At 71.7% G+C, this 43,490-nt stretch carries 47 protein-coding genes and 4 pseudogenes; 18 read left to right on the top strand and 33 right to left on the bottom strand.

What is annotated here, in order from left to right; genetic code table 11:
- Window positions 1-601 precede the first annotated feature (601 nt).
- A complete protein-coding gene (locus tag BI06_RS43520) occupies window positions 602-3,199 on the top strand; it encodes a DEAD/DEAH box helicase (RefSeq protein WP_158516545.1) in 2,598 nt (865 codons plus the stop codon).
- A gap of 217 nt (window positions 3,200-3,416) precedes the next feature.
- On the opposite strand, the gene BI06_RS43525 is transcribed toward BI06_RS43520, so the two are convergent.
- From BI06_RS43525 to BI06_RS43540, 5 genes and pseudogenes are all read right to left on the bottom strand, one after another.
- Complete coding sequence (locus BI06_RS43525) at window positions 3,417-4,316, bottom strand: hypothetical protein (protein WP_149030679.1); 900 nt, start codon at window positions 4,314-4,316, stop codon at window positions 3,417-3,419.
- Window positions 4,317-5,214: 898 nt separating this feature from the next.
- Window positions 5,215-6,338 (bottom strand): annotated as a pseudogene (locus BI06_RS43530) (DUF6004 family protein).
- Complete coding sequence (locus BI06_RS55765) at window positions 6,328-6,405, bottom strand: DUF6004 family protein (RefSeq protein WP_369826402.1); 78 nt, start codon at window positions 6,403-6,405, stop codon at window positions 6,328-6,330. Before BI06_RS55765 ends, BI06_RS43530 begins: the two are co-directional and overlap by 11 nt.
- A 578-nt stretch (window positions 6,406-6,983) precedes the next feature.
- Window positions 6,984-7,307, bottom strand: a complete 324-nt coding sequence (locus tag BI06_RS43535; RefSeq protein WP_043478209.1) for a hypothetical protein — start codon at window positions 7,305-7,307, stop codon at window positions 6,984-6,986.
- Between the two features lie 123 nt (window positions 7,308-7,430).
- The gene (locus BI06_RS43540) at window positions 7,431-7,754 is read right to left on the bottom strand and encodes a hypothetical protein (protein ID WP_043478212.1); all 324 of its coding nucleotides are present in this window, start codon (window positions 7,752-7,754) and stop codon (window positions 7,431-7,433) included.
- A gap of 422 nt (window positions 7,755-8,176) precedes the next feature.
- On the opposite strand from BI06_RS43540, the gene BI06_RS49015 reads away from it, so the two are divergent.
- The gene (locus BI06_RS49015; protein ID WP_233290547.1) at window positions 8,177-8,323 is read left to right on the top strand and encodes a helicase associated domain-containing protein; all 147 of its coding nucleotides are present in this window, start codon (window positions 8,177-8,179) and stop codon (window positions 8,321-8,323) included.
- Between the two features lie 109 nt (window positions 8,324-8,432).
- Here BI06_RS49015 and BI06_RS43545 read toward each other — a convergent pair whose 3' ends face one another.
- Complete coding sequence (locus BI06_RS43545) at window positions 8,433-8,882, bottom strand: hypothetical protein (protein WP_149030680.1); 450 nt, start codon at window positions 8,880-8,882, stop codon at window positions 8,433-8,435.
- A gap of 79 nt (window positions 8,883-8,961) precedes the next feature.
- The gene (locus BI06_RS52080; RefSeq protein ID WP_158516546.1) at window positions 8,962-9,126 is read right to left on the bottom strand and encodes a hypothetical protein; all 165 of its coding nucleotides are present in this window, start codon (window positions 9,124-9,126) and stop codon (window positions 8,962-8,964) included.
- Window positions 9,127-9,212: 86 nt separating this feature from the next.
- Between BI06_RS52080 and BI06_RS43550 the strand changes: the two genes are divergently transcribed.
- Window positions 9,213-9,968 (top strand): helicase associated domain-containing protein, encoded by a 756-nt coding sequence (locus BI06_RS43550; protein ID WP_149030681.1) that lies wholly within the window; start codon window positions 9,213-9,215, stop codon window positions 9,966-9,968.
- 96 nt (window positions 9,969-10,064) lie between these two features.
- Here BI06_RS43550 and tatA read toward each other — a convergent pair whose 3' ends face one another.
- Window positions 10,065-10,322, bottom strand: coding sequence for a Sec-independent protein translocase subunit TatA (gene tatA / locus BI06_RS43555; protein ID WP_043478434.1), 258 nt, complete (start codon window positions 10,320-10,322; stop codon window positions 10,065-10,067).
- A gap of 116 nt (window positions 10,323-10,438) precedes the next feature.
- On the bottom strand, window positions 10,439-11,950 hold the full coding sequence (locus BI06_RS43560) for a hypothetical protein (protein ID WP_043478222.1): 1,512 nt from the start codon (window positions 11,948-11,950) through the stop codon (window positions 10,439-10,441).
- A gap of 522 nt (window positions 11,951-12,472) precedes the next feature.
- Between BI06_RS43560 and BI06_RS55340 the strand changes: the two genes are divergently transcribed.
- Together BI06_RS55340 and BI06_RS55770 are read left to right on the top strand one after the other, a co-directional pair.
- Window positions 12,473-13,087 carry a helicase associated domain-containing protein gene (locus BI06_RS55340; RefSeq protein WP_043478224.1) on the top strand — a complete coding sequence of 205 codons (615 nt, stop codon included), beginning with the start codon at window positions 12,473-12,475 and terminating at the stop codon, window positions 13,085-13,087.
- 228 nt (window positions 13,088-13,315) lie between these two features.
- A pseudogene (locus BI06_RS55770) lies at window positions 13,316-13,402 on the top strand (hypothetical protein); the annotation flags it as partial.
- 156 nt (window positions 13,403-13,558) lie between these two features.
- On the opposite strand, the gene BI06_RS52085 reads toward BI06_RS55770, so the two are convergent.
- The gene (locus BI06_RS52085) at window positions 13,559-14,548 is read right to left on the bottom strand and encodes a hypothetical protein (protein ID WP_055731180.1); all 990 of its coding nucleotides are present in this window, start codon (window positions 14,546-14,548) and stop codon (window positions 13,559-13,561) included.
- Window positions 14,545-14,868 (bottom strand): PadR family transcriptional regulator, encoded by a 324-nt coding sequence (locus tag BI06_RS43575; protein ID WP_369826400.1) that lies wholly within the window; start codon window positions 14,866-14,868, stop codon window positions 14,545-14,547. The genes BI06_RS52085 and BI06_RS43575 overlap by 4 nt, the downstream gene beginning before the upstream one ends.
- A gap of 320 nt (window positions 14,869-15,188) precedes the next feature.
- Here BI06_RS43575 and BI06_RS43580 point away from each other — a divergent pair, with 320 nt between their 5' ends.
- Both BI06_RS43580 and BI06_RS43585 read left to right on the top strand, forming a co-directional pair.
- The gene (locus BI06_RS43580) at window positions 15,189-15,785 is read left to right on the top strand and encodes an HNH endonuclease family protein (RefSeq protein WP_233290548.1); all 597 of its coding nucleotides are present in this window, start codon (window positions 15,189-15,191) and stop codon (window positions 15,783-15,785) included.
- A 342-nt stretch (window positions 15,786-16,127) separates the two neighbouring features.
- Window positions 16,128-16,367: a hypothetical protein gene (locus BI06_RS43585; protein WP_043478229.1), complete on the top strand. Its 240-nt coding sequence runs from the start codon at window positions 16,128-16,130 to the stop codon at window positions 16,365-16,367.
- 40 nt (window positions 16,368-16,407) lie between these two features.
- On the opposite strand, the gene BI06_RS52090 is transcribed toward BI06_RS43585, so the two are convergent.
- On the bottom strand, window positions 16,408-16,620 hold the full coding sequence (locus BI06_RS52090) for a hypothetical protein (protein ID WP_043463480.1): 213 nt from the start codon (window positions 16,618-16,620) through the stop codon (window positions 16,408-16,410).
- 276 nt (window positions 16,621-16,896) lie between these two features.
- Between BI06_RS52090 and BI06_RS43595 the strand changes: the two genes are divergently transcribed.
- The 4 genes from BI06_RS43595 to BI06_RS43610 all read left to right on the top strand — a co-directional run bounded on the left by BI06_RS43595 (window position 16,897) and on the right by BI06_RS43610 (window position 19,954).
- Window positions 16,897-18,009 (top strand): DUF6192 family protein, encoded by a 1,113-nt coding sequence (locus BI06_RS43595; RefSeq protein ID WP_043464028.1) that lies wholly within the window; start codon window positions 16,897-16,899, stop codon window positions 18,007-18,009.
- A 3-nt stretch (window positions 18,010-18,012) separates the two neighbouring features.
- The gene (locus BI06_RS43600) at window positions 18,013-18,441 is read left to right on the top strand and encodes a hypothetical protein (RefSeq protein ID WP_043463477.1); all 429 of its coding nucleotides are present in this window, start codon (window positions 18,013-18,015) and stop codon (window positions 18,439-18,441) included.
- Between the two features lie 74 nt (window positions 18,442-18,515).
- Window positions 18,516-19,367, top strand: a complete 852-nt coding sequence (locus BI06_RS43605; protein WP_043463473.1) for an IS5 family transposase — start codon at window positions 18,516-18,518, stop codon at window positions 19,365-19,367.
- 182 nt (window positions 19,368-19,549) lie between these two features.
- Window positions 19,550-19,954 (top strand): hypothetical protein, encoded by a 405-nt coding sequence (locus tag BI06_RS43610; RefSeq protein ID WP_043463470.1) that lies wholly within the window; start codon window positions 19,550-19,552, stop codon window positions 19,952-19,954.
- A 691-nt stretch (window positions 19,955-20,645) separates the two neighbouring features.
- Here the strand turns inward: BI06_RS43610 and BI06_RS43615 are convergent.
- From BI06_RS43615 to BI06_RS43625, 3 genes are all read right to left on the bottom strand, one after another.
- Window positions 20,646-21,089 carry a hypothetical protein gene (locus BI06_RS43615; RefSeq protein ID WP_043478232.1) on the bottom strand — a complete coding sequence of 148 codons (444 nt, stop codon included), beginning with the start codon at window positions 21,087-21,089 and terminating at the stop codon, window positions 20,646-20,648.
- Window positions 21,090-21,196: 107 nt separating this feature from the next.
- Window positions 21,197-22,696, bottom strand: coding sequence for a group II intron reverse transcriptase/maturase (gene ltrA, locus BI06_RS43620; protein ID WP_369826401.1), 1,500 nt, complete (start codon window positions 22,694-22,696; stop codon window positions 21,197-21,199).
- Window positions 22,697-23,124: 428 nt separating this feature from the next.
- Entirely contained in the window at window positions 23,125-23,547 is a 423-nt protein-coding gene (locus BI06_RS43625) for a hypothetical protein (protein WP_043478235.1), read from the bottom strand.
- 233 nt (window positions 23,548-23,780) lie between these two features.
- Between BI06_RS43625 and BI06_RS43630 the strand changes: the two genes are divergently transcribed.
- Window positions 23,781-24,551, top strand: coding sequence for a ParA family protein (locus tag BI06_RS43630; RefSeq protein WP_233290550.1), 771 nt, complete (start codon window positions 23,781-23,783; stop codon window positions 24,549-24,551).
- Window positions 24,551-25,366 (top strand): hypothetical protein, encoded by an 816-nt coding sequence (locus BI06_RS43635; RefSeq protein ID WP_043478238.1) that lies wholly within the window; start codon window positions 24,551-24,553, stop codon window positions 25,364-25,366. Before BI06_RS43630 ends, BI06_RS43635 begins: the two co-directional genes overlap by 1 nt.
- A 76-nt stretch (window positions 25,367-25,442) precedes the next feature.
- Here BI06_RS43635 and BI06_RS43640 read toward each other — a convergent pair whose 3' ends face one another.
- The 4 genes from BI06_RS43640 to BI06_RS43655 all read right to left on the bottom strand — a co-directional run bounded on the left by BI06_RS43640 (window position 25,443) and on the right by BI06_RS43655 (window position 27,576).
- The gene (locus BI06_RS43640) at window positions 25,443-25,916 is read right to left on the bottom strand and encodes a Pycsar system effector family protein (protein WP_051743024.1); all 474 of its coding nucleotides are present in this window, start codon (window positions 25,914-25,916) and stop codon (window positions 25,443-25,445) included.
- A gap of 68 nt (window positions 25,917-25,984) precedes the next feature.
- Window positions 25,985-26,845, bottom strand: a complete 861-nt coding sequence (locus BI06_RS43645) for an ASCH domain-containing protein (RefSeq protein WP_051743025.1) — start codon at window positions 26,843-26,845, stop codon at window positions 25,985-25,987.
- 11 nt (window positions 26,846-26,856) lie between these two features.
- Window positions 26,857-27,060: a hypothetical protein gene (locus BI06_RS43650; RefSeq protein ID WP_043478240.1), complete on the bottom strand. Its 204-nt coding sequence runs from the start codon at window positions 27,058-27,060 to the stop codon at window positions 26,857-26,859.
- A gap of 69 nt (window positions 27,061-27,129) precedes the next feature.
- Window positions 27,130-27,576 carry an NUDIX hydrolase gene (locus BI06_RS43655; RefSeq protein ID WP_043478242.1) on the bottom strand — a complete coding sequence of 149 codons (447 nt, stop codon included), beginning with the start codon at window positions 27,574-27,576 and terminating at the stop codon, window positions 27,130-27,132.
- 345 nt (window positions 27,577-27,921) lie between these two features.
- Between BI06_RS43655 and BI06_RS43660 the strand changes: the two genes are divergently transcribed.
- Complete coding sequence (locus BI06_RS43660; protein WP_233290552.1) at window positions 27,922-28,488, top strand: DUF6431 domain-containing protein; 567 nt, start codon at window positions 27,922-27,924, stop codon at window positions 28,486-28,488.
- A 163-nt stretch (window positions 28,489-28,651) separates the two neighbouring features.
- Here BI06_RS43660 and BI06_RS43665 read toward each other — a convergent pair whose 3' ends face one another.
- The 4 genes from BI06_RS43665 to BI06_RS43675 all read right to left on the bottom strand — a co-directional run bounded on the left by BI06_RS43665 (window position 28,652) and on the right by BI06_RS43675 (window position 30,107).
- Window positions 28,652-28,918 carry a hypothetical protein gene (locus BI06_RS43665; protein WP_043478244.1) on the bottom strand — a complete coding sequence of 89 codons (267 nt, stop codon included), beginning with the start codon at window positions 28,916-28,918 and terminating at the stop codon, window positions 28,652-28,654.
- Window positions 28,915-29,085 carry a hypothetical protein gene (locus BI06_RS52095; protein WP_158516547.1) on the bottom strand — a complete coding sequence of 57 codons (171 nt, stop codon included), beginning with the start codon at window positions 29,083-29,085 and terminating at the stop codon, window positions 28,915-28,917. Before BI06_RS52095 ends, BI06_RS43665 begins: the two co-directional genes overlap by 4 nt.
- 6 nt (window positions 29,086-29,091) lie before the next feature.
- A complete protein-coding gene (locus tag BI06_RS43670) occupies window positions 29,092-29,658 on the bottom strand; it encodes a hypothetical protein (RefSeq protein ID WP_043478247.1) in 567 nt (188 codons plus the stop codon).
- Between the two features lie 104 nt (window positions 29,659-29,762).
- Window positions 29,763-30,107, bottom strand: coding sequence for a hypothetical protein (locus BI06_RS43675; RefSeq protein ID WP_043478250.1), 345 nt, complete (start codon window positions 30,105-30,107; stop codon window positions 29,763-29,765).
- Window positions 30,108-30,648: 541 nt separating this feature from the next.
- On the opposite strand from BI06_RS43675, the gene BI06_RS43680 reads away from it, so the two are divergent.
- The 4 genes and pseudogenes from BI06_RS43680 to BI06_RS43695 all read left to right on the top strand — a co-directional run bounded on the left by BI06_RS43680 (window position 30,649) and on the right by BI06_RS43695 (window position 33,704).
- Window positions 30,649-31,770, top strand: a complete 1,122-nt coding sequence (locus BI06_RS43680) for a DUF6192 family protein (protein WP_107113536.1) — start codon at window positions 30,649-30,651, stop codon at window positions 31,768-31,770.
- Window positions 31,771-31,773: 3 nt separating this feature from the next.
- Window positions 31,774-32,202, top strand: coding sequence for a hypothetical protein (locus BI06_RS43685; protein WP_043478253.1), 429 nt, complete (start codon window positions 31,774-31,776; stop codon window positions 32,200-32,202).
- A gap of 68 nt (window positions 32,203-32,270) precedes the next feature.
- Window positions 32,271-33,252, top strand: a pseudogene (locus tag BI06_RS43690) (IS5 family transposase).
- Window positions 33,253-33,305: 53 nt separating this feature from the next.
- The gene (locus BI06_RS43695) at window positions 33,306-33,704 is read left to right on the top strand and encodes a hypothetical protein (protein ID WP_043478259.1); all 399 of its coding nucleotides are present in this window, start codon (window positions 33,306-33,308) and stop codon (window positions 33,702-33,704) included.
- Between the two features lie 234 nt (window positions 33,705-33,938).
- Here BI06_RS43695 and BI06_RS43700 read toward each other — a convergent pair whose 3' ends face one another.
- The 10 genes and pseudogenes from BI06_RS43700 to BI06_RS43745 form a co-directional block, all read right to left on the bottom strand.
- Entirely contained in the window at window positions 33,939-34,343 is a 405-nt protein-coding gene (locus BI06_RS43700) for an RRQRL motif-containing zinc-binding protein (RefSeq protein ID WP_051743027.1), read from the bottom strand.
- A gap of 16 nt (window positions 34,344-34,359) precedes the next feature.
- Window positions 34,360-34,863 (bottom strand): ATP-binding protein, encoded by a 504-nt coding sequence (locus tag BI06_RS43705; RefSeq protein WP_051743028.1) that lies wholly within the window; start codon window positions 34,861-34,863, stop codon window positions 34,360-34,362.
- A 49-nt stretch (window positions 34,864-34,912) separates the two neighbouring features.
- On the bottom strand, window positions 34,913-35,830 hold the full coding sequence (locus BI06_RS43710) for a hypothetical protein (protein WP_149030682.1): 918 nt from the start codon (window positions 35,828-35,830) through the stop codon (window positions 34,913-34,915).
- A gap of 161 nt (window positions 35,831-35,991) precedes the next feature.
- Complete coding sequence (locus tag BI06_RS43715) at window positions 35,992-36,228, bottom strand: hypothetical protein (RefSeq protein WP_043478264.1); 237 nt, start codon at window positions 36,226-36,228, stop codon at window positions 35,992-35,994.
- A 155-nt stretch (window positions 36,229-36,383) separates the two neighbouring features.
- Entirely contained in the window at window positions 36,384-38,699 is a 2,316-nt protein-coding gene (locus BI06_RS43720; RefSeq protein WP_043478267.1) for a hypothetical protein, read from the bottom strand.
- Window positions 38,700-39,025: 326 nt separating this feature from the next.
- Complete coding sequence (locus BI06_RS43725; RefSeq protein ID WP_043478270.1) at window positions 39,026-41,431, bottom strand: hypothetical protein; 2,406 nt, start codon at window positions 41,429-41,431, stop codon at window positions 39,026-39,028.
- 131 nt (window positions 41,432-41,562) lie between these two features.
- Window positions 41,563-42,081 carry a hypothetical protein gene (locus tag BI06_RS43730; RefSeq protein WP_043478273.1) on the bottom strand — a complete coding sequence of 173 codons (519 nt, stop codon included), beginning with the start codon at window positions 42,079-42,081 and terminating at the stop codon, window positions 41,563-41,565.
- 60 nt (window positions 42,082-42,141) lie between these two features.
- On the bottom strand, window positions 42,142-42,519 hold the full coding sequence (locus BI06_RS43735) for a hypothetical protein (protein ID WP_043478276.1): 378 nt from the start codon (window positions 42,517-42,519) through the stop codon (window positions 42,142-42,144).
- 16 nt (window positions 42,520-42,535) lie between these two features.
- Window positions 42,536-43,021, bottom strand: a complete 486-nt coding sequence (locus BI06_RS43740; protein WP_043478279.1) for a hypothetical protein — start codon at window positions 43,019-43,021, stop codon at window positions 42,536-42,538.
- A 4-nt stretch (window positions 43,022-43,025) separates the two neighbouring features.
- Window positions 43,026-43,490: pseudogene (locus tag BI06_RS43745) on the bottom strand (hypothetical protein); the annotation flags it as partial.

A 43,490-nucleotide genomic window follows, 5' to 3' on the forward strand; every position in this document is an offset into this window, starting at 1 on the left:
GCGGGTCCCTGCGGGCCTTCGGCCCTTCGTTTCGCCGCCCCCCCTCCGGGGGGGCGGGCGGACCCGCTCCGCGTGTCCGTGGCCTTCCCTTCGGTCAGGCCGGCCCGGCTCCGCTCGGGCCTGGCACCGTTCCGCTTCGCTCCACGGTGCCGGTCGGCTGAGGCTCGTTCACATGGTTGAACTGGGTTTTTGGTTAACCCTACGACGGCTGACTGGGAGGAGGGGTGGCGCGTCGGGGGCGCGTGCGGGTCGGCTTCACTCCTGCCGAATTGGTCTAGACCTTGGCCTGGACCACTGTTTCAGCTCCATCGGGTGTGGGGGTGCGCTACCCTGGCGGGGTGAGCAACGGTTCTCGGCGTATCAGTCTTGGAGTGTCGGATGATCCCGCCGACAGTGGGGTCCGGTCCCGCGCTTTTCGGGTATTCGGCGGATTCCTCGGTCGGGGACTGATATCCTGTCGGACGGCCGCTCCCATCGGGCTTGCATTCCGGTCCGATGGATTCCTTGACCGGTCCTTCGAATGTATCAGCAGGGCACTGTCGGTATTTCCCGCGTGGTCGCGTGTGCGGACTCGGGAATGGGTGAGGGGAAACACGTCTTCGTGAACGTCGTACAGCCCGGCCTGACGGCCGCTCGGGCAGCCGCCGGCATCTCGCTGCGCGGGCACCAGGAGGAGGCCCTGGAGGCCATCGTGCGGGGCCTCACCCCCCGACCGGGACACCCGGCGCCGAACGGGCTGCGGGCAACCGTCCAGATGGCCACCGGCTCCGGCAAGAGCTACGTCGGGGCGGCGGCCGGCCAGAAGCTGGTCCCCCGCGGCGTGGTCCTGGTGACCGTGCCGACGCTGGACCTGCTGGTGCAGATGATCGGCTCGTGGCGGGCGGCCGGGCGCTCCGGGGACATGCACGCCATCTGCTCCCTGGTCGACCGTGAGCTGCCGTACGGCGTGATGGCGTCCACCAGCCCGCTGGTGATCGGCAGGTGGCTGTCCAACGCCGCGAAGCACCGCCGACCGACCACCATTTTCGCCACCTACACCTCGGTCGGGGCGGTGCAGGACGCCTACGCGTACTGGGCCGAGCGCCAGGACGAGCTGCTGCCCCCGCTCGGGCTGATGGTCTGCGACGAGGCGCACCGCTCCTCCGGCAGCGTCGAGAAGACCTGGACCGTGGTGCACGACCAGGCCGCCATCCCGTCGGAGCGCCGGCTCTACATGACGGCGACTCCGCGGATCTGGGCGCCGCCGAGCAGGGCCATGCGGCGGCGCGAGGACGCCCACCAGCCGCTGCCGGAGGAGCTCGCGGTATCCATGGACGACCAGCGGATCTACGGCCCTCACGTCTACTCCCTGGGCCTGGCCGAGGCCATCGACCGCAAGCTCTTGGCGCCGTTCGAGATCGTCGTCCTGGAGCTGCGCGACCCGCTCGGCGACCGGGCCGCGGCGGAGCAGCAGGGCGTGCCGTGGGGGCCGGGGGTCGGCGAGGAGAAGGACGGCAGCGAGGACGAGGTACCGGCCGCACGCATCGCGGCGATCCAGGCCGGGCTGGTCAAGACCGTGGTCGAGCGGGGCCTGGAGCGGTGCATCACGTTCCACAGCCGCACGATCGAGGCCCGCTACTTCTCCGAGACACTGAACCAGACCGTCGAGAAGCTGCACTTCGAGAACCCGCAGAAATATCCGGCTGAATTCTGGTCGCAGTGGCTCTCCGGTGAGCATGAGGTGGATTTCCGCAAGGAGGTCATCGCGGATTTTGGGAGCAGCGGCGAGGAGGACGGTCTGAAGCACCGGATCGTCGCCCAGTGCAAGGTCCTGGGCGAGGGTGTCGATATCCCGAACGCCGATTCGGTTCTTCTGCAGGGCCGGGGCAGCATGGTGGATATCGTCCAGGCCATCGGCCGGGCCCTGCGCATGCAGCCCGGCGAGGGAAAGACTGCCAGCCTGATCGTCCCGGTCTTCCTCAAACCCGGAGAGGATCCCGGGGACATCCTGGAGTCCGATTCCTACAGTCCCCTGGTCAAGATCCTGACCGCGCTGCGCAGCCACGACGCCAAGGTGGTGGAGGCCCTCGCGGTGCCGCAGAAGTCCGGCAAGCGAACCAAGGGGCGTAGCGCTGAGGCTGCTGTCGGGCCTGGTGAAAGCATGGTCGGTGCGGGCGGGTCGGGGGCTTTCACGTTGCCGGTGCGGTTCCAGACGCCGGTGGACGAGAACGTCCTCGCCCTGTTCATCGCGTCGCGGGTGCTGGTCGGTGAGACGCAGTTGTGGCGTGAGGGGATCGGGCACGCGCGGAAATGGTTCGAGGAGACCGGCGGCCTCGACGTCCCCTATTCCGCGCTGGTCGGGGAGAACGGGAATTACCCGCTGGGAAAGTGGCTGTCGGATCGGCGTGGGGAGAATGCGAATGGTGAGCTGGCGCCGTACCGGGTGGAGATGCTCGACGCGCTCGGCATGATCTGGTCCGTGAGCGATGCCCGCTTCGAGGCCGGGTTGGACTGGGCGCGGGTGTGGGCGAAGGGCCACGGCGGGTCGTTGGCGGCGCCGGCGCGGGCCTCGGTCGGCGGCTACGCCATCGGCACGTGGTTGTCGGAGCTGCGGGCCGCGGCGCAGGTGCCGGCGGGCGAGCAGGGCGCGCTGTCGCCGGAGCGGCGCCGCGCGCTGGAGGAGATCGACCCCTGGTGGTGCCCGGTGTGGCCGGTGACCTGGCAGCGCGCCTACGCGACCGCCCGGATGTGGTGGCTGGACACCGACGGCCTGGCCGACTGGACCTCCCTGCCCCTGGACACGGTGTTCGAGGGCGAGCAGCTCGGCCGCTGGGTGCAGGCGCAGCGGGCCGGCTGGCCGGACTTGGAGGAGGACCAGCGGGACCTGCTGACGGCGATCGGCATCGAGGCCGACCAGAAGCTGGTGGCCGCCAAGGCCGCCGCCGAGGCGAAGCCGAAAGTGTCCCGCACCGACAGGTTCACCCAGGGCCTGACCGCCCTGGCCGCGTTCGTCGACCAGCACGGCCACCCGCGGGTCCCCCGCCCGCACAAGCAACCGGTGGAGGCTGTGGAGACCGGCCCCGAAGGGGAGGACCAGGTGGTGATGTCGCACTTCGCCCTGGGCACCTGGCTCAACAACCAGAAAGCCCGCCGGACGAAGCTCACGCCGGGGCAGCTCGCGCAGCTAGCCGAACACGGCGTCGAGTGGGCGGCGGCATAGCCAGTGGGGTTCCCGGGACACTCACGTGATTCCCACGCCCCCACGAAGTTGGCAGGTCAGGACTGGTCGGCCGTCCGTCGGGGACAGACGGCCGACCGAGAACGGCAGCTCAACGGCGAGCCGAACTCCCCGCCGAACTCACGAACTCAGCAGGCCGGTGCTCGTCCAAGCCTCACTCCAGGTCCTGGAACTCACAGTGAGGGTGTGGGTGGGTGGGTCAGGAGGTGCAGACGACGCTGGCGGTGGCGCTGTAGTTGTGGTCGCCGGGGTAGGGGTTCTGGGCGGTGGTCTTCACGCTGCCGGGGCCGTCGACGGTGAACTGGCTGAGGAAGCTGTACGAGCCGGGGATCGACAGGCCGGCGGAGACGGCGCTGCGGCCGAGGGGGCAGTCGGTGACCATCTGGCTGTAGGAGGGGATGCCCGTCTTCGCGGGACCGTTGACCACCGTGTACCCGGCGGGCTGGGCGGCGCAGACCGCGAACGGCCGCAGGCTGTTGTGCCCGCTGCCGCTCTGGTTGAGCGCCGCGTTCACCCGGTACACACTGCCGAGCTGGTCGACGTAGAGCGCGGACAGCGCCACCAGCGACGCCTCGCCGGCGCTGTCAGCGCCTACTCCCAGCGGGACGGTCCCGTTCGTGCACAGCGCCTGGCGGCGGGCGCTGTTAGGGACATCCTGGGCAGGCTCTCCGGCCACGATCTGGTAGCCGCTCGGCCGCGCCGCGCACACCGCGGTGACGCTCACGCTCGTGCCGCCCTGCGAGGGGTCGAAGGCCGTCACCTCCCAGGCCCGGCCGTCGGGGGTGGGCACGCTGTGGCGCAGGAACCCGCCCTGTGCCAGCTGGACCCCGCCGCTGAGGACGACCTTGCCCGCCGGGCACGTCGCGTAGATCGGCTGCCCGTTCTGCACCGGGCTCATGGGCACGGTCACCACCTGGTAGCCGGTCAGCGCCCGCTGCCCGCCGGCCGCCGAGGCCGTAGCTGCGGGCAGTGCCCCCGTACCGGCCAGCACGGTCGCCAGGGCGGCCACCGCCGCGCGGCGGGCCGAGACCCGGGTGGCCGGAGCCAGGGTGTTGAATGCGGCGGTCACGGCCGCCCTGGTCCTCGAAGCACCGATCATGAACGAACTCCTCTTGCCCACCGCGCGCGGGGCGCGCGGTGCCGACGGTCCACCCGTTCGGCGGACCACGCACAGCACACCAGCGTGATCATTCGCTTCGCTGCCGCCACCACTGGTCGTCACACGAACCGGCGAATAGCCATGCCATCAGACGAAACGACAACCAGCCCGGGCAGCGCTGAGCTGACCCGCGCCACTCATAGGGCGACGCCGCGCACTCAACCTTCGACGGCAACGAACACCCAGAGCCGGTGCTCAAAGGGTGCGGCCTAGGGCGGGAGCTTGGCGTGACGCACCCGGTCCTGCCACCACGGGCCGGCCGGAGCGCAGACGCAGGCGGCGCCAGCAGCTCGCGCCGGGTCGGGGCAGGCAGGCAGGCAGGCAGGTGGAGGCTCTCGAAGTGGCGCAGGCCCGGCACTCGCGCTGGAGGAGGGTCCTGTTGCCCCTGCCGGGCAGCACCGTCGCAGAGGCGCCCGCGGGTGAGCGCGCGGGATGGTGTCGGTGGCCAGATGATATTCCCCAGCGGCGGCCACTTGACGGGGCGTCAGGTGGCCACTGCCGCGATCACTCCGTGTAGTCGTGAACTCGGTCAAGCCGACCTGGTCCTGCTGCCCTGAACAGGTCACCCAGCCTGACGACCTGGGTGTTCAGCACGCTGCGGCGGCGGAGGAATGCCTTCTGTCCGGCCGAGCACCGTCACTGCGGACATCGCCCGGGTGTTTCCTCGACGTGCTCCCCGAACCCGAGCACTCCCGATCGACCTGGCCGTCAAACTCATCAGGATCGGTTTCGGTAACCCCGACAACCACATTCCAGAGCTGTGGACGCTGCGTCCCGGCGCGTGGCGGAGCGGGGATCATCAGCTCCCCGCTGCGCCACGGCCGGTCGCGGGAGTGGGTCAGACGTCGACCGGGGCGTGCGCACCGAGGACTGTCTCGCCCATCAGCAGGGTCACCCCGGTCAGTGTGGCCTTGACCGTGTCCTCGGCGGTGACCAGGGCCGTGGCGGCGCCTTCCATGCGCAGCTCGGTGCCGGTGGCGTCGAGGTCGCGGAGTTTGCCGGCGATGTGGACCGGGTCCTTCGCGCGCAGGGTGGCGTCCGGGGTGATGAGTTCGAACTCGGTGTTGATGTGCAGCTCGCTCGGGTAGCGCACGCGGGACAGGCTGTCCTCGCTCTCGTTGCCGAGCGTGCCCGTGGAGGGGCGGGGCCAGCTCACCCGCAGCATGATGCGGCCGCCGAGCTCGGTGCAGTGGCCGGTCAGCGCGAGGCGCGAGATCCGGGCCCGTACGCCTGGCCCCTCGTTGTGCTCGTCCGGGCCGAACAGCAGGATCTCGACTCCGGCGGCCAGGCCGCGGTCGCCGACCAGGTCGACGCGCACACTCTTGCCGCCCACCTCCAGCTCCAGCCTGCCTTCCAGGGAGCTCTGGATGATCATGGTGGGGTTGAACATCACGACCGTGAACGGTGTCGGACCCGGGGTGAAGAATGCCTTCGGCATGGTGCTGGACGGCTCGTCGTCGTCTCCGACCGGGTACCAGGCCACGGGCAGGTTCGTCGCGGCGAACACCTCGCTGAGCTCCCCGTGGTACTCGTTCTCGGAGTCGATCACCAAGGTGAGGTCGCCCGGACCCAGCAGCGGCTTCCTGTAGGGAGGCAAGTGGTCGATGATGGCGCCCTGGGTGTCGATGCCCTCGCGGTTGGCCAGGCGCAGGGCGCTGGTCTCCAGGACACAGAACCGGCGCACGTCGAGCTCGGCGGGAAGTTCGTCCCGGGTACGGTCTGCTTGACCTTCCCGGTGCTGGCGTGCCGGGGGTGCGGCGTGAGCTGGACGCGGTCCTCGGCCTCGTAGCTGTAGCCCTTGATGCCGATCTCGCGTGAGCTGATCATCTCGACGTCGAACGAGGCACCCCCCGTTTCGTCGACGCGGTGCTCGAAGCCGGGCATGGGCCACTGGTTCAACTGCTCGGACCCCGAAAGCAGGATGGTCTCCCGCCGCCCCGACTGCTCATCCTCACTGCTCATCCTCGCCGAAGACCATCGTGGCAGCGGCGAGAATGTGTGGGCGCACCGGCCTCGGCTCCAGGCTCAGGCTCTCGAACGTTTACCTGGCAGCACTCATCCGATTCCTCCAGCGTCTGGACGAGCCCCCTTCCGGCCGAACCGGGAGGCGGGCCCTTGGATTGATCATGCTGAGGCTGGCAGATGCCGCCCTGCCCCAGGGGCTGGATCGTCAGGATCACCCGATCGAGTGACAACAACACTTGGTGCACGCCCGGCCGAGACGACAGATCAATGGGACCAGCACCGGACGGCCGCACTTGCGGCTCTCCCCTCTCAGGTGACCTCCGTTACGCAAAGTAGCCGGAGCAGCGGCCACCAGATCTAACTGGCCGCCGATGGGGACTTGTAACTGGCCGTCCGTGGGGAAACCTGCCTGGCCGCTGTCAGATAGGCCCGTCGTCGAGTTGCGGTGTGTTTGCGGAGCCCGATGGGCGCGCCGCGGCGACCGGGCTCCTGAGAGGCAGTTCGGGCCGGCCGGACCAAGGAGGAGGGCCCGGCGCCGCACCCGTGGGCGGTGCCGGGCCCAGGGGCGGTGTCAGTGTGCGGTGCGGGCCGCTTGCGCGTCGGGTTCGGTGCCCGCGTCGGGGTCGGGTTCGTGCTGCGGGGTCAGGCGCAGCCGCTGGTGGCGGTGATGCGGGAGAAGTCGGGGTCGTCCTGGTCGGGGTCGGTCTCGGTGGTGATCTCCTCGCACGCCCACTTGCGGTCGGTGAAGAAGTCGGTGACGGTGGCGGGTCCGGTGTAGTCGGTGGGGCCGCCGACGCAGCCGGACGCCTGGGTGAGGGCGTCACCGTCCGCGACGACCTCCACGCACAGGTACTCCTGGGGGTCGTCGGCGTGGGCAGTGCCGGCGGACATCGGCGCGGCGAGGGTCAGGGCGGTAGCGGCGAGCAGGACCGCGGCGCTGCGCCGCAGTGGGGGGCTACGGAACACGGGGGTGCCTCACTGTGGGGTCGACGGAGTTCGGACGCCGGGCAGCGGGGTGCCGGCGTGTGTGGGTGGCGTCAGAGCATCTCGCGGTGAAGGGTGTGACCCTGCCTCGGTTCTCCCTCGGTGCTACTTGGGAGCTTGTGCGAGCTCGCAGGCTGCTTCGGCGACTTCCTTCGTCGCGGAGGAGAAATGCGGGATGGCCGCGACGCACTTGTCGTATGCCTTGGCGGCCTCCTCCTCGTCGCCTCGGTTGGCCTTGGACTTCGCATACGTGCAGGCCATCAAGACGTAATTAGTCCCTTGCTTGCCGTAGATCGAAGCGTGGCTGTTGACGTAGGTGTAGCAGTTGGATACCGGGTTGGCGTGGGCGGGGACCGCGGTGAGGACGAGGCCTGCGAGAGCGAGGGGCGCGGTCGCCACAACTGCCGCGAGACGGGGGAACAGGCGCAACGGAGTCTCCTGTCAGTGAGCGGGGCGTTGACCGGAGACGACTGCTGCGGGGCGTCTCCACCGGCACATTAGGCTCCGGTCCGGTCGTACACGGTGAAAGCCGCGCCCGGTACGCCCGAACAGGCGCACGGCCCAACGGCCGGCACCCTCGGGACGCGCGGACCGGCCAAGGGGACGCCCACGCCTCTCACGAGCGACCGTCTGTGACACCCCTGCCCGGCCGGGCCGTATGAGGTACGGACAGGAGGTCACCGGCCGATCCGGCCACACGTCAGTAGAGGTGCGGGCCAGCGTCAACGTTCCAGCCCGGCTGCAAAGCCCTACCTGCGGCTCATCCTCCAGCCGACCGCTGACACGAAGCCGCATCCCACTGACACCACACCCGAACATCACACCGCCCGCACAAGGAGCAGGTTGAGGCCGTGGAGGCCGGCCCCAGTGGCGAGGAGCAGGTGGTGGTGTCGCACTTCGCGCTGGGCACCTGGCTCAACAACCAGAAGGCCCGCCGGGCGAAGCTCACGCCGGGGCAGCTCGCGCAGCTCGCCGAGCACGGCGTGGAGTGGGCGTAGCGGGCCGTCCCGGCCGAGCTGGCGTCGTTGGTCGGCGGCAGGCTGCCGGGGCCCTGAGAAAGCACTGGAGGCCGTCACCTGCGGGTGGCGGCCTCCCGCCTTCGGGACTTCACGGCACGAGGTGGTCCGCCGTTCGTCGCTGTTGGTCCTTCGGATCGTCCAGGCCGGACCGGCTCTGGCTGAGCGTGGCCTGCATGCACTCGATGAACGCAGCCAGCTCGCCGCCGGGCAGGATGCTGCGCAGCAGGAGCATGACGTGCCATGCCTCGTGGAAGCCGTCGCCGTGGTCGTCCAGGTCGCCGATCGCGCGGTTGAGGGCGCTGTCGAAGTAGCGGACGAAGCCCAGGCCGGGCAGCGGCCCGCCTCTGTGCTCTTCTTCCCTGGCGAGTCCGTCGAGGGCTGCTCTTGCGTACGTGTCGAGCATCGGCTCGGGCAGGAGGTCGGCCATCGCGCCTGCTGCCGTGACGGCCAGGTGGTAGCGGGCGGGCTCGTCGCGGCGTACGTCGAGGCGTTCGGCCACGTGTCCGGCAAGGACGAAGCGGAAATGAGTGGTGTCCACGCTGTCAGGAAGCCACGCCGCTGGTGGTCTGGTGTGCTCGACCCGCTGGCGGGGCAGCAAGTCGTCTAGTCGGATTCGATCAGCGACTGCGGCGTACGAGGACCTTGAGCACTTCCCGGGCGTCGCGGCGGCGGTCGGCGTTGCGGGCGGCCACCGCGGTGATGGCGGCGGCGGAGACGGCGAGGGCGTACCAGCAGGCGCTCGCCGCGGTGATGAGAGCGGTGTGCTGGAGCACGGTGGACATCGGTTGCTCCGGTGGGTAGGGGGTGGTGGGCGGGGCCGGCCCGCCGGACAGGGCGGCGGGCCGGTCCGGGTTCAGTGGCTGGCGAGTTGTTCGATCTGGGTGGCGAGGCGGGGGCCGGGACGTCCGGCGACGCCGTCGATGACGGGGGCGTCGCCGGGGCCGGCGCGGACGACCAGGCGCTCGACCTCAGGGGCGAGTTGGTCGGCGGCTACGCGATCGGGACCTGGTTGTCGGAGCTGCGGGCCGCGGCGCAGGTACCGGCGGGCGAGCAGGGGGCGCTGGCGCCGGAGCGGCGGCGGGCGCTGGAGGAGATCGACCCCTGGTGGTGCCCGGTGTGGCCGGTGACCTGGCAGCGCGCCTACGCCACCGCCCGGATGTGGTGGCTGGACACCGACGGCCTGGTCGACTGGACCCGGCTGCCCCTGGACACGGTGTTCGAGGGCGAGCAGCTCGGCCGGTGGGTGCAGGCGCAGCGCGGCGGCTGGCCGGGGCTGGAGGAGGAGCAGCGGGACCTGCTGGCGGCGATCGGCGTCGAGGCCGACCTCGAGCTGGTGGCCGCGAAGGCCGCCGCGGAGGCGAAGCCGGCGGTGTCCCGTGGGGACCGGTTCGCCCAGGGCCTGGCCGCGCTCGCCCGGTTCGTCGAGCGCGAGCGTCATCCCCGGGTGCCCCGCCCGCGCAAGGAGCCGGTGGAGGCCGTGGAGGCCGGCCCCGGCGGTGAGGAGCAGGTGGTGGTGTCGCACTTCGCGCTGGGCACCTGGCTCAACAACCAGAAGGCCCGCCGGGCGAAGCTCACGCCGGGGCAGCTCGCGCAGCTCGCCGAGCACGGGGTGGAGTGGGCGTAGCGGGCTGTCCCGGCCGGGCTGGCGCGTTGGCTGGCGATAGGCTGCTGAGGCCTCGAGAAAGTACTGGAGGCCGGCGGCCTTCGGGCTTCTCTTCCCTCAGGTCGTGGTGGTGGGCTGCTGGGGCTGGGTGGTGGTGGCTTCGGTGGGTGTGGCGGGTTCGAGGGTCGGCAGTGGGGCGGGGGCGGCGTCGGGTTGGGGTTCGTCGTCGTGGAGGGCGCGGGTCTCGGCCTTGAGGATGCGCATGGAGCGGCCGAGGCCGCGGGCGAGGTCGGGGAGTTTCTTCGAGCCGAAGAGGAGGGCGATCGCGGCGACGACGAGGAGGAGGTGCCAGGGTTCGAGGGCGTTGCGGAGCATGGTGGTCACCGGTCCTTCCGGGAGGTGCGGGGTGCGGGGCCGGCACCGATGGCAGTCGGTGCCGGCCGCGTCCGGGTGCCGGCGGGGTCCCACCCACCTGGTCGGCGCCCGGGGTCTCAGGGGGTGCGGACCCAGAACTCGATGGAGAGCGGCGGGACGGTGATGGCGAGGGTGGGGCCGGTCTTGGCGGCGAGGGTCTGGCTGTGGGTGGTGGGGCCGTAGCGGTGGCCTTCGAAGGAGGCGGTGGTCTGGGTGTCGACGTTGTAGGTCCAGGGCCGGCTGGAGGAGCGGTTGGTGAGGGCGAAGATCTGCTTGCCCTGGGCGGTCTTCCAGGCCATGATCCGGTGGTCCAGGTAGGGGCTGCCGTCGTCGTGGACGGGCTCCTCGACGTGGTGGCGCACGGAGTCCCAGGGCATGTAGCGGACGAACCCGGCGACGGCGTTCCAGTTCTCCGGGTTGAAGTCCCAGTGCCCGGCCTTGATGTTCGGGTAGCGGCTGAAGTCGGTGTCGGACGGGGGCCGCCAGAAGCCGAGCGAGTAGCCCTTGGACTCGGAGTTGGTGGTGGGCTTCAGGGCGTGCAGCCAGAACCAGGTGGGCGAGTTCTGGAAGGTCATCCAGTTCATGATCGAGTGGGCGGTGTTGATCGTCCGGTTGAACGAGCTGGTCTGGTGCAGGTACTCGAACTCGTTGTTGAAGACCGGACGGCCGAGCGCACCGGAGGTGTAGTCGCCGGTGACCTGCTCGTCGGCGTACTCGCCGACCCGGTGGTAGGTCCAGGCGTCGACGTAGCGCAGCGCCTGCTGGTCGGCGACGATCGCCTGGCCGCGGACACCGCTCCAGCCGCCGCGGCTGTCGGCGTGGATCATCACGTCGGGGTACTTGGCGCGGATCTTCGGCGCGACCGCCTTGAACGCCGCGAGGTACTGGGGGGCGTCGTAGAAGCAGGAGGAGTACCAGGCGGACGAGTCGGGCTCGTTCTGCAGGCCCCACATCTTGATCGGGATGCCCCGTGCGGCGAGGTAGTCGAGGTCGGCGACCATCGCGTTCCCCATCGCGTCGAGGTCCGCCGGGGCGAACGAGGCCAGCCCGTACCCGCTGGCGTTCGCGTCCTTGCCGACCAGGCTGTTGTTGCTCTTCCAGGCGGGGGCGGGGGACCAGTACTCGGCGGCGACGCCCTCGATGCCGGCCTGGCTGATCATCTCGGCGAGCAGGGCGGTCTGGCCGTCGTAGCGGTCGACGAGGCGCTTGCCGTCGGCGGTCACGCCGCGGTGGTAGAGGCCCAGGGCGAGCCGGCAGTAGCGGAAGCCGCGGTCCGAGCGGATCTTCAGCATCTGCTGGTAGAAGCGGGTGCGCTCGCTCGGCGTGAGGTCGTAGGGCACGCCGCTGACCAGGTCGGGCATGCCGTTGTTGCCGGAGCCGATCGAGTCCGACTGGATCTCGAAACCCAGGCCCTTGATGGTCTGCCGGGCGCCGTTGTCGTAACGGATCGTGTAGTCGCCCGAGTCGAGACCCGCGGCACGGGCGACGGGGAGGCGGAGCATGCTCGCGCCGGCCGCGGCGGCACCGGCGACGGCCGCGCCGCGCAGGATGCTACGGCGGCTGATCTGGTTCGGTTCGGGTCTGTGCATCTGCTGCTCCGGGTGGGGAGTGGCTGGTGGGGGCGGGCGTGGCACCGGAGGATGGAAGGGCCGTGACCGGAATCGGGGGAGGAGCGGCCTTCCTCGGGCAACGCCGGTTGCAGAAAGGTATGCGATATACGACAGGGGCGCCAGAGGTGGGACCGGACAATCCGATCTGAAAGAAGTCCGGCACCGCCCGCCGACCGGCGCCTGCACCGACCCGAAGCACCACACCTCGGACCGGCCGCCGCCCGGCGCCGACCGTGTTCACCCCTGCTCGGCCTGGTCCAGGTCACGCAGGGGCCGCAGCCTTGATGTGCTCGCTCGCGGCGCCCAGGCGCCGCAGCTCCAGGTACGGGTCGTGGTGGGAGTCCTGACCGAGGAGGACTTTCAGGACCTACTGCGCTGTGGCAGGGTTTTCGACCCGGCTCCCGTGGTGGGGCCGGGCCGGTTGCCGGTGACCGGGTAGGTCAGCCGACAGATACGGCGCCGGCGCGGGCCTCGGTCGGCGGCTACGCGATCGGGACCTGGTTGTCGGAGCTGCGGGCCGCGGCGCAGGTGCCGGCGGGCGAGCAGGGGGCGCTGGCGCCGGAGCGGCGGCGGGCGCTGGAGGAGATCGACCCGTGGTGGTGCCCGGTGTGGCCGGTGACCCGGCAGCGCGCCTACGCGACCGCCCGGATGTGGTGGCTGGACACCGACGGCCTGGTCGACTGGACCAGGCTGCCCGAGGACACGGTGTTCGAGGGCGAGCAGCTCGGCCGCTGGGTGCAGGCGCAGCGGGCCGGCTGGCCCGGCTTGGAGGAGGACCAGCGGGACCTGCTGACGGCGATCGGCATCGAGGCCGACCTCGAGCTGGTGGCCGCGAAGGCCGCTGCGGAGGCGAAGCCGACGGTGTCCCGCGGCGACCGGTTCCAGCAGGGGCTGGCCGCGCTCGCCGCGTTCGTCGAGCGGGAGCGGCATGCCCGGGTGCCCCGCCCGCACAAGGAGCCGGTGGAGGCCGTGGAGGCCGGCCCCGGTGGCGAGGAGCAGGCGGTCGTGTCGCACTTCGCCCTGGGCACCTGGCTCAACAACCAGAAAGCCCGCCGCGCCAAACTCACGCCGGGGCAGCTCGCGCAGCTCGCCGAGCACGGCGTGGAGTGGGCGTAGGAACGGCCGTGGAGCGGCTGCGTCCCTGGGGTGCCGGGGACATCCCCGCTTCCGCTGCCCCGTCGACATCGGACCCCTGCTGGAGCACGTTCCCCGCGGCCGGGTCCTCAAGGCCGCCGCCATAGCGAAGCTGGCGGTTTCCCGTAAGGACCATTTCGGTGCCGGTCTGGCGGCGCTCGCCGCCTTCGTCGAGCGTGTGGGACACGCGAAGGTGCCGCGTACTACAAGGAGGACGGGGTGTCGCTCGGGATCTGGCTGAACAACCAGAGGGCCCGCCGGGACAAGCTCACCGGCGAGCGGCCCGGGCAGTTGGAAGCCCTCGGGGTCGGTTGGCAGGGGGCCGCGTCATTGTGGAAGGCCGTCACCTTGTGGGTGGCGGCCTTCGGTGTTGCGGGCGGCTTCATCGGGCGCCGTCGGCGGTTTCCGCCAGACGCTGGTTTCTCAGCACCACGGATTCGCCAGGAGCTGTTCCTACTGGTTTGCGCGGTCGGCTGTCTTGGACGGGGCACTGAGCTCGATCGCTCGGTGCCGACGCAACGTGCTGGCCGCCACGTGGAGAAGCCCGTAGACGACGGCTCCGGTCTCAATGCCATCAGCAAGTAGGCCGTGGAGCCCGTCGGTGAACTGGAAGTAGATGCCCACCGCACCGACCGCTGTGGCGATCGTGTTGGTGGTGCGGGCCTTGCTCTTCAGAATCCAGTCGACCGGCACCCACAACGGTGCCCCAAGGGTGTGGAAGCGCAGCTTCAGTCCGGCGAGAACGAATCCCATCCCGAGGAGGCGAGCTTGGCGGGGGGTAACCGTAATGCCGTGCTCGGGGGATCCCGCGAGGTCGGCGTGCCATGCCTCGCGGAGGTGGGCGTGGCGTGCTCCGGCCAGTCCCGTGGCGATGGAGGTGAGTACCTGGCCCGGTGTCTGGGATGAACGACGGATCCGCGAGAAGTAGCGCCAGAGGGAGCGGCCGATAAGGATCTCCGCTGCAGTGAACGTTCGCTCGCGCCGTTTGTGGTTCCGTACAAGTCGTTCGGCTCTCACCTCAAGAGTGCGGACTTCGGCCATGAGGCTGGCTTGCTTCGCACGGTATCGCTGACCGATCTCCTCAACGTCGTCGGGGTTTTGGGCCGCTTCGCACGACGCCGCGAGCTCGACGTCGAATGCCTTCACCTTGTCGCGAAGGCCATTGGCCTTGCCGGTGATCTCTTCTCGCGCGGCGGCGTCCTCGGCAATCTGACTTCTCATTCTGCGGAGACGAAGCAGTACCAAGTGGGAAGCGGTACTCCAGAGGCTCACCAGAACGATCAGGGCTCCCACCGCTGGGAGGCCTGCTTGTAGAGCGGGCGGCTGATTGCTCCAGGTTCCCGCCAGTGTGTTGGACCAGAGGATGACGTTGGCCAACGCAAGTACGAGGAGTGCAGTTTGCGCGAAGCGGCTCTGCGATAGTGCAAGCACGTAGCGGGTCACGCGTTTACTCCTGCCGTGCCGAGAACGTGGCGACGCCGCTGACGGGCCCGGAGCGCCTCGGTCGCTTGGAGCCGTCCGGTTCCGGTGAGCTGGTAGAAGCGCCGGGGCGGTCGGCCGGGATGGGGTGCGGTTTCGGTGAACGCCTCGACCCAGCCGCGCTCGGAGAGTCGTTCCAGGATCGGGTAGACGGTGCCGGAACCCAGGTCGGCCTCGACGCAGATCTTCAGACCCCACGCGGGGTCGTCGTCGGTCGCGGCCAAGAGGACTTCCAGTACCCCGATAGTCGGTTTGGTCATACGCGGCGTGCTCATGGTCACCATGAGATCACCATCGCGAGCGTTTGTCGAGTACGAGTCTTGTGGTCGACAGATGATTCCGGTGAGGCAACTGTCACCAGCACTCCCTGACGCGCCACCACCGGGTGACCGTGCCGCCTTCGGCGGGCGGGTACCGGTAGTCGTGGCACATGATCACCCCCATGCGGCGCCGTGCCGCCACTCTCCTCGCCGCATTCGCTGCGGCAGTTCTTCCCGCCGCCGTTCCCGCCGGCGCGAGCACCCCCGCTACGGCTGCCGTCACCGGCGCGCCGCGGCCCGTGTCGGCCGAGCCGCCGCCCGCCGCCGACCGGAGCGTGCCCGCTGTGCCCGCGCGGCGTGCGGTCGGCGAGACGGTGACCGTGCTCCTGCGGGAGGCGATCGAGGCGCTGCCCGTCGCCGAGGAGAGCCGGGACGGTTACGAGCGCTCGAAGTTTCGGCACTGGATCGACGCGGACCGGAACGGGTGCAACACGAGGAAGGAGGTCATTTTGCGAGAGGCCGTCGAGGCGCCGCAGGTCGGTCCTGGCTGTTCGCTGACGGGCGGGACCTGGTACTCGATCTACGACGGGGTGGTCGTCACGGACGCCTCCGCGCTGGATGTAGATCACGTGGTGCCGCTCGCGGAGGCCTGGGACTCGGGGGCGAGCGCCTGGAGCGCGGCCGAACGCCAGGCCTACGCCAACGACCTGGACGAGCCCCGCGACCTGGTCGCCGTCACCGCCCGCTCGAACAGGCAGAAAAGCGACAAGGACATCGCCGAGTGGCGCCCGGTCGAGGCCGAGACGTGCGACTACGTCGACCGCTGGACGGTCTCCAAGACCCGCTGGGGCCAGAGCGTCGACACCCGGGAGAAGACCGTCCTGCACGACCTCGGCGCGACCTGCCCCAACCTCGCCCTGACCATTACCCTCGCCCGCTGACCCCGGACCGCAGACACCGTCACCTCCTCACCACGTAGACGCTCGCCCGGGGCCCGGGCAGCCCGGCCGCCGCCCCTCCGGGGGTGGCGGCCGGTGCCGTTCCCGGCCCGGTGGAGCGGGGGTTGACTCGCCTCGAGGGCGGAGTACCGTGCGCCGGTTCAGCTCTCTCCTCCGTGGCGTCATCGCGGTGAACTTCCTGCTCGGACCCCCTTGACCGGCCGTTCCACGCCTCTACCGTCCGGTGCCACGGAGCCGCCCCGCAGCCCGACGGCGCCCATCCGCGTCGCGGCGACCGGGGCCCGGGTCCGTACCCGCAACCCCGTGATGGAGAAGGAGAAGGACATGGTGGAGACGAGGCCGCGCGGCGAGGAGCCGAACGCGGCGGGGTGGGACGGCGTCGAACGTCGGCAGGCCGCGGCGCGCGGTTCGACGGGACCGCGGTGGTCCGGGAGGTCGGCGTGGCGGTCGCCGGACCGGATGCGCGGCCGGATCCTGGCCGGCGTCACCAGGAGCGTCGTCACGCTCGCCGTGCTCAAGGTGTTCGGGATCGTCACCGAGTACGCGCACGTGATCCTGCGCTGAGTACCTGTGTCTGAACCCCCCTTTTGGGTAGCCTGGAGCCCTAACCTGGGCTGGTGTCCGAGGGCAGCGGGCCGGTTGGCGAGCGGAAGTGCGAGGGCTGCGGCGTACGGCTGAGGCCGGGGTCGCGGCCCAGCGCGGTGTACTGCTCGACCACGTGTCGTGCCAGGCAGTGGCGGGTGGACCAGCGACTGCGGAAGCGGGTGGCGGCCGAGATCAGCGGCGCCGGCCGGGTGAACTGCCCGGAGTGCGACACCTGGTGGGTGGCCGGGGTGGATCGGCGTTCGAACGCCGTCTACTGCTCGCGGCGGTGCGTGATGAGGGCCTGGCGGGCCCGACACGAACCGTTCGGCGAACGGTCACAGTGACCGTTGAACGAACGGCATAAGTGTTACTAAACGGTCAATTCCGTTCATCCGCAGGTTTTTGTTGTGATCATCACATCTCGGGCCGGACTCTGCTGCACGGAAGCGGGCCGGTCCCGTCGCGGCCAACGGCCGCGTCCGGTCTGCGAGTTGGTGGTGTGATCCACATGGCTCAGGAGATCGCGGAGAAGGTCGGCTGCGTCAGCGCCAGCCGATACGAGGAGATCGTCGCCGAGCTGCGAAAGCTGGTCGAGACGACCACCCGCGCGCAGTTCACGATCGGCGACTACGCGCTGGAGATCGAGCCGATGCGCCAGCCGGGCGGCTCGGCGCCGGCGGACGAGCTGTTCTCCGTCGAGAAGTCGCTGGTCAGGGTGGCCGACGACATCGGCCTGTCCTACTCGCAGGTCAAGCGCGCGAGGTGGACCGCGTCCAGGTGGCCCCAGGAGCGCCGGCAGCGCGGCGTCTCACACACGGTCCACGAGATCCTGGCCGGGATCGCGGACGAGCAGGAGCGGTTCGAGACGATCCTCAACCCGCCGCAGCCGCGGGGGAAGTGGACGCCGGACGAGGCCAAGCGCCGGGTCGGCCGGCAGGTCGAGCGCCCGGTCACGCCGGAGGAGAAGGTCCGCGCGATCCACACCCTGGCCGCGTCGGAGGAGGTCGCGGCGAAGGTGACCGGCGACCTGCTGCGGCGGCCCGAGGTGATGGCCCAGGTCGAGCCGAAGGACAAGGTGCGGGCGGTCGAGGAGCTGACCCGCGACGACCAGGTCGCCGCCGCGGTTGCGCCGTCGTTCCTGCGGCGGCCGGAGGTGGTCGCCCGGGTCGCCCCGGCCGAGAAGGTGAAGGTGGTCGAGGAGCTGACCCGCGACGACCACGTGGCGGCGGAGGTGACCACCGGGCTGCTGCGGCGACCGGACGTCGCGGCCCGCGCGATGGCCGACGACACCGCCCGCCACCAGGTCAACCATGCGCAGGTCGAGCGCGGCCGCCAGGCCCGCGAGCACTTCGAGCAGACCAACCCCGTCGCGCCGGCGATCCGCCAGATCGATCGGACGGTGGAGTTCCTCGACCTGGTCACCGCCTGCCACGCCTTCGTCGCCGCGGCCGGCCGGGTCGTCCCCGGCCTGCGCGACCGGCAGCTCAGCGACGACGAGAAGGCCGTGATCAGGGAGAACTGCGCGCGGGTGAAGGCCACGCTCGACTGGGTCGAGACCGCGGTCGACACCGGCAAGGTCGACATGGACGGCGAGCTCGCCCGCCTCCTCCAGGGTGAGTAGGCGATGCCACGCGCTTCCAAGCGCAGGTCGCCCTCTGCCGAACGGCACGCCGACACCGTCCGCAAGGTGCTGTTCGAGGCCCGGCCGGCCGGGCTGGCCTTCGACCAGCTGAGCCGGGCCTCGTCGCTGAGCCCGAGCCAGGTTCGGGCGGGGCTGGCCTGCCTGCGCGACATCATCGCCGAGCGGGGCTGGCCGCCGCTGATCTGGAGCCGGGCGGACGGCTACAAGTTCTGCTCGGACCCGACCGAGCTGCAGGCTTACGAGGTCGCGGTGATCCGCGAGAAGCTCACCGAGTTCCGCCGGTTCATCACCGGAGTTGTCGCCCCGCATGCCGTTCTGCAACCGAAGGGGCGGTGGGTCAAGCACCTGGTCACCCAGCTCAACTCGGTGGAATCCACGCTCGAAATGATCGCGGACTACAGCGACGTCTGACCGTCACCGATCCTCCGGGCCCGGCCGCCTTCGGCGGCCGGGCCCGCCAACTGCCTGTCTCTGAAGGGGAGTCCGTGCGCCGCCGCTGCTATCCGTCGGACACCTTCGACGACGAGTGGGCCCTGATCGAACCGCTGCTGCCCACCCCGGCCTGCGAGACGAAGGCCGGCGGGCGCCCGGAGAAGCACCCGCGGCGCGAGATCGTGGACGCGATCCGCTACGTCGTCGACGCCGGCTGCAAGTGGCGCGCGCTCCCGAAGGACTTCCCGCCCTGGCGGACCTGCTACGGGTTCATGGCCCGCTGGGCCGCGGCCGGCGTGATCGGGCGGATCCGCGACCAGCTGCGCGAGCGGGTCCGCCGCGACATGGGCCGGGCCCCCGGAGCGGTCGCCACCATCATCGACTCGCAGTCGGTGAAGGCCGCCGAGACCGTCGGCCGCGACTCGCGCGGCTACGACGCGGCCAAGAAAATCAACGGCAGGAAGCGGCACCTGGTCGTGGACACCAAGGGCCTGCCGCTGTTCGTCATGGTCACCCCGGCCGACATCACCGACCGCGACGCCGCGAAGGAAGTGCTGTTCCGGCTGCGGCTGATGCACCCCGAGATCACCATCGTCTGGGCCGACTCCGCCTATGCCGGACAGCTCGTGACCTGGGCGAAGAAGTACCTGAACCTCACGATCAAGACGGTCAGCCGGCCCAAGGACGCCAAGGGGTTCGTCGTCCTGCCCCGGCGCTGGGTGGTCGAGAGGTCCCACGCCTGGATCATGCACGCCCGCCGACACGCCCGCGACTACGAACGTCTCGTCCAGCACTCCGAATCGCTGATCACCTGGGCCGCGATCACCATCATGACCAGGCGCATCACCCAGCGGCAGTCCCGGCGCAAGGGCCAGCCGGAGCCCCGCGAAGCCCAGCGGGACTGATCGTTCTCGGAGTCGGTCCGCCGACCGACCCCCTGACCACCCGAAGAACCGGCCAGACCCACTCTCCCACGGCCCCCGATGGCCCGTCAGCGGATTCGCCAGCGCCACGGCCGGCACCTGGCTGATGATGTGATCCATCCGGCGCCGAGGGTGAACCGGCCGGCCGGGGGAAGGGACCGCGCATGGAGATGATCAGCGGCACCGGCCTGGGCGGCCATCCCTGGCCCGAGCTGATGCCCGACCGCCGCCCGGTCCTGGTCGTCCCCGCCGCACCCGGCCGCCTCCTGGTCCTCGAAGACGGCTGGGCCGACCGCGACACCGCCACCCCGGAGCTGACCGCCGGCCCCGACCCGGCCTGGTCCGCCGTCCTGGACGACCACCGGCTGACGATCCACCGTCCCGGCGGCCTGACCTGGTTCGACGGCGACATCGCCGCCACCCGCGAGTGGCGCCGCCAGGTCCGCGAGCACCGCACCCTGCTGCTGATCACCGGACCGTTCACCAGCGTCTTCGACTTCCGGACCACCGCCGCGGCCGGCCAGCTCTTCCTCCTCACGACGCCGATCCGGCTCGCCAGCGGTATCTGATCCGAGGGTCCTGTTCGATTCCTGGCCCGGCAGAACGCTTCGCACACCCTCGGAAACAGGTACTCAAGGCCGCACGCTCGAACCTGCGATTCCAAGATCGCCGCCTCGCTGACCTCGAAGCGCAGCTCGCCCCGCCCTCGCCGGGATCTGACAGGCGCTGAAGCTCCACGCAACACCGACGGTCCGGTCGCCAAGCCAGGCGGCCGGACCTTTCCACACGATTCTCCAGGGCGAAGATTCCTATCCCTGCCACTTGTCGTCACGAACATGTAGTCTTCGAATCGCCGCAGGTCAGATGGGGTTCCAGCAAGATTACGGTCGGTAAACTCGACAACCGGCCCGCCCACCGCATCCTCTACTGCTATGCCGACCTGCTGCGCCGCCGCGACCCGAAGGCGGCTGCGGCGTGGTTCACCGCGCTGGTTTACCTCAACCCGAACGACAACCTGGGCGCCCGCTTCATCGCTCCGGACGGTCCGCAGTACCCCGGGTTCTGAGCAGCGCGGAAGGCCGTCACCCTGCGCGGGGGTGACGGCCTTCGGCGTGTTCGGCTCGGATCGGGGCGGCCGGTGTGTACGGCCGGCCGCCCCGGGCGGCGGTGCTGGCCGGCGTCCGGGCGCCGCGGGGGTGTACGTGCCGGGCGGTGAGACCAGAGCATCGCCGCGCGCCCTGGTCGGGACGCTCGGTGTGCTCAACGAGTGGGCGCGGGTTGGGGTACGTGGTCCCCGGTTTCCCATCCGCAGCGTCGGCACCACGGCAGGCCGGGGATTCCCGGGTCGTACTGGCCGCAGGGCGCTTCCTGTTTGGGCAGCGGGGTCGGGGTGTGGAAGTCCCACAGCGGCAGTGCCGCGGGGTCCAGTCCTCGGGCCACCAGCCGGTGGTAGAGCGCTGCGTGGGCGTTGTACTCGGCGACGTCGGTCCCGAGCTGTCTGCCGGCCTCGATCACGTCGGCGGCGTACAACGTCCTCAGCCCGGCCGTTCCGCTCTTCTCCAGGGCGTGGACGATCGCACGGTCGGCGGCGACCAGGGCCGCCTGAAAGGCGCGCCAGCGCTCGAGTTCCTGCGGCGTCGGGCGGAAGGTCATCCGCAGCCGGCGGCGAATGGCCCTGGCTCTGTCGGCCGCCTTCTTCATCATTGGTAGTTGGAGGCGCAGTGCCCTCGCGGGCCTGGTTCCTCCGTCCCCTTTCAATCCGTGCGTGCGGTTTTCCCGCACACGGCTTACCGATGATCTTCTTGACTGGGTTACGCGGTCTTCGGATAGCGAACCGTGCCGCGCAGACTGTGCAGGCCGTGCCCGATGAACCAATTGTCCGTCCAGACAGCTGCCTGACCTGCTCGGAGGTTGCGGCCTCGCTTCCTCACCATGAGTCCGCGGAGCCGATCCTGCACGTATCGGTCGATCTGTCTGAACTTCTGGGCGGCGTTCCCGGTTCGGAAGTAGGCGCCCCAGCCGCGCAGGATCGGATTCAACTCCGCGATCACGTCGCGGATGTCCGTTCCCGTCCGACGGCGGTCGGTCCTGTCATGGACCTTCTCCCGGAGTCGCTTCATCGCCGCCTGCGAGGGCCATCGGTGCAGGTAGTGGCGCACCTTGCGCCACTTCTCCCACACCTTGCCCGAGAAGCGGGCTCTGAAGTGGCAGCCGAGGAAGTCGAGTCCTTCCCGGCCCTCTCTGAGGTCGACCACTTTCGTCTTGTCCGGGTGCAGCTCCAGCCCCAGCTCGTCGAGGATCTCCCCGACCACCGCCAAGGCATTCCTGGCGTTGCTCACCGACCGGCACAGGACGACACCGTCGTCCGCGTACCGCACCAGCTCACCGACACCGCGCTCGGCGAGCTCGGTGTCCAGGACGTGCAGGTAGATGTTGGCCAGCAAGGGTGAGATCACCCCGCCCTGGGGAGTCCCGGCGACCGTCCGCCGGACCTCCCCGTCCACCATCACACCCGCCTGGAGCCACAACCGCAGCAGCTTGAGCACCCTGCGGTCCGACACCCGACGCCCCACCTCGGCAAGGAGACGACCGTGGTCGATCTCGCCGAAGAAGTTGCGGATGTCGAACTCCACGACGACACAGCGGCCCTCGATGAACCCCGTCCGAAGACGCTCCATCGCCTGCAACGCCGACCGCTTCGGCCGGTATCCGTACGAGGACGACAGGAAATCCGCCTCGAACACCGGCTCCAGGACGATCTTCGCCGCCTGCTGGGCAACTCTGTCGCGCACCGTGGGAATGCCCAGCGGCCGCTTGCCACCCTGTGGTTTCGGGATGTCCACGCGCCTGGCCGGCGCGGGACGGTAGGTGCCTGCACGGAGAGCCTGCTGGAGTTCGCCGAGCATCCGACGAACCCCGTACTGGCTCTCCACGAACTCCAGGGTGACCCGATCCACCCCGGCGCTCCCTCTGTTGGCCCGGACCCGCTCCCACGCCTCCCACAGCACGTCACCTCTGTGGATACGGTCGTACAGTGCGTGGAAACGTCGCTCCGGAGACTGCTTTGCCGCAGCCCATAGCGCGCGTTGAAGTTGTCGCACTTTCAGGACGGACGCACGCCCGTCCACTACGACGGGGCTCGCCCCGCCGGGGTGGTTGACCAGTCTCTCTCCGGCCATGCCCTCGCGCTTACCTCCGCCACGAGCGTGATCAAAGTTGGGGCCCTTCCCTCCCGGCGCGTTGTGTTGCACGCCGATCAGCGGTACTACGACCCCATCGGACTCCCGCTGCCCTCCGGACGACTTCACCATCGGCTTATACGTCCGGTCTCTTGCCCGACGTCAGGCGTGGTCAGACGGGTCTCTCCTGTTCCGGCCCAGACTGTGCACACGTGCCGCCCTCCATACCCCGGGAGAACCCCGAGGGCTGACCCCGGAACAGGGCCCCCAGGACATGGCCTTCGCCCGGACATGAGGGGCTCGGCTTCTCCGTTGTGAGTGTGACGAGGCTGCAAGGTTCGCTTCACGCTACGGCCCGCGTACTTGCTCCCCCCGAAGGGGCTCTTGACATCCCGCTCAGCCCGCCGCGTCTCCACGACGAACCGGGACCTGCTACCGGGCACTCCGGTGCCTACCCGGACGGGACTTCCACCCGCGAGCCTGGACCAGCTTTCAGGACGCACCATGGCTCGCACACTACCGACCACGGTGGACGACGGTGGCGGGAACGGCGTGAGCGGTCAGCTCCTTTCGGGCTCGCCGAGGGTCCAGCCGCTGACCGCCGCGACCGGGCCGCGCCAGGTCGGCAGGGTGTGGCTGGCCCGGCCGTCGCGGTAGGTGACGTCGCGTAGGTGGAGGAAGCGGGAGTCCGGCTGCAACCGCCGGCCCTTGTCGCTGTTCTCCTCGATCCGGTCGCGGGCCGTCCCGACGGCCCGGCGCAGGTCGTAGTCGTCCAGCTCGCGGGTGAACTTTTCCTCCCAGACCGCGGCCGGGACGATCGTGCCGGTGACGAGCCCGCCGGGCACGATCAGGGTGACCACCACCTCGGAGTCGATGTGCTCGCTCGCGGCGCCCAGGCGCAGCAGCTCCAGGTAGGGGTCGTGGTGGGAGTCCTGGCCGAGCAGGACTTTCAGGACCTGCTGCGCGGCTTCCTTCGCCCCCACTGGGTTCTCCTTGTGCTGCTGGGCCTGCGGGGAGCGTGCCCGCAGGGGCTGGCTGGTACGCCGAGCCGTAGCCGTCGGCCAGCCTTCCACGGTAGGGCCCTGGTGATCGGCGTGAATGACGTTTTGTCACATTCGGCCCCGCCTCCGCGTCGGGGTAGGGCCGTCTGGCAGGGTGGTGGCGTCCGAGTAACCGCACGTGCGGTGAAATCAACGGACGACCGAGAGGTTCTGGGATGACAACATCCACAGCTTTGCGGGCGGCGGTCGACGTCGCGGCGCGTCCTGCGGCGACGAGAGTCATCGTCGTCATTCAGCAGAAGGGCGGAGCGGGCAAGACCACGATCGCCATCAACACTGCGGCGTGCAGCGGGCGCAGCGCGGTGCAGTCGGAGGGGCCGTCGCCCGTCGTCGCGGCTGGCACTGACGTCCAGGGCAGCCTGGAGAAGTGGTGCAGCGCCGTCCGGGAGGATGTTCTGCCCTTCGACTACGTGGTCACCCGGGGGAAGACCGGCATCCTGTCGGAGCTCGTGCAGGATCCGGAGCGGCGCAGGTTCATCGTCGATACGCCCGGCTTCATGGACGTCGACCCGGACGCCGAGTGGGGTGAGGATCCGCTCGGGCAGAGCCCGGTGGCCGATGCCCTGCGCGAGGTGCTGGACCTGGCGGACCTCGCCATCGTTCCGATCACGCCGAGCAAGATCACGTGGGACGAGGCCGAGTTCACGATCGAGCGGGTGTTGAAGCCGAGGTCGATCCCGTTCCTGGTCGTGATCAACATGCATGACCCGGGCAAGGACAAGGGCGAGGTGCAGCTCAAGAAGGTGAAGGCGTGGATCGACGAGCGGGGATACCCGCGGGTCTCGGACCCGATTCGGCGGTACACCATCCACGAGCACGCCTACGAGAACGGTGCGGTCGTCACCGAGTACAAGATGAGCGGCACTGCGCTGAACGCCCGCGAGGACTTCATGCGCGTCGCCCTGACGATGGAGCAGATGCTCTGATGGGACAGCAGATCGGCGCGCAGGGGCCGGGTAAGCCCGGGACGGCCGTGGTGCTGGCCCGCGCGATCACCAACCTGCCGACCAAGCAGCTCGCTGAGACCCCGGTCCTGATCGCCCAGGAGCGGGATCTGCTGGTGAAGTGCGAAGCCGCGCTGGAGAACCTGCGGATCGCGTACTGGGCGGCGGGCAAGGCTTTGGAGGCGATCCGGGGCGGCCGGCTGTACCGGGCGACTCACGGCACCTTCGAGGCGTACTGCCTGGAGTTGTGGGACATCTCGCCGCAGTACGCGGGGAAGTTGATCCGGGCGTGGCGGGTCGCGGAGAAGGTGTTCGAATCCCTGGGGCCGAAATCGAACGACTTGGAAACAATTGTTTCTAAGCGGCTCGGCTACGGGCAGGCGTGGGAACTGGTCGCACTGTCCGAGGAGCACGGAGTCGATGCCGCTGCACTGCTCTACGTGGCCCTGATCCAGGCGAAGGGCATGGCACTCACCGCCGCGATGGTGGCCGGCGCAGCCAAGGCCCTGCCCCCGGAGGCGGTCGGCAAGAAGAAGGCCACCGAGGAAGCCGCCGTCAGCTACCTGGCGAGCCTGGAGGGCACGAAGCAGCTCACCGCAAAAAAGGCCGCCACCGACCCGTTCGCCACGCTGCGCCGGGCGACCAAGAAACTGGACACGGGCACCGTCCAGGCCGCACTGGAGCGCGACCCTGCCGGGACGCGCGCGATGGTCCTCGAGGTGATCGAGGCCCTGTCGTCGTCCGTGGGGATCGAGGTCGAGATCAAGGCCGCCTCTCCGGAGTCAGCCACGGTCTGACCGGCCGCAGAACGCAAGGAAGGCCCGCAGCCCCGTTTCCGGGGGTGCGGGCCTTCGTCGTTGTCCGGGCCGACTGTCAGGCCGCGGTGATGAGAGCGGCGACAGCGAGGGCGGCCAGGGCCGCGATCGTGGTGTCCGCCGACCAGCGGAGCAGCAGCATCTTGCGGTGGCAGAGGGCGGAGAGGACGCCGAGGCGGTCCAGGCGCCGATCGGGGGCGAGTTCGGCGTGCAGCTGGCCGGGGGTGCGGGTGGCCCAGTGGGCGTAGGAGCTGCGGTCGTCGTTGGTGATGCGGGGGCGGACGACGAGGACGGCGAGGACGGTGGCGGCGAGCAGGACGGCCGCTACGGGGGCGATGAGGAGCAGGCTGGCTCCCTTTGCCTGGGCAAGGATCGCGACTGCGGCCGCGAGGACCCCGTCGAGGCCGAGAAGTAAGCCGGCCTTCTGGTCGGTCCTGGCTACCTCTCCGATCACGTGGGCCAGCGCCTCGGTGGTGTTCTCCTCGGTGCGGTCGGCCGCCGGAGCGGGGACGGGGTTCTGGGTCGTGGTCACGGGCGGGGCTCTCCTCCGGGGTGGGTGACCGGTCCCGGCCGGGCTGGTCGCGCGGCCGGGACGGGCGGTCAGTGGTGGGCGACGGCGGGCAGGGCGGCGGCCTGGTGGCGGTGAAGCAGGGCGTGCTGGCCGGGGTCGAGTCGCCAAAGGCCGAGGCGGCCGGCGGCGGGGATCGGGTCGGGGAGGTCCTGGACGTCGGTGAGGGTCCAGTGCCACAGGCCGGGCAGGCCCCAGGGGCGGCAGCAGCCGGTGTCGCGGTGGCAGTCGGTGATGCGGGCGGTGGCGACCAGGGCACCGGTCGTCAGCGCCGGGGCGCCGGGGCGGGCCAGGGCGGCGCGGACGAGCGGGTCGGCCTGGCCGTCGCGGGCGAGGGCGCGGGCGGCGTGCAGGACGACCGGGCCGCGGTGGCGGGTCAGCCAGGACCGGTTCTCGGTGGTCTTGTCTCCGGCGAGGATCGCGGCCAGCCAGGGCTGGCGGATCGTCAAGGCCGGGGCGGCCGGGACGGGGGCCGGCAGGTCGGGCGGCTCGCCGATGCGGCGCAGCGCTTCGGAGAGGGCTGCGTTCCAGTCGCCGGTGAATTCGAGGGCGCGGTCGTCCACGTAGAGCGCGGCGCCGAGCTTCTTGTTCGTCACGAGGACCTGGTGGCCGAGCCAGTAGGCGCGGTCGGGGTCGTCGTCGACGACGGCGTCGAAGCCGTGGCGGACCAGCCAGGCCGCGACGGCAGGGTGATGAATTCGGTGGCGGGCGGTCACCACGAACACGGATCGTCGGGCCTGGAGGGTACGCAGGGCTTCGAGGGCGCCGGGGATCGGGTCGCCGTAGATCCGGCCGCCCTGCCAGCCCTGGTCGTGGCGGACGAGGGTGAGGTCGAAGTCCAGGCCGACGGCGTGGCTGGCGGGGGAGTCGGGGGTGAGCGGGACGACGGTCAACAGGGGGTCTCCTAGGTGTAGGGGCGGACGGTGATCGGGATGCGTCGGTCGCTCGGGTCGGGTCGGTGGGCGGTGCGGCGGTGGGCGCGCAGTCCGAGCGGGCCGCCCTGGATCGGGGAGCGGCAATCGGGACAGGAACTCCACCAGGCGGTGCCGGGCGGCAGGCCGGCCGGGGTGAGCGGGTGCGGGTGCGGGCCGGGTGCGGCGCGTGTCATCAAGGCCTCCGGGGAGCGGGAGGCCCGGCCCGCCGGGTGGCGGCGGGCCGGGCCTGGGCAGTGGGCGGGTCAGGCTGCGGGGCCGTCGGTGTTGGCCGGCTCTGCGCGCAGCGCCGTGGCGAGGATCGCGGCGTGGTCGAACGCCAGCCGTGCCGGGAGTCCGTTCCACGGCCACCAGCGGGCGGTGCGGGCGTCGTCCCCGGCGGTGATCGGGGTGTCGTCCGGCACGTCGGCGAGGTAGGCGACGGTGACGTACCGGCCGCGGGGGTCGCGGCCGGGGGCGTCCCAGGCGCCGATCTGGATCAGGTCCGCGGGGGCGACCCGCACGCCGGTCTCCTCCTCGAGTTCCCGGGCGGCCGCCGCACGACTCGTCTCGCCGGGGTCCACGTGGCCGCCGGGCAGTGCCCAGGCGCCCTCGAAGGGCGGCCAGTCCCGCTCGATCAGCAGAACGCGGCCGTCCGGCGTGAGGGCGACCACGTCCGCGGTGTAGCGGATGGGCTCGAAGGTCTCGGTCATTTCAACCCTTCCTGATGGCGACGGGTGATCTCGCGCATGCCGTCGATTCGGTGGGCCTTGTTGGGCGACGCTCACCATGCCGATGTCGCGGGCGCGGATCGGGCGTTGAGCGTGCCGATGAGGTTCGGCTGGTTCGGCGTTCGTTTGGGGCGGCACCTCGCCGATGAAGCTGAAGGCCGAGGTGGGCGGCGGGTGGCGGACCGTACGGTGTCGCGCGGTGCCGGTCGCCGTGGCCGGGTGGTCCGGCTTGCGCTGACGGGGTGTCGGCGGCGAGGGTGCAACACCGGCAGCCCCTTCCTGGGTGAGTGGTCGGGCCTGAGCCTGAGGGGATGGACGTTGATCGAGGTGCTGGACGCGGTGGCGGCCCGGCGGGCGCTGGGCCGCCGGATGCTGCGCTGCCCGGACTGCGGCGGCGCGCTGCGGCCCTGGGGCCGGGCCAGGAGCCGGACGGTGCGCGACCTGGGCGGCCGGCTGCTGACGGTGCGTCCGGACCGAGCCCGGTGCACCGCCTGCCGGGCCACGCACGTCGTGCTCGACGCCGCCCTGCTGCCGGGCCGGGCCTACACGGTCCAGTTCGTGGGCAAGGCCCTGGTCGGCGCCGCACGCGGGCGCGGTCACCGGCCGCTCGCCGCTGAGCTCGGCGCGCCGGAGGGCACCGTGCGCGGCTGGCTCCGGCGGGCCCGCCGCTCGGCTCACCAGCTGTGGACCGTCGGCGTCCAGGCCGTCGTGGCGCTCGACCCGGCGGCCCTGCCGACGCTGGACCGGCCGGACCCGCTCGCCTCCGCCGTTGAGGCCCTGATCGCCGCCGCGCTGGCCGCCGGCCGCCGCCTGGGCGGCGAGCACCACGGACTCTGGCCGCGGATCGCCGTCCTGACGCGCGGCCGGCTGCTGGCCATGGCCCCGCCGGGCTGAGCCGTCGGGACCGTTCCCGGCCCCCGCCTGCCCTCGTACCGCCGTTGAGCCGTCCGACCGCCCGGTGAGCCCTCCACCGGGCGACTTCCGTACGCACACGTGCGACACCGTGCCGACGATGGGCGACACCTTGCTCATGACGGTGTCCGGTTCGCCCGGAAGGTCATCGGCGTGGTGAGCGCCCTGCTCGTCGGCATTTTCGGCGCCGGGCAACATGGGCCTGGCGGGAAACGCGGGCGGCGAGGGAGGCGAGGTAGTTGGAGTCCTCGGTCCGCGCGCCGCGGCTCAGGTTGTCGGCGTAGTGCCGGGCGGCGTCGGCGAGCTGCTGCGCGTCGAGAGCGTGGCCCTGGAGCTCGCGGTCGATCGCCGCGTCGAGAGCGTGGCCCTGGAGCTCGCGGTCGATCGCCGCGTCGAGAGCGTGGGTGCTCACGTGCTGCTCCGGTCGGTGGGCGGTTCGGGGGACCAGGCGCCGGTGGGGTCGTCGCCCCAGTCGTCCGGGTCCGGGGTCGTCGGTTCCGGTCGGCTGGGGCGCCGGGTGAGCAGATCGCGCAGGGCGGCGAGCAGGCCGCGGCGCGGGTAGGAGGGCGGGAAGGTCACGGCGGGTCAGCTCGCGTCGGGCAGCGGGGGCAGGTACGAGCACTTCACCGCGTGGTCGGTGACCTGCTGACGGACCGCGTAGACGTACATGCCGTCGGCCTGGTCGAGGCCGTGGCGGCATCCGGTGCAGTGCCACCAGGTGGCGAGGCCGTCGCGCTCCGGGGCTCCGACGGGCCAGGGCTCGGGACCGATCAGCTCGACGTGGGCGCCGCCCTGGGTGAGCTGGCGCATCCAGAGGTGGCCGGCGCCGCCGCCGGTCGGCGCGTCGCCGATGTGGACCTGGCCGTGCTCGAGGCGGATCCGGCCGTGGTCGGCGGCCTGCTCCAGGAGCGTCATCAGGCGGTCGTGGCCGCCGAGGGTCTCGCCGCCGGGGATGACGCGCGACCAGATGTACAGCTCGCCGACCGTGGTGCGGCGCTGGCCCAGGCCCTCCAGGTGGTCGAGGGCGGCCAGGACGACGGTGTAGGCGTCGTCGCGGCGCAGCCGGCCGTCGAACGGGTCGGGGGTGAGGTCGGCGATCAGCTTCTCCAGGGCGGCGTTGACGGCGGGGATGCGGGGGTTGTCGACGGACACGGGCGGTGCCTTTCGGTGGGGTGCGGGGACGGTGCGGGTGCTGCGCAGGGGGCCGCCGCCCGTACGCGGGCGGTCGGGCGGTCGGGCGGCGGCCGGGTGCCTGGTCAGTTGGCGCGGCGGGGGCCGGGCGGCAGGGCCCGGGGCGTGGTGCTGGTGGTGGTGGCGAGCAGCTGGACGACGTTCTCGGAGAGGTCGGAGAGGGTGGCGGGGATGAGCAGGTCCCGGGCGGCGGTGCGCTCGGCGAGCTGGACGACGGCGGCCAGGACGTGGCCGGTGTCCTCGCGGCGGCCGGCGACGACGGCGTAGGTGCCGACGAGCTTGGTGGCGTCGTTGGTGGTGCGGCCTCCGACGCAGCCGACGGAGACGGTGACGTCGATGGAGCCGGTGTCGTCGGTGAGGACGAGCTGGCGGGGGTTGTAGCCGTTCATCTCGGTGATGACGCCGTCCACGGTGACGAGGCTGAGTGCCTGTGTCTGAACCCCCGTTCTGGGTAGCCTGGAGCCCTAATCTGGCGTGGTGTCGCAGGACGCCGGGCGGGCTGGAGAGCGGGAGTGCAGGGGTTGCGGTGATCGGCTGAGGCCGGCAGCGCGGCCCGATGCGGTGTTCTGCTCGACGGCGTGTCGTGCCAGGCGGTGGCGGGTGGAGCGTCGTCTGCGGAGGCGGGTGGCGGCCGAGATCAGCGGCGCCGGCCGGGTCGAGTGCCCGGAGTGCGACGCGTGGTGGGTGGCCGGGGTGGATCGGCGTTCGAACGCCGTCTACTGCTCGCGGCGGTGCGTGATGAGGGCCTGGAGAGCCCGGACAGATTCGTTCGGCGAACGGTCACAGTGACCGTTGAGCGAACGGCTCGCTCGGTCGGAATCGGTCAACTCCGTTCATCCGGACGGTTGTTGTTGTGATCAGCTCACGATTGGCTCGACTCTGCTCGCGGAAGCGGGCCGGATCCCGTCGCGGCCAACGGCCGTGCCCGGCACGCGGGTTGGTGGTTGAACCATGCCCGAGGAGATCGAGAAGACCGACGAGAAGGTCGGCAGCGTCACCGGCAGCCGCTACGAGCAGATCGTGGCTGAACTGCTCAAGGTGGTGGAGGCCCAGTCGAAGGGCCAGTTCACGATCGGCGACCGCGCGCTGGAGATCGAGCCGATACGCGAGTACGGCGGACAGGAGAAGTCCGAGGCGCCGTTCACGGTGAAGGAGTCGCTGTTCCGCCTGGCGGAAGACATCGGTCTGTCCTACAGCACCCTGTCGAACCTGCGCTGGACTGCGGCGAAATGGCCCAAGGACCGTCGGCAGGAGGGGGTGTCCTGGACGATCCACCGCATCCTGGGGCGGATCGAGGACGAGCAGGAGCGGTTCGCCGCGGTCCTCACCCCGCCGGCGAACAAGTCCAGGTGGACGCCGGACGAGGCGAAGCGGCGGGTCGGCTGGCAGGTCACGAAGCCGGTGACCCCGCAGGAGAAGGTCAGCGCGATCCACTCCCTCGCCCAGGACGAGGAGGTCGCCGCGACGGTGACCGGTGACTTCCTGCGGCGCCCGACCGTCGTCGCCCAGGTCAAGGCGGAGGACAAGGTCCGGGTCGTCGAGGAGCTCACCCGCGACGACAAGGTGGCCGCCGCGGTCGCCCCGGACTTCCTGCGCAGGCCGGCGGTGGTCGCCCAGGTCGCCCAGGCCGACAAGGTGCGGGTGGTCGAGGAGCTCACCCGCGACGACCGGGTCGCGGCGGAGGTAACCACCGGCCTGCTGCGGCGCCCGAGCGTCGCGTTCCGGGCGATGGCGGACGACACCGCCCGCCACCAGGTCAACAACGCCCAGAACGAGCGCGGCCGGCAGGCCCGGGAGCACTTCGAGCAGAACAGCCCCGTCGCTCCGGCGGTCCGCGGGATCGACCGGTCGGTGGAGTTCCTGGACCTGATCACCGCCTGCCACGCGTTCGTCGCCGCCTCCGGCCGGGTCGTCCCGGGCCTGCGGGACCGCCAGCTCAGCGACGACGAGCGCGTGATCGTCCACGAGAACGTCGCGCGCGTTCGGGCGACGCTCGACTGGATCGAGACGGCCGTCGACACCGGCAAGGTCGACGTCGACGGCGAGCTGGCCCGCCTGCTGCAAGGCGAGTAGGCGATGCCCCGCGCCTCCGAGCGCAGGTCGGCCGCCGCCGAGCGGCACGCCGACACCATCCGCTTCGTCCTCTTCGAGGCAAGGCCGGCCGGCCTGACCTTCGACCAGCTGGGCAGGGCCTCGAAGCTGAGCAAGAGCCAGGTCCGCTCGGGCCTGGCCTGCCTGCGGGACATCATCGCCGAGCGGGGCTGGCCGCCCCTGATATGGCTGAGGGCGGACGGCTACCTGTTCTGCTCCGACACCACTCAGCTGCAGCTCTACGAGGTCGCGGTGATGCGCGAGAAGCTCACCGAGATCCGCCGGTTCATCACCGGCGTCGTCGCCCCGCACGCAGCCCTGCAGCCCAAGGGCCGGTGGATCAAGCACCTGAACACCCAGCTCAACTCGGTGGAGTCCACGCTCGACATGATCGCCGAGTACAGCGACTCCTGACCGATCCCCGGGTCCGGCCGCCCTTCGGGCGGCCGGACCCACAACTTCGCACCAGGGAAGGAAAGTTCGTGGCCCGTCGCCGCTGCTATCCCTCCGACACCTGGGACGACGAATGGGCGCTCATCGAGCCCCTGCTGCCCACCCCGGCCTGCGAGACGCGAGCCGGCGGGCGCCCCGAGAAGCACCCGCGCCGCGAGATCGTGGACGCGATTCGGTACGTCGTGGACACGGGATGCAAGTGGCGCGCGCTGCCGAAGGACTTCCCGCCCTGGCGCACCGTGTTCGGGTTCATGGCCCGCTGGGCCGCGGCCGGGGTGATCGGCCAGATCCGTGACCGGCTCCGCGAACGAGTCCGCCGGGACATGGGCCGGGCGCCCGGAGCGGTCGCGACCGTCATCGACTCGCAGTCGGTGAAGGCCGCCGACACGGTCGGGAAGGACTCGCGCGGCTACGACGGCGCGAAGAAGATCAACGGCCGCAAGCGCCACCTGGTCGTCGACACCCACGGCCTGCCGCTGTTCGTCATGGTCACCCCGGCCGACATGACCGACCGCGACGCGGCGAAGGAGGTGCTGTTCCGCCTGCGGCTGATGCACCCGGAGATCACGATCGTCTGGGCCGACTCCGGTTACGCGGGCCCGAAGCTGGGCGGCTGGGCGAAGAAGTACCTGAACCTGACCCTGAAAACGGTCGGCCGGCCGAAGGGCGCGAAGGGCTTCGTCGTGATCAAACGCCGTTGGGTGGTGGAGCGGTCGCTCGCCTGGATCATGCACGCCCGGCGGCACGCCCGCGACTACGAACGCCTCATCCAGCACTCGGAGTCGTTGATCACCTGGGCGGCGATCACCCTCATGACCAGGCGCATCACCCAACGGCAGTCCCGCCGGGCCGGCCAGAGCGAGCCCCGCGCCCCGATCGGGCACTGAAGCCGTTCTTCGGGAAGAGCACGGCCCGGACACCCCCACGGAACGGCCCGGACCCCACTCTGCCACGGCCCCGGTTGAGCCGTCAGCGGATTCGCCCGCACCGCCGCCCCCGTCCGGCCGATGATGTGATCCGTTCGGCGGTGGAGTGGCCCGGCCGGGCAGGGGAAGGGACCGTCCATGGAGATCGTCAGCGACCCCGGCCCGCGCCGGCCCTGGCCCGAGCTGCTGTCCGACCACCGCCCCGTCCTGGTCCTGCCCGCAGATCCCGGCCGCCTGCCGGTCCCCGAAGACGGCTGGGCCGACCGCGACACCGCGCCCGCCCCGGGCACCGACCCGAATTCGGGCTGGTCAGCGGTCCTCGACGGTTACTGGCTGACCGTCCGCCGGCCCAGCGGGACGGTCTGGTTCGACGGCGAGACCGCCGCCACCCGCGAGTGGATCCGCTCGGTCCGAGCGCACGGCACCCTGCTGCTGATCACCGGCCCGTTCACGAACGTCTTCGACTTCTGGCCCGCCGCCGCGACAGGCCAGCTGTTCTTCCTCACCACGCCGATCCGCCTCGCAGACGGCCCCTGAGCACAGCCCTGTTCGATTCCTGACCTGGGAGAACTTCGCTCAGGACATCGAAAACAGGCTCTGAGGTCGGGGGCGGCGGTGAGGCGGGGCAGGTTGTCGGTCATGCCGAGGGTTCTCCTTGCGGGGGTCGGGTCTGCGGGGTCGGGGTGACCGGGCAGCCGCGCCGGTCCCGGTGGTGCCGGCCGCTGGGTGCGCTCGGGGTCCGGGGCCGGCGGCGGCGGTCCGCTCGGCGGGTCAGGCCGGGACGGCGCGGGCGAGGGCCAGGAGCTGTTCGAGCTCGGCCAGGGCGAGGCCGTCGGCGCATTCCAGGCAGCAGCCGAGCGAGGTCGGGATGCAGCTCTCGCCGACGGCGCGGCACAGCGGGCAGGTGCGGCGGGCGAGCATCATGCGCTGGTGGGAGCGCCAGCGGGCCGCGGTCATCGGTCGCACGGGCAGGGCCAGGGAGCGGCGGTACAAGTACCCGAACCGGAGGCCGCCCCGGCAGACCACCTGCGCGGCCGGCTCCTGGCCGCCGGGGCGAAGGCCGACGGCGCGCAGCTGGCGGCGGGTCATCAGGTCGTCGGTCGGGGCCCAGCGCCAGGGGTAGGTGGGCAGGCCGCCGTGGTGCTCGCCGGTCGGGTCGAGATCGGATGCGCGCACGCTCTCTCCCTGGCGGTCAGTGGCTGTGGGCCGGTTCGAGGTAGGCCGGGCTGGTGGCGGTGATGGTCTCGACCCGGGCGAAGCCTTCGGCGAGGAGCTGGTCGGCGGTGGGGACCAGGCGCTCCTGGTCGAGCAGGACGTGGTCCGGGACGACCCGCTCGCGGGCGAGGTTCTGGAGGCGGCGGCGCTCGAGGGAGACGTCGAACAGCACGGCGGCGATGGGGCGCTGCCAGTAGCGGGCGCGGGCGAGCAGGCCGGCGCGGACGTGCGCGTACAGCCCGGTCGAGTCGATCACGGTGGTGAGCGACCGCGAGAGACGCGCGTCCAGCAGCAGGGTCTGGATCTGGTCGGCGACCGGGGTCGCGGACTGGTCGGCGACGGAGTTGGTGGCCATCTCGCGGTAGTCGTCCAGGCTGAGCCGCCAGGTCGTCGGCCAGGAGCGCGTGGCGAAGGCGGTCTTTCCGGCGCCGCTCCCGCCGACCAGGACGATCAGCGAGCCGGGTTCGAAGGTGATGTTCACGGGCGGGTCCTCTCGGTGGCGGGGTGGTGGCGGGCTGTGTCGCCGGCGGTCAGGGGCGGGTGGCGGCCTGCTGGCCGAGGACGTAGCAGCGCAGGTCGATGTCGGCGGGCAGGGCGGGGGCGTCGGCTCCGAGGAGGAGGTCGGCGACGGCGACGGTGAAGACGCGGGTGACGGCGTCGGAGCCCTTCTTCATGACCGGGGCCTGGAAGAGGAGGTAGCGGGCCGTCAGGAAGAGCTGGGGGGTGAGGCCGGGGCCGGCGAGGATGCGCAGGGCCTCGGCGCGCAGCAGGGTGGCGTCGGCCGGGTCGGGGGTGGCGGTGTAGAGGGGGTGGCCGCCGGTTTCGACGCGGGCGGGGTCGAGGCCGCGGGCGGCGATGCGGGCGGTCAGGTCGGCGGCGGCCCGGTGGGCGGCCTGGCCGCGCAGGATCCGGTTGCCGGCGATGGTGCGGCCGTCGGGCAGGGTCACCCGGTTCTGCAGGATGTCGGCGGCGGGGGCTTCACGGGCGAAGCGGCGCTGGGCCGCGAGGCCGTAGTGGGCCGTGGCGCGGGAGGCGGGGGTGTCGGTGCCGCCGCGGTAGGTGCGGGTGGCCGGGTGCCAGGTGGAGCCGTCGCGCAGTCGGCCGACCGGTCCGATGCGGTCGTAGTTGGTGCCGACTGCGGCGATGGGGGTGCGGAAGCGGTCCGGGTTGTGGTGGAGGCCTCGTCCGACGCGGCCGGTGGCGCGGGCGGCTGCCTGGTGGCGCCAGTCGGTGACGGAGGTGTGGACGGCCGCGAGGGCGGCGACCCGGTCCTCGGTGTCGGTGGCGGTGGCCAGAAGGTCGGCGAGGTGGTCGCGGGCGGTGGTGGCGATCTGGGCCATCTGGCAGGAGAACGCGCGGCGGCCGGCCTGGTCGATGGGGTCGTTGGTGCGCAGGGCCAGCGGCGAGGTGGGAAAGCGGTCGAAGGCGATGGCGGGCAAAGCGGGCATGCGGATCTCCGGTTCGGCGGGCGGGGTCGGCGGGTCGGGCTGATCGTGGTCACCTGGTCTTGGCCGGGCGGCCGGTCCCGTCCCCGGGATGCGCGCCGCCCGCCGGGCCGGGTGCCGGGCGAGCGGTGCGGGCCGGGCCGGGGGCGAGACCGGCGGCCGGGTCAGCTGATGAGGGCGAGGACCAGGACGGCGAGCAGCACGGGCACGGCCAGGGCGACGGAGCGGGGAATGTCGATGCACCGCTTGAGGCGCTCGATGTCGTCGCTGATGTCCTCGCACTCGGCCAGCAGCCGGCCGTGGGAGCGGGTACCGGCGGGGACGTTGGCGAGGGTCTGGCTGCGCTCGAAGTGGGTCTTGCGCAGGGCGGCGATGCGGGCGTCGCGGTCTATGGCGAACAACGGGTGGGTCCTTCCGGGATCGGGTTCGGCGGGTGGTTGGTGGTGCGGGAGGATGGGGGCGGGCCGGTGACGAGACCGGCCCGCCGGCACCCTCGGGTGCTGTGGCCTCCGGGATGTCTCTTTCATCCCGGAGGCCGCTCGCGTTGGGCGCTCGGTCACGCAGAGCGAACAGCGGGCTTGAGCGCGGGCTCGGCGTCCTCCACATCGGTGCGCACGCGCTGGCAGGTCGAGCGCGTGGTCTTCTCGTCGCCGGTGAGCAGATCCTTGGCGGTGAGCGCGGCGTGGATCTCGGAGACGAGCGGGCGGCGGTCGAGAGCGGTGTAGAGCTGGCGGACGGTCGCCCGCCGGGCGTAGGTGAGCGCGAGCCCGGTCAGGGCGACCGGCGGGTGAGCGGTGGCGACCGGCGGGTGAGCGCCCGGCAATGCGCGGTGAGCGCCGTTCGTCCCCCCGCCTGCGGTGATCTCGCGCTCGGGTGAGCGCTCGACGTAGACGCTCTGCGCGGGCAGCAGGGCGCCGTGGGCGGTGGACAGCGACTGGCCGTCGTACGGCGGGCGCGGACCCTGGCCGTCGTGAGCGCCGTCGCCGGGGCCGGTGAGCGCTCCGGCGGGCGGGGCGCTCGCGGCGGGCTCGGCGTGAGCGCTCTTGGCGTGGTCGATGATCTCGTGCACGCGCCAGATGGCGATCGGGACGACCATGGCGAGCGGGATCGCCATGTGCCACTGGATCTTCCACTCTCCGTGAGCGTCCAGCTCGACGCCGAGCAGGCGCAGGTCGGTCAGGATCGCGGCGATCTGGCAGAGCATCATCACCCCGAGCGCGATCCGCGTCTCCGTCTTGAGCTTGCTGCGGGTGGCGGCGACCACCCAGCCGTCGACGCAGACCGCGAGCAGCCAGGCGAGCGTGGAGTCCATCCCGGCGGTGACGGCCAGGGCGTGCTCCTTGTAGGAGGTGTACGCCAGGCCGGCACCCAGGACGGTGCGGGTCAGCAGGAACGGCACCAGGTCGGACCGGTTGTCCGCCGCCCGGCGCAGCGTGCGGCGCCACCAGCGCTGCTCCTTCTGCGCCCGGCGCTGCTCCAGCTCCGCCTGCTCGGCCCGCAGCTCCGCGATCTGCTCCTCCGTCTCGGCGAGCTCGGCGAGCGCGGTGGTGGTGACCTGCTCGGCGTCCCGGCGGGCGGCCACCAGCAGGCGCTGGGCGTCGGCCTCGGCCTTGCCCCGGGCGGAGCTGGCCTGCCGCAGCTGCTCTCCGGCCCGCTGGCGGACCTGTTCGATCGCTTCCTGGGCCTCGTCCTGGAGCTCCTGGGCGTCGGCCAGGCCGCGCTGGCGCAGTTCGGCGGCCTGCCGTCCGACCTCCTCGCGCAGCTCCGTAGCCTCGGTCTCGGCGTCCTGGCGGAGCCGGTCGGCTGCTGTGGTGGCCTCCTCGCGGGCGGTGTCCGCCTCGGTGAGGGCGGCCTCGGTGAGGCGGGCGGCGCGCTGCTCGGCGTCGGCGCGCAGTCGCTCGGCCTGGTCCTCGGCGGTGGCCAGGATGTCGCGGGCGGTGGTGGCGGCCCGGGTGCGGATCGCCGAGGCCTCGGTGGTGGCCTCGGCGAGGGTGCGGTCGGCCGCCGAGGCGGCGTCGCGCTGGACGGTGGCGGCCTGCTCGCGGGCGCCGGTCAGCTCCTGCTCGGCCTGGGCGCGGTCGACGGCCGAGCGGGCGCGGGCGTCCTTGAGCTCGTCGCGGGCCAGCGCCGCCTGGTCCTGGGCGGCGGTGAGGGCGGCGTCCGCCCGGGTCCGGGTGAGGTCGGCCTCCCGGCCGGCCTCGGCGAGCAGTTTCTCCGCCGACTCCCGCGTCTCCTGGCCCACGGCGGCCTCGAGCGCCTGGGCGCGCTCCTCGGCGGCGTCGGCGATCCGGACCGCCTCCTGCTGGGCCTCGGTACGGACGGCCGTGGCGTTTCGCTCGGCGTCGGCCAGCAGCGCTGCGGCCCGGGCGGTGGCGTCCTCCAGCAGCCGGTCGCCCGCTGCCTGGGCGTCCGCGTCGGACTCCTCGCGCCGCTCCCGGGCGTGCTCGATCGCCTCCTGCCGGACCAGGTCGGCCTGGTCGTGGGCCGCCCGGAGGATCTCCCGGAACGCGAGATCGGCACGCTCGGTGACTGCCTGGGCCTCGTCGGCCGCGTCGGCGCGCAGCCGCTCGGCCTCGGTCGCCCGCTGCTCGGCGGTGGCCAGCTCGCGGCCGGCCGCCTCGGTCGCGGTGGCGAGCAGGACGGCGGCGGCCTCCTGGGCCAGGCTGCGGACGTCGGCCGCGCGGTCGGCCGCGTCGGCCAGGATCTCCTCCGCCGACCGCCCGGCCGGAGCGGCCGGAGCCGGTGCGGTGAAGGTCGCCGGGACGCTCGGGGCGGGGGGGGTCGGCGCGGCGGCGACCCGGGTGCGGGTGCGGCCGGCGGGCGCCGGGGCGGTCTTCCTGGCGGTGCTGCGGGTGCGGCTGGCCGGGGACATGGCGGCAGACTCCAGTCTGTCGTGGTGACGGTGCGTGGCAGCCCGGATGGGCCGGGGAAGGCGTGCGGTGGCCGGGAGCGGCCCGGTACGGCGCGGCTCGGCGCGATGGCTGCGAGCGGCTGGTGGGGAGGTTGTAGAGCGGCGGAGGCTGGAGGGCGTCTGCGGCCTCGAGGGCCGGTTTCGGGCCCGGAACGGTGTGACGGCTCTACAGGCTCTACAGCTCTACACGGCAGGTCAGAGCGCCGTTCAGGCTCTACGGATGCTCTACGGGCCCGCTACGTGATCTTGTGTGTAGCGGGCCCGTAGAGGGGGTGTAGAGCGCTCGGCTACGCCTCGTCGTCCTCGTCCAGGTCGTCCTCGTCGTCTTCGTCGTCGGTGTTGAGGGCGTTCTGGATGTCGTCGAGGTAGTAGCCCGTGCGGTTCTTGATTCCCTCACTTTCCGTCATCGCGCGGGCCTGGCGGGACTCGATGCCGTACGGGGCGAGCAGGTCCTCCAGGTCCTCGGCGGTGAAGCCGTCGTAGACGTCGGGGCGTGCCTGGGCGAGGCGCTCCAGGAGCGGGCCGATGTGGATGGTGCGCTCCTCGTTCATCGCGTCGAGGACGTCCAGGATCGACGGCTGGGGGGCGCCGGTGGGGCTGGTGCCGGGTGTGGTCGGGGCGGGGTTGGGCCTGGACGCGCCGAGCGAGGTCAGGAGTGCGGGCCAGTCGAGGCCGACCGCCGCCGCGCTGGCGGTGAGGTCCGGCAGGCCCGCCTGCGCCCGCTGGTCGCCCCGGCGGGTGGCGTCACTGTCGGTGAGGTGACGGAACTTCCACTTCATGGGTCGGTTGGGCTGGCCGGGCAGTCCCTGGATGTAGACGGTGCCCGCGTCGGCCGGGTCGGTGTTGGTGGCGGGCTTGAGCCGGTCTGCCCGGTAGCCCTCGCGCAGCGCGCCCTTGCCGAAGAGGCCGGTGACGTCGGTACCCCGGCAGCAGCCGGCCATCTTGAGCGACATCTTCGGCGCGATGGCCGAGCCGATGTCCTGCACGGTGCCGAACTGCGAGGCGCCGATGAACCACACCGCTTCCTTGCGGCCGATGCGCAGCAGCCGCAGCAGCTTCGCCTTGGCCTTGGCGGGCAGGTCGTGCCACTCGTCGACGAACACGATGACGGCGGGATGCTCGGGGGTGATCGGCCAGACCTTGCCCCAGCGGTTGGCCTTGCGGAGCCGGGTGCGGCCTTCGCAGAGCCGGTTGAGCCAGTCGAGGGTCTTGAGGACGTGCTTGTCGTCGCTGACGGCGAGCTGGATGGCGTCGCCGAGGGCTTCGACGCCTTCGCCGCGGGGGTCGACGGAGAGCACGACGGCGTCGCGGCAGGAGGTGGCCCAGTCGGCGAGGTCGAGCATGATGCTGCTCTTGCCTCCGCCGGAGTCGGCGACGAGGAAGCCCATCACCCCGGCGAGGGAGAAGGCGAGCTCGGTTCCGTCCAGGCCCTGCCCGAAGGAGCCCTTGTCGAGGATGGAGTTGGCGAGTGCCGGGTTGTCGGGGATCGGTCCCATGTCGGTGAAGCCGGGGCGGGTCTGCACGCGGATGGTGGCGGTGTCGCTGGCGTCCGACCAGCACTCGACGGACAGGCCTCCCCGGGGCACTTTGAGCAGTGTGCGGATCGCGGCGGCGTTGCGGTCGCTGTCGATGTCGGCCGGGTCTCCGGAGGCGACGGTGACCGTCATCGACCAGCCGACCGAGGTGCGCACCGTGTCGGTGATCCCGGCCAGGTCGATGTTCTGGGCGAGGAGCGCCCGGCCCACGCAGGCCGCGGCGATGGCCGGGTCGGTGACGGTATGGATCGGGAAGGGGCCGCCGGTGTCCCCGGGGAACAGCAGGACGTCCTGGTCGGCCGGGCCGGCCGCCGCCTGCTGCTGCTGCTGCTGCGCCTGGTCCTTCTGTTCCTTGTCCTTGCCCTTCTTCTCCTTCTTCTCCTTGTCGGTGTCGGGCTCGTAGGCGAGGGCGGGGACGTCGGGGAGCTCGCGGCGCCAGCCGGGGAAGCGGCCCTTGGCCCAGGCGGTGAGGGCCAGGGCGGCGGCGGTGAGGGAGGGGAGAACCATGTTGCCGATGGCGAGTTCGAGGCCGCCGGCCGCGAGCACCAGGGTGGCGAGGCCGACCCGGCGGCGGTTGGCGGTGCGGCGGCGGTGGCTCTCCAGCTCGGCGTCGCTGGGGTCGATGTGGCCGGTGTACGGCTGCTGGTGGATCTCGCGCACGCGCTGGCGCCAGGCCGCGGCCTCCTCGCGCAGGGCCTCGGCGGCCGCGCCGGCCTGCTTGTGGTCGGCCGGGGTGGCGTCCTCGCCCTGTCCGGCCGACAGCGCTTTGCGGGCCTGCTTCTCCAACTCCTCGGCCTTCTCCTCCAGGGTCTCGATCTGCGAGGCGTTCTTGTTCTGCCAGGTGGAGTAGCGGCGGTTCAGCAGGGCGGCGCGCAGGTGGGCGGGTGTCTCCCGGGAGGCGCTGGCCCAGGCGCCGGTCTCGGCCTTGATGACGGTCAGGCCCTCGCGGAACGCGGTGTACTCGCGGCGGCCCTGCGCGAGGGCGGCCGTGCCGATGGCCCGGGTGAGGCGGGCGGCCGGGCCGGGGCCGGCCTGGTCGGCGGTCCGGCTGCCGGTACCCGCGTCGGTGGGGATGTCGGGGCCGGGGTCGTCGGGGCCGAGGAACTCTCCCTCGGCGGCGAGGTCGATGACGATGGGCTCGGGCGGGTGGGTGGTCACGGCTGCCTCCAGGGCTCGGTGAAGCGGTGAGGGGGAAGCGGGAGGGTCCGGGCGGTCGCGGCCGCCCGCGCACCGCGGCCGCCGTGGTGGCGGTTGCGGGGCGTGGGCGACCGGTGGCGTCCGGGCCGGGGTCAGGCGATCGTGCCGACCAGGGCGTTGCCGGCGGTGTTGGCCATCGGGATGACCCAGGCGGCGAAGAACCCGCCGAGCGTGGCGGACAGGCCGAGCAGGACGCCGGAGATGATCCCGAGCCGCATGCGGGGCTTGGCCTTCGTCGGGAGGGCCTTCCAGCCGCCGAGGATCACGACGCTCACCAGCAGCAGCACCAGGTTGCCCATCGGGGACAGGCTGGCGAGGTTGTTGCGGGTGGCCAGGGTGGTCGTGCCGCCGGTCGCGCCCCACATCGCGAACGACCCGGCGCCGTTGCCCAGGAAGGTGATCACGCCGGTCGCGAAGCCGATCAGCCCGCTGGTGGTGGCGGTGGCGACGCCGCCGTAGAGGATGCCGGCGCCGAGCGGCACCAGGTCCAGGGCCTTCTTCGCGTCCCGCTTCTTGATCTGGGCGAACGCAAAGCGGGAGATGTGCCAGGCGGGCAGTGCCATGCCGACGAACAGGCCGCCGACGGTGAGCGAGGTAGCGGGAACGTTCACGGGTGACCTCCGGGTCAGGTGGTGGCAGGAGTGCCGGTAACAGGGAGTGGGGCCCGCCGTTCAGGCGACGAGGAACAGGACCAGCGGGGTGACGAGGACCGCCAGGGCGAGCGGGGTGGCCAGCCGCTCGTACCTCTGGCGGCTGGGGTGGTCGCTGTCCGTGGGTGCGACCAGCCAGCCGTAGGTGCAGAGGAGGACCAGGTAGGCGAGGGCGGGGGCGGCGAGCTCGGCCGGCACTGGCACGGTGTCGGCCAGGTGCGGCGACCACCAGGCGGCGGTGAGGGCGAGCAGGCCGAGCCCGGGGAAGTTGCGCACCAAGCGGGTGTCACGGTCGGCGGCCCGGATGGCGGCCAGGCGCAGCGCGCAGGTCAGGTAGGGGAGGGCGAGGGCGCCGAGCAGCGCCCCGGCCGGGACGGGCAGGGTGGGCAGCAGGCCCACGGTGGTCTCCTGACGGTCAGTGGAGGGCGGCCAGGATCTGGTCGCCGACGTGGTTGGCGGCGGGGACGAGGGTGGTGGCGGCCAGGCCGGAGATTCCTCCGGCGAGGCCGAGCGCGGAGCCGGAGACGATCCCGGCGGTGAGCTGGCGGCGCAGCTGGTGGTCGCAGCAGCGCCAGGCCAGGACGACAGCGATGGACAGCAGGGTGGTGGCGACGCCGCCGCCGGCGGTCAGACCGGCCGGGCCGGCCTGGGGGAGGAGCGTCTCGGCGCCGCCCGCGATCTTGTTGCCGAGCGGGTTGGTGGCCTCGGTGGTCAGGTAGCGGGCGGCGAAGCCGAGCAGGCCGCCGGTGCACAACGCGGCGAGCAGGCCGATCAGCAGGCCGCCGGCCAGCGCGGCGGCTCCGGGGACCTCGCGGCCGCGCCGCCACCACCGGACGGCGGTGAGGAGCAGGACCGCGGCGGCCAGGCCGAGACCGCCGTAGGAGAGCTGAGCGGGGGTCACCGGCTCACACCCCCGTGAAGAAGTAGCCGCCGAGGTGGAGACCGGCGGGGGTGAGCAGCAGCGCGGAGAGCACGGAGAACGTCAGGACCCGCACCGGCCACACCCGCTGGTGGAGGAAGCGGTACTCCATCAGCAGTGCTCCGGCCAGGCCGGCCATCGGCACGCCGATCTCGTCGCCGAGGCCGTGGAAGACCGGGTTCCACACGTCCCTGGCGACGATCACGCCGACGGCCAGGGCGAGGCCGTTGGCGACCGGGCGGATCCGGGCCACGGAGAACCGCGCCGCAGCCGGGGCGAGCGGCGCGGCCGGGGCCGGGGCCGCCGGGTAGTAGTGGTGGTGATGGACCTCGGCCGGCGGCGCGTACGCCGGGGCCGGGGCGGTCGCCAGCCCGCCCCCGCCATGGCCGGGCCGTCGCCACCACTCGCCCGGCTCCGGCAGACCCGAAGCACCGGAGGCCGGCGGCGGCGG

It is taken from the genome of Kitasatospora sp. MBT66, from assembly GCF_000710405.2.
GTDB lineage: Bacteria > Actinomycetota > Actinomycetes > Streptomycetales > Streptomycetaceae > Kitasatospora > Kitasatospora purpeofusca.

Coding starts and splice junctions, on each gene's coding strand:
- ltrA (WP_369826401.1), bottom strand. CDS start 22,696: ATGGTGAAGTCGTCCGGAGGGCAGCGGGAGTCCGATGGGGTCGTAGTA.
- BI06_RS43635 (WP_043478238.1), top strand. CDS start 24,551: ATGGGACAGCAGATCGGCGCGCAGGGGCCGGGTAAGCCCGGGACGGCC.
- BI06_RS43650 (WP_043478240.1), bottom strand. CDS start 27,060: ATGACACGCGCCGCACCCGGCCCGCACCCGCACCCGCTCACCCCGGCC.
- BI06_RS43600 (WP_043463477.1), top strand. CDS start 18,013: ATGCCACGCGCTTCCAAGCGCAGGTCGCCCTCTGCCGAACGGCACGCC.
- BI06_RS43680 (WP_107113536.1), top strand. CDS start 30,649: ATGCCCGAGGAGATCGAGAAGACCGACGAGAAGGTCGGCAGCGTCACC.
- BI06_RS43575 (WP_369826400.1), bottom strand. CDS start 14,868: ATGGTGACCATGAGCACGCCGCGTATGACCAAACCGACTATCGGGGTA.
- BI06_RS43610 (WP_043463470.1), top strand. CDS start 19,550: ATGGAGATGATCAGCGGCACCGGCCTGGGCGGCCATCCCTGGCCCGAG.
- BI06_RS52080 (WP_158516546.1), bottom strand. CDS start 9,126: ATGTCCACCGTGCTCCAGCACACCGCTCTCATCACCGCGGCGAGCGCC.
- BI06_RS43525 (WP_149030679.1), bottom strand. CDS start 4,316: ATGATCGGTGCTTCGAGGACCAGGGCGGCCGTGACCGCCGCATTCAAC.
- BI06_RS43585 (WP_043478229.1), top strand. CDS start 16,128: ATGGTGGAGACGAGGCCGCGCGGCGAGGAGCCGAACGCGGCGGGGTGG.
- BI06_RS43655 (WP_043478242.1), bottom strand. CDS start 27,576: ATGACCGAGACCTTCGAGCCCATCCGCTACACCGCGGACGTGGTCGCC.
- BI06_RS43630 (WP_233290550.1), top strand. CDS start 23,781: ATGACAACATCCACAGCTTTGCGGGCGGCGGTCGACGTCGCGGCGCGT.
- BI06_RS43695 (WP_043478259.1), top strand. CDS start 33,306: ATGGAGATCGTCAGCGACCCCGGCCCGCGCCGGCCCTGGCCCGAGCTG.
- BI06_RS43615 (WP_043478232.1), bottom strand. CDS start 21,089: ATGATGAAGAAGGCGGCCGACAGAGCCAGGGCCATTCGCCGCCGGCTG.
- BI06_RS43720 (WP_043478267.1), bottom strand. CDS start 38,699: ATGTCCCCGGCCAGCCGCACCCGCAGCACCGCCAGGAAGACCGCCCCG.
- BI06_RS43710 (WP_149030682.1), bottom strand. CDS start 35,830: ATGCCCGCTTTGCCCGCCATCGCCTTCGACCGCTTTCCCACCTCGCCG.
- BI06_RS43560 (WP_043478222.1), bottom strand. CDS start 11,950: ATGCACAGACCCGAACCGAACCAGATCAGCCGCCGTAGCATCCTGCGC.
- BI06_RS43595 (WP_043464028.1), top strand. CDS start 16,897: ATGGCTCAGGAGATCGCGGAGAAGGTCGGCTGCGTCAGCGCCAGCCGA.
- tatA (WP_043478434.1), bottom strand. CDS start 10,322: ATGCTCCGCAACGCCCTCGAACCCTGGCACCTCCTCCTCGTCGTCGCC.
- BI06_RS43685 (WP_043478253.1), top strand. CDS start 31,774: ATGCCCCGCGCCTCCGAGCGCAGGTCGGCCGCCGCCGAGCGGCACGCC.